Origin of the sequence: Petrotoga sp. 9T1HF07.CasAA.8.2, from assembly GCF_002895585.1 — a bacterium.
GTDB lineage: Bacteria > Thermotogota > Thermotogae > Petrotogales > Petrotogaceae > Petrotoga > Petrotoga mobilis.
The window spans coordinates 1-57,671 of the sequence record NZ_AZRI01000030.1 but is presented as its reverse complement, the minus strand read 5'-3'; the positions used below and the strand labels follow the sequence as shown (position 1 = coordinate 57,671).

Here is a 57,671-nt window from a genome sequence, read left to right as displayed (position 1 = left end):
GAATCAAAAAGGATGATCTGATTATTCGTAGTCAAAACAGTAAAATTTTCATTCGATGGTGAAAAAGCGACCTCTTTAATTGTTAAACCTAATGAAAAAGAATTTATTATCTTCAAGTCTTTATCCAATACATAAATATTTCCATTCATTGAAAAAGCAAGTTTATTATCATTTACCATCGCTAATTTAATTATTGAATAATTATCAATTTTGATGGATCTTACTTCTTTATTGTTTAAATAATCAATCAAATAAATATTACCTAAATGGTCTGCTACCAATATTGTACCCTCATCGTAAAATTCTGCAACCGTTGGTATAGTTGAAAACCTCCGTTGAAATTCTACCCTTCTTTTGGTAATATTGTATACGTAGACCGTTTTATCTAAGGAAGTAAATACTATTTTATCTCTAAAACTAGATAAAGAGGAAATAGATTCGTCGGTTACGTTTATTTTGTAATTAAGAAGAGAGGTATCGTTGTTAAACACTTCTATTGTCCCATTACTTTCTGCGATTATAGTATATTTATTGTCGAGGATCCATTCTACATGAGTCGGTATAGAAGAAGCTGAGTAATAACGATTAATGCACTTTTCCTTCAAATCATAAGTTTTAAGGTAGTTATTCTCTACAATTGTGGAAATATCGCCAGTGTTTTTATTTACAAAAAAATCAATAATGTCTGAATGTTCAAAATTATTTACTATTAAATTGGAGAAGATGTTAATACTCAAAATAATCAAGAAAAAAATTACGAAGAATTTTCTCAAAGCACTCAACTCTCTCTCAAAGATTTTTGATTCTCTACTAACTATTATATTATATAATAAAATGATCTTAAAAAGAATCCAAGAATAAAAATTAAAGACTTTAAAAAATGAACAGTGCTGGGTGCGGACGGACTGAGCGGGGCCAGGGGCGCTAAGCAAGATAAGGAGGCTTTAAATTTGAGTGAAAAAGTGAAAATAATTAATGTAATAAAACAAGGGGATAACTATTTTGCTACCATAGAGAATAATCCTTTTTATCCTGATGGAAAAGGAGGGCAACTTGGAGATAGGGGTAAAATTGATACCGCTGAAGTTTTAAGTCCTACAGAAGCGGGTATTGTATTAAGTAAATATTTAAACCCAGGTGAATATTTTTATGAAATAGATGAAAAAAGAAGATATGACATAGCGCAGCAACATACTGGACAACATATATTGTCAGCCGCTTTTGAAAGAATAGCTTCATTAAAAACCGTTAGTTTCAAGATGGGTGAAGAATATTCTACTGTAGATTTAGATGGACAGAATATTGAAGAAGAATTGTTGAATAAAGCCCAAGAACTTTCAAACGATATAATTTCTAAGTGCATAGAAGTGGAAGAAATATATACGGATAAAGAACGAGCCCAAAAATACAATTTAAGAAAACCTCTAAGTGATAAAATAAGTGGTCAAGTGAGGCTGATAAAAATCGATGATTTTGACATATCTGCTTGTGGTGGTTTCCATGTGAAAAACACAGGAAATATCAATCTTTTAAAGATAACAAATACAGAAAAAGTAAAAGGGAATTTAACGAGGGTATATTTTTTAGCGGGTCTTAGAGCCATTAATGATTATTCACAAAAAGATTCGATTTTAAAAAACATTTCTTCTATCTTAACATCTGGGTTGTATGATTTGGAAAACAAAGTAGAAAGTCTATTAAATGAAAACAAAGATTATAAGAACCGTATTAAAAAGTTAGCAGAAAAAAATGCTTATTATCTTGCAAAAGATTTAATCGAAAAGCCGGTAGTTGTGAACAATAACAAAGTAGTTTACCATAAAAAAGAAGATGAAACAGCAGATTTTTTACACAAATACGTCGATTTAAAAAATTATACACTCATTATTGAGGATGAGAAGAACAAAACCTTTTCTATTTTCTCAAAAAATATTAACTGTAAAGAGTTAATAGAAAAATTAAAAACAAAGAACAACATCAAAGGTGGGGGAAGCGAAGTAAGAGGTAACATTAACGGCGATATAAAATTTGAAGACATTCTCAAAATATTAGAAAAATAGCCCAAGATTGGACTATTTTTCAGAAAAAAACCTTCTAATTCTTAGATTCAAATATTTTCACGTAAAAATTCTCTAAGTTTTGTTCGTTTGTGTTGTTCTGAAGTAAAACTATATTTGTATACGGATCATAATTTTTACCGGGTTCATAGACTTTGGAATTTGGATCCAAGTCCAATAATCTTTCGATTTCATCTTTTGATAAGTGAAGAGTTTTTGGAAGAATATGTACGTTTTTACCTAATCCATCTTCTATAAATTTATCGAGGCTAATCTCTTCATTTTTTTCATAAGATACATATTTCAGGATATCTATAAATATATCGGCTGGATATCCCCCTGTAATTGCTCCAAAAGGATTTTGTTGTTCGTCAAAGAATACAAAGGTTGGTGTATATCTGGCACCAAAAGCATAAAACAACTGACCATAATTATATTCTTCTCCTTGAAATGTGGCTTTTTCCGTCGTAGGGTAGATTTCAACAAAAACAAATTCTGTGCGTAGCCATTTTTGAATCTCTTCATCCAACAAGGTTGTTTCTTTAAATTGAGTACACACTGGACACGTGGGTGATGAAAACATAACTACAACTTTTTTGTTTGTTAACTTGGCAACTTCGAAAGCATCATTGAAATTTTCAAAAACAAAATCATCTAACGGGACAGGAAATATAGTAATTACTGGTAGTATAAATAACAATGCAACAAAAAATTTTTTCATAAAAAACACACCTCCATTTTATATTACACTTAGATTGTTAAAAATCCCAAAGGAAACCATAGTCCCCACTACCATAAGCGCAATACCGCCAATAATTCTCAAGGATTTTTGCCATTTAGGTTCTCCTAAAGTTACTTTAGATAATATTTTACTGACAATGCCGCTAAAGAATAGAAACGGGATGGAAATTCCCAGAGAATAAACAAAAAGCAAAAGAGCTCCTCTCAATGCTTGGCCTGTAGTCGTTGCTAAGGTTAGAATCGAAGCCAATATTGGACTTGCGCACGGGATCCATACTAAAGAAATTAAAATTCCAATTACGAAGGCGGAAAAAAAGGAATTATTTTTATTGTATTTTTTTAGATCTATATTCTTTGGAGAAATCAAACTTTTATTCATCAAAAACAGAAATCCAAATAATATTATTAATACACCAGCAAATATGTTAATAACGCTTTGATATTGTGCAAGCATCATACCAATACTACCAGAAATACTACCTAACAAGGCAAAAAAGAGAGAAAGACCAAGAAAGAAGCCCAAACTCCTTTTGATGACCAAACGAGTGTTTGAGATATCAGGGATCACCAATGCGAAAAAAACTGGTATTAAAGGGAAAACGCAAGGGCTAAAAAAAGATAATAACCCACCAGAAAACGCAGTTAAAAAAGTAACAGAAGTTGTTATTGCAAGAGAATTCATCCGATTTACTCCTTTTTCCAAATTATAAAAAGTTAGCCATACCCCGCCACGGTATTTTAATTGTATCACATAAAATAGAGTTTTAGCAACAAAGATTTGTATTTCTATAGCTAACCTAGTAAGAAATATTTGTTTTTTCTTCAATGAATAGAGCCTCATTTTTTGTCCGATGGGTTTACTACTTTGGTAATCAATATTAATTTGAATGTAATAAAAATCGTTTATAATTCTTATACCCTCCCCCAGTGGGATGGATAAAAAGAGACAATTTTATGAAACACGAAAAGATTCTTAGAAAACTTAAAACAGTGCGTGGTTAAATTGATGCAGCTATAAAAAGTTACAATAATTTGGAAAGGAGTGATAAATTATGATGGGATTCGGTTTGGGAATGATGTGGGGAGGATTTTCTTTGATTTTCTTGATAATAATTATCATAGCAGCGATTTATTTTATTAATAATAAGAATGACGATAATTCGAGTTCATATCACAACAATAATAATGACTTTCCTCATCAAGTTGATAGAGCTGAAGAGATCGCTAAAGAGCGTTATGCTAGAGGTGAAATAAGCAAGGAAGAATTTGATCAGATAATAAAAGACTTGAAATAGGATTAAAAAAATAAAGGTTGTAGGGACAAAAGGGCTTGACTATGAGGAGCATGAGTAAATAGATTTCTGGAGAGGAGTGTATATTATGGGATATTGTTATCTGTGGGGTGCTTATGGTCAGAGTATTCTAGGTGGATATTGGTGGATTATACCTTTGCTTTTCTGGGGATTGCTTGCAACGGTAGTTGTGCTATTGTTTAGGGCAAACAAAAAACGCAGCAGCTATAATGCTCTAGACATTCTCAAACAAGAATATGCTCTGGGGCGGATTTCCAGAGAAGAGTATTTGACCAGGAAAAAAGATTTAAAGTAATATTTAAGTAATATTTAAATAATAAAAGTCGGGAGATCGAATCTACCGACTTTTATTATGAAGTACTGCTATCAAAAACCCTGCCTAAAAAAGTTCACTCCTTTATCCAATCGAAAACTTCTTTTTTTGAAATAGTAGCCAAAGCTATGTGGTTATCAGCTCCACCGTAGTAAACATAGTATTGATCACCATATTCAACCAATGCATCTGAGAATACAACGTTTGGAACTCCTCCGAAAATCTCCCACTTTTCCTGAGGTTCCAAAATAGGTTCTTCTGTTCTTTTTAATACCTTTGTTGGATCTTTTAAATCTAAGAGCATAAAGCCCAACCTGTAGATAGGCCTGATATCTTCTTGAACACCATGATACAAAAACAGCCAACCATAAGGAGTTTTTAAAGGTGGGCCACCTGCTCCGATCTTTAAGTTATCCCAATAATCTTTTCTTGGAGAAGCAATTTTTACATAATTGCCCCAATGTATTAAATCATCAGAATATGCAAACCAAATATCTGGTTCCAACCTATGAATTAAGATATATTTTCCATTAACCTTTTCAGGAAACAAGGCAGCATCTTTATTAGGACTTTCGGGCAAAATACTTCCATATCTTTCCCACGTGAAGAAATTCTCTGTGGCAGCTAAAGATATTTTGATATTTCTCGGAGAATAAGCTGTGTAACACATATAATATTTTCCATCTATATGCGTTATTCTTGGGTCTTCGACACCGTATAGTTCCGATAAATCTGAGGGTTCAAATACAGGTTTTTCCATTCTATTAAAGTGTAGACCATCTACACTTACAGCATAACCAATCCGAGAAACCATATCTTCTCCTTGGGCGCGGTACAACATATGGAAGACTTTGCCGTCATAAACAACCGCAGGATTAAAAACAAACCTAGATTCCCACAAATGCATTGGATTTGGTCCAAACAACGGGTTTGACAAATGCCTTTTCAACTTCAAATTCAATATGTATCCCTTCCTTATAAGTACAGTTTTTTGATTGTGATTATTTCAAAGACATTGAAATTCCTTGTAAAAAAGCCTTTCTGAAGATAATGAAGATAAGCACCATTGGCAAAGTTTGGATCACTGAACCTGCCATTACTGGTCCAATATATGCACCGTATTCGTGATTAAAGCTTGCAAGCAACACAGAAAGAGGCATTTTATAATAATCCTGAATAACGATGAGGGGCCACATGAAATTGTCCCATACTCCGATGAATGTGAAGAGCCCAACAATTGCCATAACGGAATTGTTTAAAGGTAACATAATTCTAAAAATAATGAATAGATCGCCGGCTCCGTCGATTTTTGCTGCTTCGATATAGTCGTTTGGGGTCCCTCTAAAACTTTGAGTCATCATAAAAATGCCCCAACCGCTCATAATAAAAGGAACGATTAAAGCTGCCAGCGAATTTAACAGATGCATGTTTCTCATTAGAATGTATAAAGGTATGGTAAACATGAATCCAGGGAACACCATTTGGAAAATAATAAAATTAAATATCCCCTCTCTTGCCTTAAATCTATACTTTGATAAGGCAAAAGAAATGATGGCTGATGTTATTATAACACATACTGTAACGGTGATAGACACAAATAAACTTATGAAAAATGCCCTTATAAACGGTCTATTCATCCTTTCGGCGCTTTCTAGTATAAATCTAAAATGCTCTAAAGTGAACCTCGTTGGTAGAAATCTGGTATAGATTTCAGCAGAGGGTTTTACCGATGCCAAGAACAGCCAGGCATAAGGGTACAACCAGATTAGTGATAAAAAGAACATCACTATATGAAGAATTACATTTCCAGCCTTTGTTTTTTTAGTTATCATACTAAATCAACTTCTCTCTCCATAGTTTTTCTTACTACCCAAATCATTCCAAAGCTTATCATAGCTACAAACACTGCCATTGTTGCAGCGTAAGTTGGGTCCATTCTTTGGAATGCTGTAGTAATCATATGCATCATCGGGGTTAAAGTACTTCTCATTGGACCACCCCCAGTTATCATATAAGGTTCTGTGAATATTCCAAAAGCCAAAGTAATAGCCAAAACCAAGACCATTATTATAGAAGGATTTAATAGTGGCAATGTAATTCTAAAAAACTTTGTAAGACTTCCTGCACCGTCCAACTCTGCTGCTTCATATAAAGATTTTGGTATAGCGGTTAAGCCGGCATATAGTATTAAGCCATAATAGCCAATGAATTTCCAAATAACAATCAGCGCAATGGAAAACATCGCCCATTGTGGGCTTGTAAACCAAGGAATAGTGATACCAAAAAGACTATTTAGCGCTTTATTTACTGGTCCATTGACAGAAAAAAGGTTTGAAAACATAATTGAATAAGCAACTCCTGATGAAACATTGGCTACCAAAAAAGAAAGGGCTATAAAGGTTTTTCCATATTTTATTTTGTTCAGGGCAATGGCAAAGAGTAAAGCTCCTATTAACACAAGAGGAATATAGTACATCATAAAACGAAAAACATTGATTACTGTTTTCCAAAAAAGAGGGTCGGTTAAGACCCTCGTAATATTGCGAAAGCCAACGAATTGAGGTGACCCCACAAACCTCCATTTAGAAAAAAGAAGTATAAATAACCATACAAAAGGATAACCCCAAAATATTGCCGCATAAATTAAATATATTGAAGAAATACCAAAGCCTTTCCTTGCTTCTTTTTTTGCTAACCCTATTTTTTTACTCATTGTTTTAACCTTCCCTTACCAGAGGATTCTGTTTATAGCCTTAATTGCATCATCCAAAGCTTCTTGAACATCTTTGGTGCCATGCATTAAAGGTTCAATCAATTCAACAGTCATGATATCTTGTACGTCAACAGTTGTTGTAATTGGTGCGGGAGGAACAGCATAAGGGACATATTTGGCATATTCAGCTGCTAAAGGATTTGTCTCCCAAAAATCAGCAAATATTTCATTAGTTAATAAGTCTTCTCTTGCTGGTGGCATTTTGGTATATTCTAACCATTTCGAATCGAAATCTTCTCTCGAGAATACCCATTTAACAAATTCCCAAGCTTCTTCCAAGTTTTTTGTAGTATTAAAAATTACAAGCCCTTTTGCATCAGCAAAAGTATAAATCGGTTGATCACTTGGATAATTGTCAGGAACTGGTGGCGGTGTAATAACAATATCATCAACGACGTCTGGATACTGATTCTCGGCATAAGCGATGCTCCAAGGACCCATCAATGTTCCAGCAATAGCTCCGTTATAAAATGGATCAGAACCTAAATCTACAGCAGTCCATTGGTTATCAAACATTGTTTTGATAAACTGAGCTACTTCTTGACCAACTTCGTCGTTGAATGTTGCTCTCATCCTATCAGTATCTATATATGATTTTCCTTGACCTGCTGCATAGTAATACGTAATAAAGTCAAACCATCTATCCCACCAATTTCTTCCTGCAATTACTTGGATGGAATATCGTTCCATGGGTACCACAAAGTTTTTAGAAAATTCGTAGATCTCTGAGTACGTTCTTGGGGGATTATCAAAGCCGGCATCTTTCAATAAAGAATCTCTCCACCACATCAGAACAGGGTTTGAATAAATAGGTATAACATATGCATTACCGTTTATTTCCCAGCCTTCTATGATACTTCCCATCTTTCTTGTTTCAACAAGTTCATCGAAACCTTCTAATTCACTTAAAGCTACTAATTGGCCTATATCCGCTAATTGTGCAGCAAATCCTGAAAAGATGTTGGTGGAAATATCTGGGGCTCTTCCCGAAGCTATAGCTGTTAGGATAGCTTCTTCTGAGCTTCCTGCTGCAGGAATGGTAGACCACTCGATATCAATTTCAGGATGTAAAGTTTCATATTCAGCAACGACTTCCTTCCAAAACATTTCTTGCTGAGGATTAGGAGCGGTCCAAAAAACGAGTTTTGTCTGGGAAAAGGCAAAAACCGTCAACAATAACACAATAAACACCACTGTGAACTTTTTCATACTGACCATACCTCCTTTGAATTGGGTTACTACCCAATAATTATTTATAATTTTTTAAAATAAGTCATTATATTTCTTATATTGCTTGATCACTATTCCTAATTCTTAGCTCTTATCGTACTATCCCTTTCGATAAAGGTGGTGAATAACGAGATCATTGCTGGATGAGGATTCTTTTCATTGATCAAATCTATTAGTCTATTTAAAGCGATATTCCCCATCTCAAACTTGAAAACTTTTACCGTTGACAGTTTAGGTTCAGAAACCGAAGAAGAAATAATATCGTCAAATCCAATTAGTTGAATATCTTTTGGGACATGAATTTTTTTCTTTTTTAAAAAATTTAAAATTATTAAAGCTATAACATCATTTGAAGCAAAAATTACATTAGGTTTTTTGGATAAAGTTAGATTTAATGCATATAATATACCTTCTGGAGTTTCGTCACACTCGAATGTTTGAGGCAGCAATCCAAATTCAGTCATCGCTGCCGTGTATCCTTCAAATCTATTTCTAAATCCCCAATATGTAAGTGGACCGTGAATATGTACAATTTTTTTATATCCACGTGAGATCATTTGTTTTATTGTATAATAGGCGCCGTCAAAGCCGTTTGAGATTACGGAATCAACTTTTAAAGCAGGAATGTAATTATCTACAAGTACCTTTGGTAAATCTGAATTTTCGACTAACTTAGGTAGACGGTCTCCTCCCATTATCAGCAAGCCATCTAAATCTTCCAGTAATTTTCTGTTTCCATTATCAAAGGTTTGCAATTTTATTTGGATATTGTTTTCTTTTGCTAAACTTTCTATTCCCGCTAAAACAGTTGTATAGAACTCTCTTATACCAAATGAGTCATTTCCTTTGAGAATTTTGTCTATCCTTTTACTAATGACTAAACCAATGTTATAAGAACTTTTTTTGTTGGCTAAATTCCGAGCTATTCCCGAGGGTTTATAATCTAATTCTTCGATAGCTCGTAAAACTTTTTCTTTAGTTTTTTCCGAAACATTGTCTTTTGAATTCAAAACTCTTGATACTGAGGCTATCGATACACCAGCTAATTTTGCTACATCATCTATTGTTGACATTTAGTAATACCTCCATTTTGTAAGCGCTTACAAAAAAATTATAACAGTATACATAAAGAAAGTCAAACTTGATTATAGCTAAATAAAGTCAATTAATGGCAATTATTCTCGATTATTTCAAAAAATCTTCTTTTTTCTAAGAGTTGATATTCGAAAAAATACTTTAAGAAAATCAAAAAATAAGAAAATAGGAGATTTCAACTGATAAAAGACCCTAATTGTTTCTAATTACGTATAAACGGTTATAACCGACTTTGCATAGATTTTTTTGAGGTGTTATAATTATCAATGAGATTGTAAGCGCTTACATAACGAAAAAGCAAAAAGTTTGTTTGGTTTATAGTATCCCAATAAAAATATTTTTATGAAAAATGAAAGGAGGAGGAACAAAAGTGAAAAAAGCGAGAATCTTTGTAACTTTGGTGACGGTTCTTCTTGTAACCTTCACTCTTTTTGCAGAGGAAAAGGTGTTAAAAGTTTCTACCGAGCAAATGACAAGCCTTGATGTTCCTTTTGTGGTAAGTTTTTCTGAGTTGTTGGATTTTGTTGGATATGATTTCGATGCGAACTGGAATTCTATCAGAATAAAAGATTCGAAAGGAAAAGATCTTCCTTATCAGATTGTGGATGTTGATCAAAACGGAAGAATTTCTTCGCCAGATTTTCTCCTATTTGTGTTTAAGAATGAAGCCAATATCGTTGTCTCGGATGATTGGGATTTGGACTTACTTCAATTTGAACCAGCTTTCACAATTGAGGAAAAAGACGGAGAATACAATGTAGTAAACAAAAATTTTACGGTCAAGGTAAATAACCACGGATTAGCAAATTTTACTAAATTTGGCAACGTGGAAGGAATTTTGTACAATGAACTTGGGACAGCAAGAATTGCGGGGTGGTCAGGTAGCACATACTATGTAGACGGGAAGTTAGGCAAACACGTTGAAACAACATCTATGGGATTAACAGTGAAGGATTTAAAAGTTTTTGATCCAGGGCCTGTTGCTGTAACTGTTCAGGCAGTACTTTCCTATGAAGAGCTCCCTGGTCTCACACAAAAGATAACCACATATATTTTTAAAACTGGGGATGTGCTAGTGGAAAATGAATTTTCTTTCTCCAATTACGTTGATATAATGAAATTACAAGTTATGGCTACAGCACCTTTAACTACCGTTGATGATGGTTCTTTACATATCACTCCTATGTTTAGAAGAGTGATTTGGGCAGAACAATTAGGAATAACCCCATATGAATATTGGAAGGAAAGAGGTGCAGTAGAAATAGTTGATGAAAATGCTTATGTAGTTTTTCCAGCAATTGATTCAATGAAACCTTTATGGTGGGGAGCGACATATGCCTTTGTTTCTATGGAAGATTGGAGAGCAAACTTTTCAGAGAAATATGGTTTGATAGCCGCAGAAATATTACCACAAACATCCGTTGTTTATTCAGACCTTAAAAAATTTGTTTATAATGATTTTTGGTTTTATGAAAGTAGAGAATTTAGAGATGGGATATTTAGATGGATCCCAGGAGAGTTGAATAATTATGAAGCTACAAAAGGCACTTTTGAGGGAACTAATGAAGCTGATTGGATGATGAAATTCAAAGCTGGAGACGAAGTAACTTATACGAGATATTTCTCAATTTATTCTGCAAAGAACACTGTAGAAGCTATAAAATTGCTTGAAGGAAGGGCACATGAGATACAAAATTTAAAACTTATTGTTCAGTAAATCTTTTATTTCTGCAGCATTTATAAATGCTGCAGAAATATTTTGTTTTTATAAAGTTTAGAGGGAGGAACGCATATGAATTGGAGGAAATTCTTCATGTTTTCTTTTATTTTTTTATCTGTAATTTCCTTTGGTGTACCGGAGATAAATCTTAGCCATCTTGAATTTTTAAGGGACGAATTCATAATAGAAAGCGAGACAAAAATCGGTTATTGGATATATGCTGAAAAATTCGGAGATACATATGTTCACACAGAGGCAAAAGGCGAAGGAGTAACTTGTGTAGATGATGTAGCGAGGGTTGCAGTATTGTATACAGAACTTTATAAACTTTATCCCAACGAATTTTACCTTCAAAGAGCAAAAGAAGCTTTAGATTTTGTGATGGCACTTCAAGATTCTGATGGAGATTTCTATAACTTTATTTTTGAGGATGGTAGTATTAATAAGCAAGGAGTAACAAGTAGAAAATCGGCAAATTGGTGGGCGGCAAGAGGATTTTGGGCTATCTCAAATGCCTTAGAAGTCTTTAATGAGGATCGAGATTTTCAAAAGAAATTAGAAAATTCTGCCAAATTAGCGTATAGTTTTTTATCAAGGAGCTTGGATGAAAATTACTTTTTGAATAAAAATTCAGATGTTTCTTCCGTTTTCCTTTTAGGTGTGATTGAATATTACAAATATACAGGGGATGAAAGTGTAAAAGAATTGGCTATAAAAATTGGAGATTCAATTCTTAATACACAGATAAAAGAAGGATTGTTGAAGGGGGCATTCAACGAAGGAACAGATTACCAATTATGGCATAGTTGGGGTAGTAGACAAGGAGAGGCTCTGATTGAACTGTACAGAATAACAGGAAATACTAAATATTTAGATTCTGCAATCTCTTTAGCAGATGAATTCTATCCAGTATTGCTTTCTTTAGGTCCGGTTTATGAAATAGGAAAATATATAAAAATGTATCCTCAGATAGCTTATGCAGTCGAACCAATAATTTCGACTTTAGTGAAATTGTATTCAGTTACCCAGGAAGAAAAATATGCCTACATTGCCGCCTTGTTCGGAGGGTTTTTTGAAAGGAACAATCATTTAGCTTCTCCGATGTATGGACCAAACGGTGAAGGTTATGATTCTTTACATTCTATATATATAAACAGCAATGCCGGTGCTGAATCGACAATATGTGCTTTGCTAAGTTTAGTAAGGTTAAAAACCTTACCTTCCCAGGTTCAACCATTAACTTCGTCTAAAATAATTGGCGGTCGAGAGACTCTATTGTTTGAATCTGAGAAAATGGATGCGGGCATTTATTATTTTGAATTGGACAATACCAATAATATTCGCATTAAGACCGAAGAAAGCATAAGGATAAGACAAAAAATTGAGAATTTTTATCCTGGAGAGTATGAAGTTTATATAGCCGGGTCTTTTGATTCTAACACCCACGTTAAAGCTTCTTCTGGAGATAATTCAATAGATAAAAACTTAGATTCAAATGATGGTATTATGTACATTGGGGACTTAAATATGGAAGAAAATCAAATTATTTTGTACTTAAAACCTGAAAATGGTTTTATTTACGTTGATCAAGTTATTTTAAAACCAGTAGATCCCGCTTTTATATTTGAATTCGACCAATCTTATTATGAATTCTCTAAAGGAAAAATTGAAAAAACAACTTATGAAGCAGCAACAGAAGAAAGTTTATATACTCAAACCGCTGAAGTTGAAGGTATTTTTATTAACAATAGCTTTTTATTGGATATAGAAGAGTTATTTAACAACGATGGCATAGTAAGTTTCTCCGAAAGAAAATCTGGTAATTTTGATAACTACGATGGAATAATAGGAGCAAAATACCCAGTAGAGGAACTTATAAAACATTTAACGAATAATATGTTCTTTTATGAAAAAGAAAATGTTTATTTTAAATTTAAGATTGATGGAAACGATAACCTAATACTAACTTCTCAGGTTATAAATCTAAAAGATATAGAAAAAACTTTTGATTACATGTACATTGTTGGTGGGAGCGACCATGGCAATTATACCGGTAAAATAATGATTCTTTACCAAGATGGATCAAGTCAGGAGGTGGAAATCGCCTTTTCCGATTGGTGCCAGTCTCCAATTTATGGTGAAACGGTTCTTTTGGAGTTAGGTTATAGATACGATAGCTTAGGAATAACAGAAAATATAAATCCACAAATGTACATGTTGAAGATTCCTTTAAAATCTGTGCCTGTGCAATCTATCTTTTTGCCTCAAATTCCAACGATGCATATCTTTGCCATATCTTTAAAGTGAATTCGATTTAAGAGTCCAGTTATGTTTTTTGAAAATAGAAAGGCGAAATCCATTAATGAATAATCGATTCTTATTCAAGAAAAGACTTGGGAGCATCCCAAGTCTTTTCTAAAGGATCATATCTTTTTTGATGACACTTCCATCACTGTCGTATATTTCGAAATGGATCTTTTTTATTTTCAAAATATTCGTTGGATCGTATGTTGTCACATCTATTTTGAAATCATTACCTACTTTTGTTATATCTATCTTTAAATTACCAAACTCTCCTTTTGTGAAGTTGTAAGTAGTTCCATCGTCATCATAATAATTGTAAACAGCTTGATCGCTAACCAAACCAATGACTGTTAGTTCTGTAATTTCTTTTTCACCAACATAATTCATAGGCTCGGATAGAAGTATCAAGCTATTCTCTTTTATGAAAAGAGGAATTTCATTTAAATCTGCCTCAATGTAATAATCTCCCGGTTCATAAACTTTCATATTTCTTTCTTCGTATTTAGAAGCCGTCCAATTTAGCCACTTCACTTCTGGCAAGTGTACATATCTTCCCTTTTTGTTTTGTTCGTGAACAGGTGCTACCATCAAAGAATCTCCATACATGTACTGATCTTCTATATCTTTTACCCTATCCTCTTCAAATACAAAAGATAAAGATTTTACAAATGGGACAGATTCTTTCACGGAGTTCATATATTCTGAGTAAGTATAAGGTATGAAAGCGTACCTAAGCCTCACTATGTCTCTCATGATGTTCAAAGATTCTTCATCGAACTGCCAAGGCTCCTGAGGCCTTGTATTTAGTGCGGAATGGTTTCGATAAAATGGCGTGAATGCTCCTAACTCCATCCATCTTATGACCAATTCGGCAGATGAATCTGCTCCAAAGCCGCCAACATCAGCTCCCGTATAGAAAAATCCCATCATATTTAAAGATTGCAGCATTCTTATATTAACAATCATGTGTTCCCACCAAGATTTATTATCCCCCATCCATATTGAAGCCATTCTGTGGAGACCCGGATAACTGCTTCTTGAGAGTAACAGATATCTTTCATTCGGGCATAACTCTTTCAACTCATCTGCAGTAGCTTTTGTCATGTTGAATCCGTATAAGTTATGAACCGTATCGTGATTTATTAAACTACCGTCGTCTAGTTTATGGTAGAAGCTTTTATAATCTTCTCTGTTATTAGCTATTTTCAAAAGTGTTTCTCTTGCCAAGAAAACTTCTATGCCTGCATTTTCTTTATTTTTTTCCAAACTTTTTAACAGTTCGATGAGATTGTCTAAACCTTTAGGAGTATAAAATATTGAAGGTTCGTTCATATCGTTCCAAAAACCTTTTATTCCCATATCTGTAAAGATTTTATACTTCTTGCCCCACCATCTTCTGACTTCTGAGTTCAAAAAGTTTGGAAAATGCGTAGGTCCTGGCCAGACAGCTGCAACAAAGTCGTTTCCGTTTTCATCAACACAGAAAAAACCTTTTTCCTTGCCTTCTTCGTACATTTCATAGTCCTTTTCTATTTTTACCCCGGGGTCTATAATCGGTATAATTTTTATTCCCATTTCTTTTAGGTCCTTCACCATCCCCTCGTAGTTAGGGAATTTTTCTTTGTTTATCGTGAAGACCTTGTAACTATCCATGTAATCTATATCTGTGTAAATGACATCACAGGGAATTCCCGTTTCTCTAAATTTTTTTGCTACATTTCTAACTTCCTCTTCAGAGAAGTAACTCCACTTTGATTGCTGAAACCCAAAAGCCCATTTTGGAGGGATGTAAGGTTTCCCAGTTAAATTAAAGTATTCCTTTATTATGGATAGCTTTTCATCACAATCAAAGATATACAAATCAAAATCTTTTGAAGGGACGGTTATCTTTAAAATATCTTTATCTGTAAACCCTATGTCAAAGATTATTTCGGAAGGATAATCAATGAACAATCCAAAAGTACTTTTTCCATCCAAGATCATAAAAGGATGAGAACCGTATAAAGACATCTTATCAGGGGTATGTTCAGGATCATCAGTGTTGTAGAATCTGTATATTTTACCTCTTTTGTTCAGTGCCCCAAGAGTTTCTCCTAATCCATATACAACATCTTCTTTTGACATCTTGTATATGAAATTTATTTTGTTGTCTTTTTCTTCAACTTGAAAATATGGGATTGTATCGTTTTGTTGGAAATCTTTGCTTTCTAAGTCAACTATCACCGCCCCCGTTTTAAAAGGTTTGCCGCTTCTGTACAAAGTAGTGTATGGCGTTAAATGTGTCTTTGTGAACATAGGTAATTCCTCCTCAAGTTTTTATTCTAATTCCATCAGAATAGTTGACCAATATTCAATTGTTGGAACTTTTACAATTAACCCATTTTCTGTTTCTGAAAAATCTATTTTTGAAAAAAATAACTGATTATCAGCTGAAGCAAAATATAGATTTTTAATATTGTTTAAAGGAATAAAAATTTCTATATCATTGATTGTATTGGGCTTTTTTGTTTTCATTCTCCAAAAGTTAGTGCTTGTCCCTACAAAATTGACAAGATTAATGAAAACATACTTAGAGTTCATCTTAACATTGTACCATATAGAATCTTTTTTTGGGTTCAAAGATAAATTATTTCCTTTTAATTCTACTTCTTTTTCTGGGATATCAAATAATTCTTCATATCTTACTTGGTAATCGTAGTAATTCCTAAGTTTATTTAGTAAATCTTGACTTACAATATCTGCGTCACCAGGGAAATAGGGTCCTCCAAGTATTAACATATATTCTCCCAGTTCTAATCTTCTTCCACCACTTATTGCAATAACAGCATCGGTCAAAGTAATATTTTCTTCAAAAGAGGGATTAATGTAAGCAGCAGTTATGACATCCTTTTTGCTTCTTTCCTTAGCTTCTTTGATCATTTTGTACATATCTTCATATGTATTACATGATTCCCAAGGTTCAATATAAATCATGTCTGCTTTAGTTTGAGATTGAATTTCCTTAGGCCAATTATTAACATAATTAAAGATTACAGGAGCTTCTGTTTGCTGTTTCAATTTATTTATGAATTCCTTAAAACCTTTAGATGTTATGTAAGGTTTATATTCGTTATCTTCTAAGTAAAAAGATGCATAATCTTTAGGGTATCCATATTGATCTAAATGTATCCCATCAAATCCAAAATTTAAAGTTTCTTTACATTGTTGTATAAGAAATTTTGTCCAACCTGAATCTTGATAAGTATTTGTGATTAAAATTTTTTGATAAAAGTCAACAGGTTCATAATGCTCACCTTTTATTTCATATAACAACCACTCGGGATTGTCTAAGCCAAGATTTCTTTCTACACCGTAAATAGAAACATACGCCATGGAAAAAATATTATTTTTATGGCCTTCTCTTATTAGTTCCTTTAAAACGGAATTTGATATGTTTTTTTGTCTATTCCAAGCATCTTTGTAATTTTCTTCTTTAGAAACTAAATATCCATAATCATACATCCAATCATAATATTGCAAAGAGTTGATATGGTATTGAGCTAAATAATCAAAAGTTTTTTCAATGTTAATTCTTTCTTCACCAAAATCTGTTAAAAACCCATAGCGAGGGGACTCAGTCCAAGAATTTAAAACTGAAAAGCCTCTGCTTAAGATCAAATCATCATTTACATAAAAGTCTAATCCATACCCTCCAACTGTAGAAGGAGCTTTTAAAAATATTTGCATGGTTTCATCCACTTTAGATATGTTCATACTTAATTCATTAATTGTTTGAATACCTTTAGTTATAACAATTTTAATTTTTTTCGTTTCATTAGGAAGATTCAACAACCTTAGATTTATAGAATCATTTGGATAATAGAATGATTTATCAAACAAAATGTCCATACTTTCACCTCCAAGTATTGATACGAACAAAAGCAAGTTGTAAAAGCTTAAAAATATGATTTTCTTACGCAATTAAAAGTCCCTCCTTTCAGAGTTTTAAACCTCCTTCAGAAACTGATTGTATAAAATACTTTTGAAATAGGACATAAACTACTAATACAGGAGCCAAAGAAATCATAGTTCCCGCAAATAAAACATTCCATTGAACGCTATATTGACCGTGGAAAGTCATTATACCGATAGGCAATGTCCAATTGTTCTTTGAAGTTAATATCAAAGATGGCCAAAAATAGTCGTCCCATATTCCCAAAAAAGACATTATAGTTAACGCTCCTACAGAAGGGAGAGCTTGTGGGAAAACTATATAAATAAATCTCTGCCAGGCATTGGCTCCATCCAATTCTGCGCTTTCTTCGTATTCAACAGGCATAGCTTCAAAAAATCCCCTCAAGAAAAAGGCGTTGAATGCAATTCCTCCTATTCCTCCTGTTAAAATAAGTGTAATTTTGTTGTCCATCAACCATCTTATTTTACTAACAATGTCGAATTGAGGAATTATGAGAAGTAATCCTGGTACGGCTAAAGTAGCAATTAGAAGGGAGAAAAAAGTTTCTTTCCCTGGAAAATTATACCTTGCAAATCCATATGCCGTTAAAGTGGATAATAGAACATTCAAAATAATTGCAGGAAGCGTTATGGTGACGCTGTTTATAAAGTATCTGGGAAAATCTGTTTCTTTCCAGACAGTTATATAATTTTGGAATGTGGCAGGCTTAGGGATTAATTGAGGTGGAACGGTGAAAATATAACCTGTTTCCTTTAAGGAAGTTATAAACATATAATAGAATGGAAAAGTCATTATTATTGCTCCTAAAATTAAAATACAAAAAATACCTATATTAATTATTTTTTTTGAGATTTTTCTTTCCATTTTTTCACTCCTTAATAGAGACTTCTTTTAGCTAATAGTTTCCTTTGAATTTGGGCTATGGTAAAAACAATAATGAAGAAAATTACCGATATTGCTGACCCATAACCAAAGTGGAAATAATCGAAGGCTTCTTTAAACATATATGAAGACAAGACCTCCGTTGATCCCATCGGTCCCCCGCCAGTCATAACATAAACTGAAAGAAAAACATTAAATCCGCCAATTGTAAGCATGACAAGTTCGAACATAATTGTGGGTACCATTAAAGGTAAAGTAATTTTAGTTGTGGTTTGCCAGCTATTAGCACCGTCTAAAGAAGCCGCTTCGTAAAGTTGTTTAGGTATTCCTTGAAGTCCGGCTAAGAAAATAAGCATCGACCACCCTATGCCTTTCCATATTCCCAATGTGTAAATAGGTATCATTGCTGTTTTTGGGTTGGATAGCCATGGAACATCCTTCTGTATTATATGAAGCAAGTCTTTTAATAGAAAGTTTACTAAACCTCCTCTTGCAGCAAAGAGATATTGAAACAATATTGAGACTATTACCCAAGAAGTGATGACAGGCAAATAGTACAGCAACCGAAATAAAGTTTGACCTTTCATTTTTCTATTTAAAAGGAGAGCTACTAAAAAGCCAAAAACCATTTGTCCAGGAACTGTAATTAGTGTATAAAAAATCGTATTCTTAAGAGCTGCATAAAATTTTGGATCTTGAAATAATTGGGTATAATTTTCTAAGCCAATAAATTTATTAGGAATATTAGGATTAATATTCCATTTATATAAACTCATAATGAAACTTTTTATAATCGGGTACAAAGTCCACGCAAGATAACTGATCAAACCAGGCAAGACAAAAAGAAGGCCAACCAATTTTCTTCTCTTTTCCCTAGTCATTCTTTATTCCTCCTATAATACAAGAAATTATATTAGGTGGAGGGGAATATCCTCCACCTAGAATTTTACTTTCCATCCTTATCTATAGTCATTCAGAATTTCTTCAATTTCATAAGCGGCGTTATCTAAAGCATCCTGTGCCTCTACTCCTCCTATAACCGCATTTTGCCAGGCACTATCCATAATATCGTTGATTTCGTTCCAAGCAGGATGAGGGGAGCGAGGAACTGCTGTTTCTAATTGTTTTAGATAAACTGGGAAGAATGGATGTCCTTTAATTTCAGGTTCGTCAAGTAATCCATTCAATATTGGCATCTGACCAACAGTTGCAAATTTTAGCTGAACATCCTTTGAGGTCAAGAATTTTACAAACTCCCATGCTTCTTCTTTGTATTTAGTAGAGTTGAAAATAACTATGTCTTCACCGCCGACAACAGACTTGGATCCTCCTTTACCAGCAGGAATGAGGGAATAATTAATTTCTGCATTGGGATACTGACCTTTTATAATACTCTCAGCCCATGGACCATCAAAGGTCATAGCATAAACACCTTCAGCATATCCTTCTAATACACCAATTCCCCCTCCTCCGATAGGTGCAATATAGCCTTGATTGTATAAATCTTTAAATGTTTTTAAAGCTTCGACACTTTCTGGTGCATTCACGTATCCTTCTGCCTTCGAATTTGTTGGATCAAGGATTTGACCACCAAAAGAATATATCCAAGCCATACTATTCCATGGTCCGAAACCTGTATCAGCAAAACCCCATTGGTCAATCTGTCCGTCTCCATCAGTATCTTTGGTTAAAATTTTGATATATTTAATAAATTCTTCCATATTTGTTGGAGGCTCACTTAATCCACTTTCTTCAAACATTTTACGGTTCCATAACAAAACTCTTGTATTTGTATCCAAAGGGACTCCGTAATAATGACCTTTCCAGTAATTTGTAGCCAATGGACCGGGTAAAAAATCATCTTTAATTTGTTGAAAATCATTGGCAAATTCTTCATCGAGTGGTAATAAGACACCAATATCAGCAAATTGTGGGACCCAGATAATATCCATCCTCATAACGTCAGGGTATTGTGCAGCTGCTGTGCTTACGATCAATCTTCTTCTCATTTCATCGTAAGGAACTTGAACTTCTGTAATTTTGATATCAGGATGTTCTTTTTCAAATTCCGGTATAATTTCTTCAGTTAATAGTTTATACTCTCCTGAAGCAGTAGAATAACTATGCCAAAAAATAACTTCCTTAACCTGAGCCAACATGAAGGTGCTAATAAGTACCACAACCAACAAAAAGAATGCTTTTTTCATAATATCTCCTCCTCAAACATTGATATAAAACATCTCTTCTTGAATTACTTGATACACACCACCCAACATCCATGCTTTTGGTCCTAAATTATCAACATCGTAAATCACCCTTTCACCTAAATTTCCGAAGGCATTTTCTTTAGCATAGTTTATAGAGTTATCTAAGAAATAATCTGAAAACTCTAAGGCTTCTCCGCCTATCAAAAAGTATTCAGGAGTAAAAATATTGATTAAATTTTTTATGGCTGTTCCTATTAATGTTGAGTATTCGTTGAAAACCTCGTGTGATACTTGAGGGTCTTCTTTTAAAGCTAATCTGATAAAATCAATTTCTGATAATTCGGTATTTTTAAACGTTTTATAATATTCTTTGAGGAGCGTGTTTTCACTTTTTGTGTTGATTTTATTAACCAAAGATTCAAAGCTAGCTTCTGCTTCTAAGCATCCATAGCTTCCGCAACTACATTTATTTCCATTCTCTTTTATAGTCATGTGTCCAATTTCTCCGGCGCCGCCGTTTCCGGTGTAAAGATTTCCATTTACAATAAGAGAACCACCTATGCCAACCCCGAGAGTCATAACTAATGCATGTTTATATTTTTTTAATTTTCCTTTCCATAAGTGAGCAAGTGTGAAAGAATCAACATCGTTTATTAGGTAAACAGGTACCTTTAATATATTTTTTAAGATTTTGCCAAGTTCAACGTTTTTCCAATTTAAAATAAAAGAATCTAGAACAACACCTTTTGTTGAATCGATGGTACCTGAAACAGCTACAGAAGCTCCGACTAAATGATTTTTGTTTTTTTGTTCAACGTATTCTTTAATTAGATAGGAAATTTTATGTGGGTCAAACTCCTCTCCGAACTCCTTTCGTTCCTGAGATAAGATCTTTCCAGTTAGATCTGTGATTATCAGTTGAAGATATCCCAAACCTATCTTCACACCTAAAATATTTCCGAAATTTGGATTAATACATAATAGAATGGGTTTTCTTCCTCCGGTCGAATTGCTTTCCCCAACTACCCTGATCAATCCTTTCTCTAGTAAATCAGAGGTAATCTTTGTGACTGTTCCTCCACTTAAACTTGTTTTTCTTGCTAGTGAAGCTCTGTCGATCTGTTTTTCTAAAAAGATTTCTTTTAATATAGTTTTCTCATTTATATCCCTAATTAATTCTCTGCTACCTACTAAAGCCAATTTTTCTCCTCTTTTCTATAAATTTTAGAATAATTTTATTATCTTACTTTCTTTACTATCGAAAGTAAGTTTATAGAAATTATAAAACTGTTTACAAAGATAGTCAAGTTTGATTACAGCAGATTATGAGCAATTACGAAGGTTTAGATCTATTTAAAAGCGTTTACCTTGCTTTTTCTTAAAAATAAAAAATAAGGCACTCATATAGAGTGCCCTAATATAATAAGAAAAATCTTATATTTCGATTAATTTTTCTTCTTTTAATCTTTGCAGATAATGTTCGACTTCTGCCTTTAAATCTTCCTCAATTCCCAACTCTGCTTTTGCTATTAAAATAGCTTCTTCTTTTGAAAATCCTAGTTCAAATACATTTAAAAATACATCCAAGAAATCTCTAAAGCTAGGTATTTCTTCTCTAATTTGGTTCATCCATTTTATATCTTCGATATTGTACCATGAATCGGAAATTGGTCCAATATTTTTTCTTATCTTTCTTTTTTGTTGGGGGATCAAATCTAACTCAATTTTTTCTTTAAAAAATTCAATTAATTCTTCTTCAACATCCCCATATTTAGAGAGTTGCTGTAGTTTTAGGTACGTCATATAATTTAAATAATTAGTGATGAGTTTGCTTTGAACATTGACTAACTTGAAATGATTGTTTATAATTTTCCCTTTTACTTGTGCCGAAACTTCTTGATTCATATTGTCTAGATCGTAGATAGTTTTTAACACAGCTTTTCCTATCCAGTCAAGGGTATTTTTTGAACAAGTATCAACCGTGTCGTCGCTTGAATGGTAATACCTATCAGGCCAATTTGTTAATGACACAGCCGGTATTCCCAAGCTTGGATCTGAAAACATGTAATGGTCAGAGCCTCCCGAATATCTTTCGAAAGATAATCTGAAAGCAGGATCTTCTAAATTGATATAAAGAAGTTCTCCTAAAAAAGAAGGTATTTCCCAAGGGGATGGAGTTAATTTCAGAGTTGATCCTGTTTTAAATTGATCTTCTCCCACCATATCTAAGTTTATAACGTAAGCGTTTTTTGGGAATTCTGTTGTTAAATAAGCGGCTGTACCGTACATCTCTGCTACCCAAAGACCAATGATTTTTCTGTTTAAATGATCTTGGAACTTCTCTAATACTCTCATTATTTCTGCTAGCAGTGCAGAACCGCTTGCATTGTCATTGGCTCCTGGTTTTGGATGACACAGATGAGCAGTTAAAATAATAGCTGGTTGATCGGTATCTTTACCTATATTTTCTTGTAAGACTTCTAGGGTATTTGTTCCTTGATCTGCATCCAAAAAGGCTTCTATGTAAACTTTTTCTTTTTTAAGTTTTTCCCTTAATTCTTGAAATTGATCGTAAGATAATGCGTAACCAAAGGCATACTTATTTTTAAAACTTGGGAAAGAAGTATAATTAATGGTATCAGGTAAAAGATTCGGAGTTCTTCCTATGGATTTATCCTGAGCTTTCATATAATAACTCAGAACACATCTTGCTTTGAATTTTTCTATTGCATAAAGATACACTAACGTGGGATTACCGTCAGCCAATACCGCATTTCCCGGTTCAAAATTTTTGTAGTCTTCCTCTGTTTCTCCTTTTCCTACATCGAAGACTTTTAGTTTTTCTACACCATCAGTCTTATCCGATAGAAATATTGCCGAGATAGGTGTTAGAGAAAGATCAGAGACGATGTATTTTCCATTTTGATATTTTAAATAACCTCCCTTTAGATTCCAACTTGGGGGACTTTGCCATGTGTTGTAAGTTTTATCCATAGGGAAGGTAAGCAAAGTTGAATTTTTCAAATAATTTTGAATTATCTCCCTCGCTTTGGAATATTCCAAGCTACCTTTTGCTCTGTGAAAACCAGAGATTTTTCTAATTAATTCCAAGGCATTTCTCGAAGAAAATTCGTAAAATATATCTTTTAAGTCTATCATTTCGTTCCCCCCCGTTTTCAAAGAATGTCTTTTTCTTCTATAAGGTCACTGCAGGCTTGTTCGGGAGAAACATGGTTTATGTGAAAGCCCGTACCCCATTCAAAACCAGCAACGTTAGTTAATCTAGGTAATATTTCTATATGCCAGTGGTAATATAGTTCCAGTCCGTCTATAAACGGTGAAGTGTGTATGAATAGATTAAATGGTGGATCGTCGAGTTTTTTATCAAACCTTTTGGTTATAATCGAAAGGGTTTTTGCTAAATCTTCAACTGATGCCGGATTGTTTTCTAAGGACCCAAAGTCATGTGAATGTTTGAGTGGAAGTATCCATGTTTCGTATGGAAATCTAGAGGCGTAAGGTTCTATAACAATGAACTCATCCGTTTTGAAAACGACCCTTTGTTTGTCCTTTAACTCTTGGTTTATTATGTCACAATAAACACATCTTTCTCGAAAGTCATAATAAGATTTGGAGCCTTCTATTTCTGATTTAATAGTGATGGGAACGATTGGAGTGGCGATGAGCTGTGAGTGTGGATGTGAAAGGGAAGCGCCAGCTTCTTCTCCCTTGTTTTTGAATATTTGAACGTATTTTATGTTTTTGTCTTTTCTTATTGTTTGAAACCTTTGTATGTAAGCCCATATTATTTCTTTTATTTGATCCATTGGCATATCAGCTAATTTCGCGTTGTGTTGTGGTGTTTCTATAATGACTTCATGGTATCCATAGCCAGACATTTGGTCATATATCCCGACACCCTGTTTTTTCAATTCGTTTTCAGAGTCGAGCGCTGGAAATTTATTCGGAACAACCCGAACCCACCATCCCGGGGAGTTTGGAGTGGAGTTAGCGTCTCTAAAGGCTATTATTTCTTCCGGTGTACTGTATTCATTTCCATAATCGAAAGGACAGAAGGAGTTTTCTATTTTTTGCTGTTGCTTTTTGAAATCCATGGGCCTTTTCGATCTTTCGGAAGATATTATAACCCATCTTTTTATTATAGGATCTTTTCTCAATTCCATCATTCTAATAACCTCGTTTTTTGTCAAGGGCGATTTTGTATAATTCGATGTATTTCTTGGCTGTTTTTTCGTAAGAGAAATCTTCTTTCATACAGTTTTCAAAAATATTCGTCCAGTCATCATTCCTTTTTTGATGAAAGTACACGGCATTCATTAAAGTGTATAATAAATTCGCTTCTTGGTATTCATAAAATCCGAATCCTGTTCCTTTTTTATCTTTTGGGTTGTATTCCGAAACCGTATCCTTCAATCCCCCTGTGTATCTTACAACGGGAACGGTGCCGTATCTCATCGAGTACATTTGGCCTAATCCGCATGGTTCATACTTAGATGGCATCAAAAAGATATCAGATCCGGCGTATATCTTTTGAGCTAGATCGACATCGAAGGTTATGTTGATGGAGACTTTTTTAGGATAAAGTTTTGTCAAGGTAGCAAAATATTCTTCGTACTTTTTATCTCCTGTTCCTAATAAAACAAATTGAATATCAGTGAGCAACAAAAAGTCTATTATTTTTGAAATTAAATCGATTCCTTTTTGCTCAAAGAGCCTGCCAATAAAAGAGATTAGCGTTACATTTTCATCCTTAACGAGTCCTAAGTATTCCTGTAAACTTGTTTTATTTTTTAATTTGTCTTTGTATGATTCAATAGGATAAAAGATATGTGGATCCTTTAATGGGTCATAAATGCTGTAATCAATGCCGTTTAATACACCAAACAAATCTTCAGATCGAACCTTCAATATACCTTCTAGTCCGTATCCGTATTCTTCGGTCTGTATTTCTTTTGCATAAGTGGGACTCACTGTATTTATTATATTACTGAACAAAATTCCACCTTTCAATATATTTACTTTTCCATAATACTCCAGAGCGTTTATGTTGAATAGGTAATTAGGTAATCCAGCCTGATTTAATACCTCAGGGTTAAAAAGCCCTTGATAACCTATATTGTGAATAGTTAATATTGTGGCTATCTTTTTTAAAATGTTGTCTTGTAAATAAACGGTTTTTAGATATACAGGTATAAGGGAAGTGTGCCAGTCATTTGCGTTGATAACGTTTGTGTCGGGTTCACATTCTTTTATGGTTTTTAAAACAGAGTCACAAAAGTACGAAGTTTTCAAAAAGATATTTTCTTCATCATATATGTTTTTTGAATCATAGAGGGTATCTGTTTTTATGAAATAAATTACTACAGAGGAACCTTCTAAATAACTTTTATAAACACTGAAAGGAGATTTATGTGTATGAGAATCAGGTATTAAGTCTGTTTTTACAACCTCAAATTTAGAAATATCATAATTATTTTCTATGTTTTTATGAAAAGGCATCACAACGTATATATCTTCTCCTGCATTTTTAATATATTTTGGTAAGGCTCCAGCTACGTCTGCCAAGCCTCCAGCTTTAGCAAATGGAGAGACTTCGTAGGATACGTAAGCTATTTTCATAATATGTATCGCCTCCTAGTGAGTAATTCTGTCTTTTCTTTAAAGATTCTAAAAACTTGTTTTAGCGCCCCTTCGCCCCGCTCCCCGCCCATAAGGAAAGGTGGAGTAGGGCTTTGCCCTTTCACCCCGCTTTTTACCTGTCTTTGTCTCCATTTTCTTCGTATATACCTTCATACTCTATATTTTCTTCGTCCAATATATCAGAAATGAGGTCGATATTTTTAATGCCTAATTTGAGACTGATCATTCTCTTTTCATCACTTATTTTGGCGGTCATTAGAGAGAGAAGGTTGATTTTTCGATTCGCAAATATGCTCAAGAGTTTGCTGAGTTCACCAGGAACGTCATTTATCTTTATTAAAGCTCGTGTTCCTGTTTCATCAATAGCTGAGATGGTTTTAAAGGCTTTTAAAACTTCAAAAAGTCCAAAGATTCCTACAGGGCGCATTTCATTGTTAACAACGGGTAAAACTCTAGCTCTGTTTTCTAACATCAAAACTAGAGCATCTTCTAATAAGTCAGTGTCAAATAAAAAAGAGTCGGTAGGATCTAATATTTCTATTAATTTCGTATCTAAGCCATAAGAAGAAAATGTAGTTGTTATATCGTTGAAAGTAATGAGGTTGTACAGAGTCCCATCTCGTCTCACAACAACCAAATTTTCTTCTTCACTGCTTATTTTATCAAAGGCTTTTTGCAAGGTTTCTGTGTACTCAATTGTTTGAAAAGTATAATTTTGCCATATTTTTACATACATCATACAACCCCCAATATAATCTGTAAGACTAAAAACAATAATTATAAATTATTCATAAGGTATGCGAAAACTTGGGTATCTTTAATTAAATTATCTATTTTTACGTATTCGTTAGGTTGATGTGCTGTTCCATCAATTGTTGACCAAACAGCAGCAGGAAACCCTGCCCCACGGACTATCGCTGCACAGGTACCTCCACCTATTCCACCAACTTCAGCTTCTATATTTCTAAGGTTTCTTATACTTTCTTTCAATATTTCTACACAGGGATGGTCTTTTGGTGTGGGTTTTGTTGATTTTTCAAGATGTTCCCCTTCAATTATTATTTTGACATTCCATTTATTCTCGTATTCTTTTGACAGGTTTTTAAGGTTGTTTATTATTTGTTCAACGTCATAATTTGGAAGAATTCTTCCATCAAAATATATGATATCAGTGCCGGGAATGGTATTTATATTTTCAACATTTGATACTTTCTTTGTTGGTTCAAAAGAAGAGTAAGGATAATTAAAGAGGTCGTCTTGTAGGTTATAAGTTTCATGGAAATATTTATCGGCTGCAATTGCGAAATCCATACCAGCTCTATGGGCGTTAATGGAGATATTGGGCATAGATGCATGGCCTTGTTTTCCAATAGTTGTTATTTTTAACCACATAATCGATTTTTCCGCAACTTCGATGAAGCTTCCATCAGATTCCCCGGCATCTGGTACGTAGAACCAATCCCCTTCTTTAAATAATCCTTGTTTTAATAAGTATTTTATTCCAAATTCTGAACCCGTTTCTTCATCTGAAACCAAAGCTAAGGCAATGTTGTTTTTTGGCCTCACTTTTAAATCCATAATACTTTTCACGGCATATAATGTTGATATTAAAGAGGCTCCATTGTCTTCGCTTCCCCTTCCAAAAATCTTTCCGTCTTTTACTACCGGTTGAAAAGGATCTGTTTCCCACAATTTGATATCACCAGCAGGTACCTTGTCCATATGCGTTACAAACCAAATAGTTCTTTGTGGATTTTGACCTTTATAGGTTGCAACTATGTTTGGTCTGTATCCATATTCAACAGCATCGTCTGGAGCGTCGTATCTTTTGATTTCATCGAAATTCCATCCTTTAATCAAAGATTCCAGCCATTCTGCAGCTTCCTTTTCTCCAGGTCCTCCCGCACGTGGGTTGACAGAATCAATTGATATGAACTTTTTTGAACTTTCAATAATTTCTTCTTTTAATTCTTCTACTTTTTTAATTATACTTTCCTTCATGTAATTAGCCCCCTTATATGTATTTGTAATTCAAAACCATTTTTTCTTTTTGAATATAATTATCATAATCACAGCTATAGTCGCCATGATACCTAAGATTAGGAAATAGCCAAATTTCCAATGCAGTTCTGGCATATTCTCAAAATTCATTCCATATATTCCCGCTATAAAAGATAGTGGGATGAAAATAGTTGATATTATGGTGAGTATTCTCATTATTTCATTTAAACGGTTGCTCACTATCGACAAGTAAATCTCTGTTAAGTTATTTAAATTCTCTCTCAATAAATCGATAGATTCGTTTATCCGTATGGTATGGTCGTAAAGGTCGATAAAGTATACCTCATTGTTTTCATTTACGAATCCCTTTTCTTTTTTTTGTATTTGAAAGAGTATGTCTTTTAAAGGGAATACAAATCTTCGGAACCTTAATATTTCCTGCTTGATTTTCTTTATTTTTATAAAATGCTCTTCTTCAATCTCTTCTGTGATTTTTTCATCAATTTCTTCCGTATGTGAAATATAGTTATTTAATTTTGATAAGTAACTATCAACTACTATATCCATTAAAGAGAAGGTTAAGTAACCTACGTCTTTTTTCCTTATATCTCCTGCGTTTGTCTTGAGCTGTGTTTTTAACAAATTTGTGGCAAAATTCTTTTCCTCTGAGAAACTAATCATTATGTTTCCTTGTATAATTATACTGAGTTGTCTAAATTCTAGCTTTTCGCTTGAATCGGAGATTAATTTTATGACTAAAAATGTGTAAGAATCATAGAACTCGATCTTAGTTCTTTGATTGACATTAATTATATCCTCTAAGGTTAACTTGTGAATATCAAAGATTTCGCCAATGGATTTTAATTTATCAGGGTCTGAGACATTTTCAAAATCGATCCAATGAATTTTGTTTTTATCTAAGGCTTTTAAAAAATCAGGGTCAACATTTTCACTAATGTTATAAGTGTATTGATCATAGGAAACAACGTTGATAATTGCGTTTGATGGTTCTAATTTTCCTGTGTAAATAAGCTCTCCAGGAGGGTTCCCAACTTTACTTAAATTTTTTCGTTTAGCTGAATTCATAATAATTTCCCTCTTTCAAAAGTTGTGAGATCAATCTCTCTTCAAACTTGGGATCGTATTCAAAAGTTATGGGATCTTGTAATGTTTTGATACTTATTATGTGTCCCCTTTTTGGATTCCCAAAGTCGGATAATAGGTAAAGGTAGAATAGTATTTGAAATTTATAATCGTTGATTTTTTTTGGATCCCTCAATTCTGAGTATTTGTAATCCAAAATCTCGATATCACCGTTTTCTATGATAACTTTATCAGGAATGCCAAATAACATGTATTCTTTTTTTCCTAAATTCAATTTTTTCATGAGTCTCCATTCATTTTTTATTATTTTATTCTCATTGGGTGTGAAAGCTTTTTTCACTATATCTAATTCATCAAAACGCTGTGGTAACTCCCCATTTTTTATCATGTTTTTTATGTGACTTATGTTTTGAGCACTTCTTAGTTTAGAGTGTAAAAAAGACCCTCTGAAGATAAGCTCTTGGTCTGAAAAAATGTTTTTTGGATCAAAATAAGTTGAAGGAGATGTAATGGTTCCACTGAGGTCTTCGATTAAATCTAATTCTTCAGTTTTTATTTCCTTGATTATGTAAGTTGGGGCTATATACTTTTTATACGAGAGATTGGTTAAGTCTTTAAGATTTTGTTGTGGTATATCTTTAAACAAAGAATTTTCTCCCTCTTGGTTCAGAGGTTCAGGGGTGTTTTCTTGTACTTGCTGAATATGATCAGATTGAATTATATCTATCATATCTGAATTTTTTACAGTTAAGAAGAAATTATTTAAAGTATCAGCTTTCTCGTTGGACACTAAAATGGGTAGCAACAAGTCTTTCGCTCTTGTTATTCCCACATATACTAATCTATTGGCTTCGGTTTTATCCAAAAATTCGTTGTTTTTAAACCATTTGAGAAGCCAGTGATCACTGTTTTCTACGCTCTCTTTATATATATTGTTTAAGATGTAATATCTATTTCCCTCCGCATTAGGGATTGAAAATTCTGCATTAGAACCATTTTTTGTGTTTGAGATAGAGTTGTGTAAACCAATCATTAATACAATAGGAAATTCCAAACCTTTAGATTTATGAATGGTCATTACTTTCACACTGTTAGATGTTTCATCTTCAATAGAAGCCTCTTCTTCGGAGATATTAGAGGCATTTTTCAAAAATCTGACCAATTCAGAAAAGGAATTTGCCATATTGTTGTATTCTTCGGCTTGGTTTATAAGTTTTTTTATATTGGATATTGAAACTTCAGGATCATTTGTTAAAGCGAGTTTAGTGAAGTAATTGTTGTCGTTTATTATGCCTTTAAGTATAGAAGATGGAGTTAAATAATATTTGAGATCCTTGTACTTTTTAAGCACTTTATAACTTTCCACCACATCGTCAGGGAACTCATTTTGTACGTTTTCAAAGGTTTCAAAAAAGCTTCCTTGCCTTTTTTCTACTAATTTGGAAAGATCTTGAAAACTCATACCTACTAGAAGTGACATCATATATCTGACAAACTGGTAGTCGTTGAATGGATTTTGAATTGAGTTGAGGGCAGCGAAAATAGCTTGAATTTCTGGCCTATTGTAAAAAGATTTGCTGCCGAATATATAAAAGGGTATATTATATTTAAAAAAAGTGTTTCTAAGTATTTTCTCTGTATTTTTTAATTCTTTTGAAAGGACAGCGATATCTTTTGGTTCGATTTTTCTTCTTTCGTAATATACTTTATTATTATTTCTTACTTTGAAATCCATTTCTTGCCCTAACAACTTTTTTATCACTTTTGCCAACGTCTCTATTTCGATGGCAAGGCGATTTTCTTGGTTGTTTAAGGCATTTTCATCCGTAGGTTCAATTAATATGTATTTAACTCTTTTAGTATCATCTTCACTCAACCTAGGAATTGTTTCGGTCTCTTGGGGAAGGATTTCGGGTTCTGATATATCTTCTTCTTGGAAGGAAAGATTTTCTAAAAGTTTGGGATCGATGTCTTGCATTTGTATATTTTCTCTTTTAAATAAAGAAGCTTCAGAAAGATAATTTGCAAAATTTATTATTTGTTGATGGGACCTTCTGTTTTTAGTTAATTTCCCTAAAAGAACTTCTTCATCGGAGCTTTCAGCTTCTGTTAAAGAACGAGAAAACACAGACACATCTGCTCCTCTGAAACGATAGATGGATTGTTTCCTATCTCCAACATAAAAAAAGTAATTATCTGTGGTATGGAGTTTGTCAAAGATTTCTTTTTGAAGATAATTAGTATCTTGAAATTCATCGACTATGATATATTTGAATTTATTTTGATACTTTTTAAGAAGATCGGGGTTATTTTCGAATTCTTCTACAACCTTTTCTAAAACTGCTTTGAAGTCGTATAAAAAATTATCGATGGTTAATCCCAAATAGAATTCACTAGCGATAAGAGAAATAATTTTGACAAGCCATAAAAAGTTCTTGTAAAGTTCGGAAAGTTCTTTATCTGCTAATTCTAAATCATTAGTTAATAAAGCTCTTGACATTTCGATGCGCCAGTTGGAAACGACATCTTGAATTATTTTTTCAAACTTGTCCAGTCCTATTTCAGAAAGTATAGTTTTAAAGGTTTCTTTAAATTTTGTTTTTTCTCTATTTAAAGCTTCGACATACTTTTCTATTTTTTCTTTCCTTTTTGTGGATAAGAAGTTGAGCCAATCTATTTCTTTATCTTGATATATTTCTAAGGCGACTCTTAGAGCAGAATAAACCGATCTTTCAACTTCTCGATCTCTTTGAAAATCGCTTATTATACTAAAATTTGGGTCTACTCCCACTGAAATGTTGTTTTCCCTTATTATTCTTGAACAAAAGCTGTCTATAGTTTTGATCCAGGAGCGTGATAAATTAATTTTTACTTCGTTCCAATATTGATACCATTCTAATTTGCTGGCGCCATATGGGGGTTTTTTATCCAATTTATTGGAAACCTCTTCCATAATTCTATTCTTCATTTCGGAGGCAGCTTTATTTGTAAAGGTCACCGTAAGAATGTTATCAACTATGTCAGCATTGGGAAAATTCTTTTCTAATATTTTTATAAAATATTGTGTAAGAATATAAGTTTTGCCCGTTCCAGCTGATGCCGAAATGAAGAAATTCCTGTTTGGATCATCTATCTCTTTGTAAACATCAACTTTTTTTACAGTCATTTAGTATCTTGTCCTTTCAAATTTTGAACCAATCTGTTTTAAATATTATACCATAATTATATTATTGATTAAAAAGTAAAGACGCTCTATGGTATAGAGCGTCTTGATGATAAGTTAGAATTGTTCTATTTGTTAATTAGCCGTAATTTTTTTTAATTCTTCTTTGTTGTGTATTTTTTCGTACACAAAATCTTTAGTAACTTTACCGTCTTTGACTTCCACTATTCTACTTGAATATTTTTCTACAATTTTCATATTGTGCGTGACCATTATGATGGTCAGTCCAAGCTCTTTATTTATCTTCATTGTTAATTCCATCACTTTTTCGACATTTTGGGGATCAAGAGCAGCCGTATGTTCGTCTAATAACAGAAGATCAGGCTTTGTTATAGAAGCAAGGACCATGGCGAGAGCCTGTTTTTGTCCTCCGGAAAATTCTCTGACTTTTGTTTTAAGCCTCTTTTCTAATCCCATGTTTAAAGATTTCAACAATTCTAATCCTTCGTATTTTCCAAATGAAAAGAATCTGTTGCCTTTTTTGGATCCCAAGATCAAATTTTCTTCAAGAGTTAGATCAGGGAATACACCTCTATCAGGTTCTTGATACACTATACCAACATTTCTAAAGAGTTTGTAGGGCTTGGTTCTTTTTATGCTCTTATTATTTAATGTAAAGCTTCCTTGATCTAACACTACTTCACCGGTCAAAACTTTAAGAAGCGTCGTCTTCCCTGCGCCATTGGGACCTATGATAGTGACGAATTCTCCCTTTTTAATACTTAACTCAAATTTGTCCAATGCTTTTTTTTCATTAACTTGATTTTTATTGTATACTACTCTGATGTTTTTAAGCTCAACCATTTTTTAAATTCTACCCTCCTCAATCCAATTACTATTATTATGAACAACGCGGTTATTAGTTTCATATCGCTTGATTGGAAGCCTATCGTGTAACCATATCTCATGGCTAACGCCAGTAAAAATTGATAGACAACAGCTCCAATAATGGGGCATAACATGTTATAGAACAGATTTAGCCTCCCAAATATTATTTCCCCCAAAATAACTGCCGCCAAAGAAGTTACAACTATGCCTTGCCCCATATTTACATCTGAAAATCCACCGTACATAGAGAACAAGGATCCCGAAAGCCCGGCGAAGAAATTTCCTAAAAATAATCCGATTATACTCATAATTTCAGGGTTCATACCAAGGTTTTTGATTCCTGCCTTGTTACCTCCGTATCCCCTGAGAGCTATTCCTAATTCTGTTCTCAAAAAGATTATCGTTAGAAGAGCAGATACAAATACCACCGATGCTATTAAGATGGTAGAATTATAACCGGAGTTTTCTCTGAATGGAGATAAGGTTTTTTTGGTTTCGTTTGTTTGTAAATTAGTTTGACTTTCATTTAAGCTACTCATACCTAAAAGGTCGTCTAACTTGGTTTTTTCTGTGTATTGTGCCTCTTGTTGTGCGGTTATTTCTTTAGGAACAGAAACGTTCGGCCCATTCATGACCCTAATATTTATCGAATAGAGCATGGTCATAACCAAAATGCTGGCTAACAAGGAATTGACTTTTAATTTGTTATGTATCAGAGCGGTTATTATCCCAAAAAAACCAGCCATTAAACCACCAAGAATCATACACAGTATCCAAGGCAGGCCAGCATACATAAACGCGACGGTTACGGCTCCTCCCAACACATACGATCCATCCGGGGTTAAATCCGGAAGGTCGATGACTCTGAAACTTATAAACACGCCCATCGCAACTAGGGAGGCTATCAATCCTTGTTCTAATATACCCACTAAATCCATAATTTTCCTCCTAAAATTCTTTCATGATCATAGTGTATCTACTATTTCATCTGCAATATCTAAAAATTGTTGAGGTATATTTACATCTAAATTCTGGGCTCTATCCAAATTTATATAAAAGGTTAGAGCATCTGCTCCTACTATCTTAGATTCGATTTCATAAGGTTTTTTGCCGTTTATGAGATCAAGGACAATTTTTCCCGTTTCTATTCCTACTTGATAATAATCAAAGCCAAAACCTAAAACTGATGTTTTTTTTGCAATATCAATGTCACCTGCAACTACCGGAATCTCGTTCTTTTCAAATACTTGGCCTAAGATTTCAGCTGATGAAGCAACCAAATTATCTGTGTATAGATAGGCAACATCTATCCTGCTTGCCTGGGCATTTAAGGAAGTTACAAGTTCATTGGCGTTCGTTCCAGTAATTTCTATAACATTGAATCCAAGTTGAGGTGCAAATTTCTTAGTTTGATCCGCTAAAAAAACCGAGTTAGCTTCTCCAGTATTGTAAAGAATTGCCAAATTTTTAGCATCAGGAAATATGGTTCTCATAAGGTTTACATGAGTTTCAACAGGAACCATATCGCTTATTCCAACAACATTTCCTGGATTTTTACCAAATTTAGGGATCAAACCCGCACTGATTGGATCCGTAACTGCGCTGAATACCACTGGCTTGTCTTTTATTTCCGTCGCAGCTGCTTGAGCGGAAGGTGTAGCTATTGCAACTATTATATCTACATCTGTTTTGAACTTGTTAGCTATAGTTATTGCATTTTGAAAGCTACCTTGAGCGCTTTGATGCTCATACTCAAAATTTACACCGGAATCTTCAAGATAATCAATTACTCCCTGATAAATCTTGTTTAAAGCGGGGTGTTCCACGATTTGTGTGATACCTATCTTTACACCAAAAGTAAATGTGAATAGAAAAACAATGACCACCGTTGTTAATACTTTTTTCATACCCTCACACCTCCTGGAGATTTTGTTTTTTCCCGTATTTATTATAAAAAAAAGGTGTCTACTTTTTTCGTAGACACCCACTTGTTTCTTCTTATACCTACTTGCTAGCTAATAGGTAATGGAAGGCACCAAGTTGGGTGTCTTTCCAATACCAAAAGTTGAAATATTGATTATTTTTTGATTCTAAAGTATTGAGGGGATTTGTTAATAATCGTAATGAAATTTTTTTCATAGTAACCCTCGCTTAATTGAAATTTAATTTTTCAAATTATACAACAATCAATAAGGATTGTCAAGTAAAAATTTTAATTTTTACAAAAGATTGGAGAAAATCCGGCTGAATGCTTCTGTAAATTTTATAGGGAAAGGTTGATTATTGAAGTAATTTTGAGAAATGTGGGAACTGATTTTTAAATCTTCAAGAAAAATATCTTCTATTTGTTGAGTTTTTTCCCTATCGTATATTAAGAGATTTGCCTCGTAATTCAGTTCAAAACTTCGAATATCTATATTTGCTGTTCCAACGGTCGATATTAAACCATCTATGGATACGAATTTAGAATGTATGAATCGATCTTTTTTGTAAAAATATACTTCAACACCGTATTTTATAATTTCCTCCAAATACGTTCTTGAAGCAAAATAGACTAAAAAATGATCCATCTTTCCTGGAAATAAGATTTTTACTTTAATACCCGAAAGCGCAGCTATTTTCAAAGCCGAAAGAATGCTATCATCTGGAATGAAGTACGGGGTAGCTATGTATATATGGTCTTTAGCAATAGTAATCATCTTATGGATGGTTTGCATTATCGATGAATTTTCTGATTCTGGGCCACTCACCGCTATTTGTATTAATGAGTCTCCTTTTCTCTCTTGTTTTTTAAAGTATTTACTAGGATCTATTTTTTCTTTTTTTCTCTCTGCCTTTACAATTGTTTGATAGTCTTCAAAGAAAATTTTTTGAAGTCCGTTTACAGCCTCTCCCCTAACTTTTAAATGAAGATCTCTCCAATACCCCAAACTACTTTTACCAATGTATTCATTTCCAATGTTTATTCCTCCGATGAAGCCGATTTCAGAGTCAATTATAGCTATTTTTCTGTGATTTCTGTAATTCACTTGGGTATTAACAAATTTAAGCACTGGGGATAAAAAATAGCTATAAAAAGCAATTTCAACTCCTGCATTTTCTAATTGCTTTATATAGCTTTTCTTTAGACGCCCTGAACCTATTTTATCCATAATAAATTTAATTTCTACGCCCTCTTTAGCCTTTTTTACCAAGAGATCTTTGAGCTTTTTGCCTGTTTCATCATCTTTTACAATATAGTACTCCAAATGGATAGATTCTTTAGCATTTTCAATTTCTTTAAAGAAAGAAGCGAATTTTTCTTTCCCATTTTTAAAAATTTCTATGTCGTTTCCCAAGAATAAAGGCGATTTAGAGTTCTTTTTTAAAAGATTAATTAGTTGCAAATATTGAGTATCATTTTCTCCAAGTACCTTAATTAGCCAATTTTTTTCTTCTTGTGACAAAGTAGGTTCTGAATCCAAATAAATATCGCTGGTAAGCTTTCTTCTTTTCCAGTTTCTTCCAAAAAAAAGATAGATTACAAATCCTATAAGTGGGATTACGGCAAAAATTAGAAGCCAACTTATGGTTTTTTCGGGTCTTTTTCTTTCTAAGATGACAATAGTCGTAGCAACAAATGAATATATTAATACAAAAAAAGTCCAAAATCCAAATTTGAAAATTATTGCGAAAGCCATTTTATACTTCTCCTAAATCTCTTATGTTTTGCCATATAGAGTAGATCTCTTCGTGAATTTCTTCGATTGATTTTAATTCTCCATTTTCTTTTAAACAGTTTATTATCTTCCAGTTGTACTTCTGGGCGATATATTTTGCATTTTCGTATGTTTTGTTTATGTACTCGATGTTTTTTTCGTGGATATCTTTTCCGGTTAGATCTATTATCTTTTCCTTTCTTTTTTTCAACAATTCTATACTAATTTTAGGAGGAATATCTAAAAATATTACGTAGTCGGGTTTTGGCAAATTAAATTTGTTGAATTCCAAATCCCAAAGCCATTCTAAAAATTTATCTTTTTCACTTTGATTTTCGAATTTTGAAGATTGATATATCATGTTGGAGGTTGTGTACCTATCGGATATTAAAATTCCACCAGATTCATATAAGGGTTTCAATTCTTTTTGATAAGTTGCGAATCGGTCCACGGCAAAAAATGTGGAAGCAGCGTATGGATTTATTGCTTCAGGGTTTTCCCCAAATTCACCTTTTAAATACATTTTTATCAAAGCGGAAGAGTCACTTTTGTAATTTGGAAATTCAACTTTGTATGCCTTAATTTTTTCATCTTTTAATCTTTGTGATAATATTTCTGCTTGCGTGGCTTTGCCACTTGCGTCTGTCCCAGATTCTATTACAATAAGCATTCCTTTTTTCATAAAATATCCTCCTACCGTTTAGGTGCTTGTACCAAAGTAATTTAACCAATTTACCAAGTTAAAACTTAAAAATTATTCCCACAGCCGCTCCTAAAGCCAAATAAACTACAGGATGCTTTCTAAACCGTTCCATTAGATAAATGATGATTACAAACAATATTATAGCCTTGAAATTGAAAATAGAAACAAAAGTTTGAGTTTCTGAAAGTCTTTCAAGATGAAACAAGGAAACTTTTGCTACTTCATACGCTGCTGCACCTATTAGACCAACTACCGCCGGTCTTAAAGCATAAAATCCATTTTGTATAAATGGCTTTTCATTGAACCTTTGAAAGTAATGGGCAATTATAGTAATAATTATTATTGAAGGTGTAATTATCCCCAGCACAGCTATTATACCACCAAAAATACCTCCCGAGTTATAACCAACAAATGTTGCTGTGTTTATTCCAATAGGTCCTGGAGTAACTTCGGAGATAGCTATATAATCTGCTAAATCATTAAGGGTTAGCCAATCATACTTGTAGGTTAGATCTTGAAGAAAAGGTATAGTCGCCAAACCTCCACCTATAGAAAAAAGTCCTATTTTAAAGAATTCAAAAAAGAGTATAATGTAATTCACTTTCTATCATCCTTGGACCCCTTTTGGGGCGGTTCTATCCTATTTTGCTTTATAATCAATCCGACTATGAAAGATGTTATCACAACTACAACTGGCGATAATTTTAAGAAAGCAACAACAATAAAGGAAACTGAAAATATAATTATACCTATGTAATCTTTGATGGACTTTTTCCACATATTTATTATAGCGTTCAACATGAGCGCAACTACCACTACCCTAATGCCGCCGAAAGCATGTTGTACTATTGTTAAATCTTGAAACTGTTGGAAAAATATGGCAATAATGGTTATTATTACGATAGAAGGAAAGACCATCCCTAAGGTTGCGAATATTCCCCCGATGATCCCTTTTAGTTTGTAACCTACGAAAGTAGCTGTGTTTATAGCGATTATTCCAGGTGTACTCTGACCAATGGCATAATAGTCGATTACCTCTTCATCAGTTGCCCAATTGTGTTTTTTAACGACTTCTTCTTGAATCATTGGTAACATTGCGTAGCCTCCGCCAAAAGTTAGGCTCCCGATTCGAGCAAAAGTTATAAATAAATTCCATAAATCTTTCATAGATACCGTTAGCTCCTTCTGTATAAGTTTTTTGAATTGTTTGTGTTCACATTAAAAAAGACTTATGTATAGTATCGAACAGACTATACATAGGCCTTATTTAGAAAGTATGTAATCGAATTAAATGGTCTTAAGACTTTCTAATACTAATTTTGTAGCTCGACAATCATCTTCGTTGTATTTAAAAATATTTTTCAAAGCATTTTTATTGCCATTCAAATAGCTTTTGTACTCAAGTATGACGGCAAAACCATTTAACTCTGTTTTCCAATTAAAACCAAAGTATTTACTTATATCTTTTAATGAATAAGAGACAACGGGTAAACTGTAATTTTTTCTTATTATTTCGTATAGATCACACGTTTTTGAGGAAATTTTACTTAATTTATCTCTCAATAGAGGATATTTAGATGAAAGTTTTTTTAAGGCTGTGAGATCATTTTTATCGTAATGCAATAGCACTTTGTCTTTTTCATACAGGAAATCTACCATTTTTGCAGCGATTTTGTATGTGTTTTTTTCTAAAAAGAAAGGAACGTAAGTTTCGTTTTCCAAAAATCCGAATAAAAAGTCTTTGTTTAAGTAAGTTTCTACGTCAAAGACTATATAATCTTGTGGAAAAGAATGCTCATCAATAACGTAAACTTGGTTTTCAATTAGAGATTTTAGATTGTATAAAGGTTTTTTGAATCTTTTGTCCAATTTTTCTATTTGATTGGTTTTTATAACTGTCAATGGTTCCAAATTCATATTTTTTAAATCCTCAACCATAGATTTACTTAAGTTAGGGACTATGGAATAATCTCCTTCCCTTAAAAATTCCAAATGGCATTGGTTTTTAATTTTGCAGAATTTACAATGTGGCCCATGGACTTTTTTAGTTGATTTAAGATCGTTAAGTTCTTTCGTTATCCATTTTTCTCTTAAAAGAATATCTGAAACATTTATTTCATAACTTCCATTGGATGTTTCTAAAACAATTCTTTTTATAGGTTCACCCTTATCTTTGAAATATTTATATACGGTATATATATGTAACCAATAAGATTTTTTAAAATTGTTCCCCATTCTGATGATTTTTACTACACCGTTGTTGATGCTTTCATAATTAGCTTCAACGTTCAAACCATTTATATTAATATCAAAGTATGAACCTTGTCTTTTATAGGTAGGAACGAAATAACTGCAACTTTTAAAATTTTCATAGTAAAGTAAATCCATTGTTTAAACACGCCTTATCTTAAAATTTATCCTTTGTATAATTTTTCCACGTCTCCAATTTCATAAAACAGTGCTGATAATGATTTTAAAAAACCTAGTCTATTGCTTCTTATAGATTCATCTTCAGACATAACAAAAATGTTATCAAAATATCTGTCAATATTTTCTTTTAAAGAGATTAAGCTTTCAATCGCCCCGTCGTAATCTAATTTTTTCAAACAGTTTTCAAATTGAGACTTCACTTCCAAATATTTTTGAAATAACGTTTTTTCCTCTTCTTCTACGAATAGTCTGCCATGATATTCTTGGGAATAATGGTTTTTTGAAATGTTGTTTACCCTTTGAAACGCTGTAATAAAATCTTGAAATTCTTCTTTTTTTATAAACTTATCCAATGATTTGGCAGCCAAGTAAGCTCTTAAAGGTTTATATACATTTATTAAAACCGAATTTATTGCCTCTGCGGATATGTTTTCTCTTTCTAAGATGGTTCCTAAACGGTTGGATAAGAAACTTTTTAACTCAACTTCTACAGGTTTTATAGATATGTTAGATTTCCCACTTTCGGCGAACACTTTTTCTGATAAGTCGATAAGTTCTTTAAGGTTCAGGTCCCATTCCATCGATATCAAAATTCTTAAGATTCCAAAAGCTTTTCTTCTCAATGCAAAAGGATCTTTTGATCCTGAAGGGATCTTTCCTATACCAAAATATCCGATTAGGTCATCTATTTTGTCCGCTATGGAGACGATATTAGCAACTAAATTTTGAGATATTTCATCATTTTCCGAAAGAGGTTTGTAGTGTTCTTCGGCTGTTAAGAAAACATCTTCATTTTCTCCTTTGTGTTTCAAATAGATCCTTGCCATAATTCCTTGCAATTCAGGAAATTCATATACAACTTTTGAAGGGATGTCAATTTTACATAACAAGCCGGCTCTTTTAACTACATCTAAATTTTCAAAACCAAGTTTTTCGGCAATTTTGGAACTGAGTGTTGATATTCGCTCACATTTTTCTCTGTAATTTCCTAATTCTACTTGATAAGTAATACTCTTTAAATCTTCAAGCCTTTTCTGTATATCCGTTTTTAAGTCGTCTGCATAGTAAAAAGCCGCATCGTCTAATCTTGCGTTTATTACTCTAGTATAGCCATTAGTAACGTTTCCTTTCCTGCCAAATCCGTCCTGGAAAGCTATGTATTTGTTGATTACCTTTCCATCTTTCATCGCCACAAAACTTCTTTGATGGTGTCTTACAGTGACAATGATGATTTCTGGTGGTAGAAAAAGATATTTTTCATCAAAACTTCCAACTACCCCTTTGGGGAATTCTGTCATTTTGGCAATTTCTCGAATTAAATCCTCGTGCTCTTCCAAAGAAATCTTGATATTATGTTCATCTTCTAGCTCTTGAATTTCTCTCTCTATTACTTCTATTCTTTCTTCATATAGAGGGATTACATAGTTCTTTTTTAATTCACTAAAGAAAGTTTGAGGATTTGTAATTATTATCTCTTCGCCAAAAAAACGATGGCCATAACTTTTGTTGGAGGATTTTTCATCGAATATTTCAAATTCTAGAATCTCTCTGTTGTACAAACCTAAGATCCAATGTACCGGTCTTACAAAGGTGTAGTTACCTTTTCCCCACCTCATACTTTTGGCAAAATTCATGTTTGTTATCAATTCTGGAATGATATTTTGTAAAATAATTTTGGTAGGCTCTCCCGCTTTAACAAACTCTATATATGCGTATTCTGCACCGTCATTATTTTCAAATTTTACATCTTTTACCTGAACACCTTGGCCTTTTGCAAAACCTTCAAGTGCTTTTGTAGGTTGGTTATTTTCATCGAAGCAAATCTTTTTTGGAGGACCTTTTCTTTTTTCTTTTTTATCGGGCTGTTTATCTGGAAGGCCCACGATGTAAGCTCCAAACCTACGAGGGGAAATGAAGATATTCATAGACAAAAAATTCAAATCATTTTTTTCCAAGGATTTTTTTAATCCTTCTTCCAATTGAGTTAGTATATTATCAAATTCTGATGGGGGTAAATCTTCAACACCTATTTCAAAAATTGCCCTATTCAACATCAATTACCTCCGCATTTGAACTGTCGATATATAGTTTTGCACAGCTTTTCGCCATATTCCTTATATCCAGTATGTATTGATGCCTTTCGTTAACTCCAATGGCATTTCTTGCGTCCATTAAGTTGAATACATGTGCTGATTTTGCTAAATAGTCGTATGCAGGTAAATATAATTGTTTTGCAATTAGCCTTTGAAATTCTTTTTTATACATATTGTAAAGTGTTTTAAGCATATCTATATCAGCTTCTTCAAAATTATAGTAAGAAAACTGCCTTTCGTTTTCTTTGTATATGTCTTTGTATTTTACATTTTTATTCCATTTAGTTTCATAAACGTTGTCGATATTCTGTAAATACATAGCTATTCTCTCAATTCCATACGTAAGTTCAACGGGAATATAAGTTAATGGGATGCCTCCCATCTGTTGAAAGTACGTGAACTGAGTGATCTCCATACCATCTAACCATACTTCCCATCCAACCCCCCACGCTCCTAAAGTAGGAGATTCCCAATTATCTTCTACGAACCTTATGTCATGTTCCTTAGGGGATATCCCTAAAGATTCCAAAGACCTAATATATAGATCTTGGACGTCTTTGGGTGAAGGTTTGAGAACTACCTGGTATTGATAAAATCGTTGCATTCTATTTGGGTTTTCACCGTATCTACCGTCTGTTGGCCTTCTACAAGGTTGAGTATAGGCAACTCTCCATTCATTTGCCCCAAAAGATCTAAAAAAAGTGGCAGGACTGTATGTCCCTGCCCCCATCTCTATATCGTAAGGTTGGTCTATAACACATCCAAAATCGGACCAAAATTTTTCTAAGTTCATAATCACATCTTGAATGTACAAATCAAATCCTCCATTCTTCCAGCAGAATTAATTGATTATTATTTGCAAGATTTCACTCGACGGAAATAAGCAGTGGATAATGTCTCTGCCCACCGTTGTGAATTTCTATCTCTATATTGGCGTATTTTTGGGTCAGATTTTTTACTAGTTGATCGATCTTTTCTTTTTTGGCACCTTCACCGTAAATTATGGTAATGATTTCATAACCTTTTTTTATTAGTTCCTCTAAAACTTTTTCCGTTTCTTTATAAACGTTCTTTCCATGAGCTTTTAACTCTTTTCCAAGAAATATCAAGTACTCGCCTTTTTTTATCTTTTCACCCTTAATGGTGGAATCCCTAACCGCATAAGTAACTTCAATCGGAACGATAGATTTAACGTATCCCATCATGGATTCTTTTAATTCTTCTTTGTCCATATTGTCATCGAAACCAAGTAAGGCACTTATGCCTTCTTGAATGTGTTTTGTAGGTAATATCAATATCTCTTTATCTGTTAACTCTGCGGCTTTTTCAGCAGCCAGAATTATATTTGGGTTATTGGGGAGTATGATCACCTTTTTTTGTGGAACTTTATTAATCGCATCTGAGATGTCTTTTACACTAGGATTAGTGGTTTGACCTCCAAAAATAACTTGATCCACTCCCAAACTTATAAAGATATCTGAAATACCTTTTCCTGGAGAGACTGCAATCACACCCCAATTTTTATTATTCAGATTATTGTTAACAGCTACTTTGGCTTGCTCTATATCGGCTGTTTTGCCCTCTTTTTGTTTTTCTATAATATGTTCATGTTGTGATTTCATATTGTCTATCTTTGTTTTGATCAATTCGCCATGTTCTAAAAACTTTTCAAAGACTAATCCTGGATGATTTGTGTGTATGTGTGTTTTTAATATGTCATCCTGATTAACTAAAACAATGGAATCTCCGAGACCTTCCAAAAAGCTCCTTATTTCTTCTAAGGTCTTTTTTTGTATAGGCTGTTTCTGGAATTTTACTATCGCTTCTGTGCAATACTGGTATGTTAGTTCTTCATAGGCTATTTCTGTTATTTGTTCAGGTGTGGCAGACTCTAATTCCTCAAGTTCTACTTCAATATCGCCGTGAAGTGCATCATTCATACCTTTTAAAATGTAAGCAAGTCCTTTTGCTCCAGCATCCACAACATTCGAATCGCGTAATTTTTTTAAATATTTTGGGGTTTCCTCTACTATTTCAAATGAATACTTTACTATCGCATCGAAAAAAACCAAAAAATCCTTTTCTTCGGACATACTTTCTTCCATCTTTTCTGACAATCTTCGAATTAAAGTCAGCATTGTTCCTTCAACTGGTTTCATAACGGCGTTGTAAGCTCTATCTTTAGCGTTTTGAAGGGCTTTTATAAAATCTTGGGTGTTGATTCTTTTCTTTTTTTCGAGAATTTCAGTTATTCCACGAAATATTTGTGACAAAATAACACCTGAGTTACCCCTTGCTCCTAGTAAAAGACCTCTTCTCAAACTTTCCATCATAGATTTCATATCGTTTTTATCTTCAACTTCATCCATACTTTTACAAGCTTCGAGCATACCTGCTAACATATTATTACCAGTGTCTCCATCTGGGACAGGAAAAACATTAAGGGCATTAATTTCATCTTTGTTTTTAGCTAATTCTGCTGCACCTTTTTTTAGAGCTAAATATAGGTCTTTTGCATACAAAAACTTGGGCATTCAACAGACACCTTCTCTCAATATTTCAAGCCAGATATGCTCACATTTACTTTGATATTATCAAAATTTAGCATAGATGTGACTCTATGGTGAACATTCTCTTGTATATTTTGAGCTACCTTTTTAATGGGAAGGCCATATTCAAAAACGAGGAAGAGATCAATTACTATACTTTCTTCATTTTCTGATACGTTTATTCCTCTATCTTCACTTTTTGACCAAAAACTTGATATCCTATCAAAAAAACCTTGCTTTCCAGAGATTTCAACCGTGCCGTAGGATTCGATAACAGCCTTATAAACCAATTCTTTTATAACATCGTTTTTGATATCTACAGTACCAAATTCTGTTTCTATTAACATGAGGTTCACCTCCGTAGTTTGTTATTTTTGCAAATTACTAACTATTGCGGAAAGGTATCCAACTACCGCTTCATAATCGCCGCTTATTAGGCCACTCGTAGTGTGGTCAATTATTTCAATATCAGTAAATCCTATACTTAAAAGAGCAGCCACGGGACCGTATCCACACATACTTATATTATATCTTCTTATTGTATCATACATTTCTTGCAGATTCATATTTTTTAATGTTTCTATAACTTTTTCATCTTTTAGCAACGTCTTTTCGTGACTTTCGTAATGATTCATGTCAGAAGAAGCTATGATCAAATCTCCTTCTTCTATGATGTCTGCTAAAATTTCTCCAAGGTTTTTGGAGGTTTCTAAACTTTGATCCATCATACAGATAGGTACAATTTCAAAATCATTTCCTATAGCATACTGAAGAAAAGGTAGTTGTACCTCTAATGAATGTTCTCTCGAATGTGCAGATTCATCGTTATAAATGTCTAACTCTTTCAAAATTTTCCCTGCGGTTTTTCCGTCAACATTTATCGTTCCCAAGGGAGTTTTCCAACTACCGCTTGTGAAAACTGATATTTTAGAACCTAATCCTGTATGATTAGGCCCTAATAAAAATACTCTTTTTGCTATACCTTTCTCAAATACCTTTTTGTAAGCTTTTGCTGCTGTTTCTCCAGAATATATGTAACCAGCATGAGGTACTATTGCTCCCATAGGGGGAATTAATTTTTCGGTATTTACTTTAAAACTATCACCAAAAAAACTTTTTAGAAGGTTTTTTAATTTTTCTGGATTCGAAGGGTAAAAAGTACCTGCAACCACAGGATTTCTAACCTTCTCCATATTTCGAATCGCCTCCTGAGAGACAGATGTTTCAAAAATAATTATCAATTTCAGGTTTATTAGATACTTCAGCATGTATGAGTATAACTAAATCGTATACATTTTCTGTTTTTTCATACGAAGTGAACAACTGTCCTATTACTGGTATTTCTTTAAAAATAGGGATGCCGGTTTCATTTTCAACTATGCTGGTAAAATTAAGCCCACCTAATTTTATAAAACCACCGTTGGGGATGATAAATTTACTGTTCATATTTCTTTCATCAACTATGTTTTTATCTTCGTTTTTCAATTCGCTTATGCTTATATCTAATTCAGTGTTGACCATTTTTGTAATATTGTCATATTCACCACTTACTTCCATTATAAAACCTGATTCTATTTTTGATACTATCTTACCTTCCTCATCGAATACGGGAACCGACAAGACGGATTTTATTGATGCTCGCCCACCTTCATTAACGTATATTACTGGTTTTGATATTAACGAAGCCTTATCTTTGCTACCATTTATTATACCATCAAATTGTAAAGTTAATAAGTAGAGCTCTTCCACAGAGAATCTATCCACATTTTGTCCAGAGAAAACGAAAATCTCGTATTTTAATAGTTTTTTCTGTTCATAAAATCTAAGGGTATTATGCCCGATATTCTCATACCAAATGTCTTGGGATACCAAATAAGGCTGTAACGATGACATATCTAAATTAAAGTCATTGATGGTTACCTTTTTATCGTTTTCAAAATCTGATATAACGTTTATAGATTGTGCTTTTGCTACCAAGGAAATTAACTCTTTTAACGAAATTTCAACACTGCCCTCTTCATAAGGAAATGAATCCAGAATATTTTTCAAAAAGCTTGTTTTGGATTCTTCGTATTCCAACATATATAGAACATAATCTTCCTGCTCTGTAATATTTGAAAATTCGATATTCTCCTGGATTAAAAGTTTCTCAAAAATTGTACTCTTTTCAAAAGGAATGGTAACGAGTTCTTTGTTAATTATAGGTTTAAACATTTCAGGTATAATTTGGGGTTGAACAAGTTCATTTATTTTTTGGGCTATTTTTATAGATTCACTACTTCCCATTAAAAAGAAATGTTGTTCGTCTAACTTGTAAGTCTTTACAGGTAGAATCTCTTCTAAAAATGTCATGTCGTAGACGGAGGTTAAAACAACATAACTTTCATCTTCGTAATTTTCTTTCTTTTCAATAGGAGTGGATGGTTCGCTAATTTCTTGTGGTGTTATAGGTAAAACATCTTTTGTTTCTGGAATTTCGTTCAAATAATTTATCAGTTCGTTAATTTGGTCTTTTTCGCCTTCTCTGGCAAGGATTGCGTAGTAATTATCCTCAAAAAAGGCTACTTTACAATCAAAGATTTTTTCTAAACGGGTTAGGTCATACTTTGATTCAAAGAAAAGCAAATATTCTTGGTTTCTATCTAAAGAATCTTCTTTTGAAGAGGCTAGCATAAAATTGGTTGAGGAACTTTCTTCAGAGATATTTTCATTTTCAATGAATAAAGGCAGATCATTTTCAAACGCCGAAGCTTGTTTACCTACCAATACTGTATCTTCATCGTAAAAAATTGCGTTTAATGAATAAACTTCATTCAGCATTCTTAAAAAATGTTCTATGTGTATTTCATTTGAATTTATAGCGAAAAAAGTGTCGGGCAATTCTTCCGTTTTTATCCAATTCCAGCCAATGTAAGTAAACAACAAGTCTATAGCATCATCTAACTTTATTTTTTCAAAGTTTATCTTTTGAAAAGTGTATGGTTCATATCCATAAAAAATTATCCTATCGTCCTTTATTTCTAAATTGTTCATTGGATAAAGAAATTTGATCGTAATTACATTTTTTAACGAAGAGACTTCTTTTACAGGTCCTTTACTAATTTTGTAATTAGCTTGCTCAAAGATTTCCCCTTCGTAAAAAAGTTTGTAAATGGTCTTTGAATCGTTTGAATAAATTTCAAACTTACTTTGCGTTTCAAAAAATACAATATTGGCGTTAATGGATGAATCATAATCTATGAAAAAACCAAAGAAAAATGAAGGTAATAGTAAAAAAATAAAGAAAAGAGCTTCCTTCGGTTTCGGCATGAGACCCCCTCAAAATATTCCCTTATTACTTCAATTATACCATAAAAACTCAGAAACTCTGTTTAATAGTCTTTCACCCTGTAACCCTTTTGAAAATGAAAAACGCCCATTTGGGGCGTCTTTAATTTTTTATTTTATCATTAGCTTTGTTATGAGTTTTGCAAATGTAGCTTTATCTTCGATTTCTAATCCTTCAAGTAACAAAGATTGGTTGTAAAGTAATTCAGCGTAATCTTTAATTTCTTCTGAGTTAGGATCTTTGTGGTATATATCTGTTAATATTTTAAATACTTGATGATCAGGATTTAGCTCTAAGATCTTTTCAGCTTCAAAGGGTAGTTGCTCTAGATTTTTTAAGGTCTTTTCCATGTTCAAGGAGATTGCTTCGTTGGCACTTACTATACATGCCGGGGATTCCTTCAATTTATCTGTTAATCTAACATCCTTTACTTTGTCTTTCAGATATTCTTTTATTTTTTGGAGCAAGTCTTTGTTTTCTTCTTCTTTTTCTTTAAATTTCTCATCTATTTTTACATTTGAACTGCTGATCGATTTGAATTCTTTTCCTTCGTAGTCGTGCATCAATTTGATGAGGAATTCGTCTATTTCATCTGTTAAATACAACACCTCATAACCTTTTTCTTTGAAGGATTCCATTTGGGGCAGATTTTCAATAATATCTTTACTTTCCCCTACAGCGTAATATATGTAATTACCTTGATCTTCTTTCATTTTTGAAATATATTCTTTAAGGGTTACCATATTTTTATCAGACGTGGAACTTTCGAATAAAAGCAGATCTTGAACTTTTTCTTTTTCTTGTATATTCTGATATAATCCTGCCTTTATAACCTTTCCAAATTCTTTCCAAAATTCCACGTACTTTTCTCTTTCGTTTTCAAGTTTTGATTTTAAAGCGTCTAATATCTTTCTTTCAATATTTTTTCTTATTACTTTAAGTTGCTTGTTTTTCTGGAGTATTTCTCTTGAGATATTCAAAGAGAAGTCGGGAGAGTCCACCAATCCTTTAACAAAACCCAAATAATCGGGGAGAACTTCTTCACAGTTTTCCATTATAAAAACGTTCTTTGAATAGAGGTTTAAGCCCCTTTTGTAATCTTTACTGAAAAAGGTAAACGGCAACTTAGAAGATATATAAAGCAATGCGGTGAATTCAACCGTAGTTCCTTCAGCTTTGAAATGAATAACATCGAAAGGATCGTTCCAATCGTAAAAATGTTCTTTGTAGAACTCGTTGTATTCGTTTTGAGATATTTCTTCTTTGTTTTTGTTCCATAAGGGAACCATCGAATTAAGTATTTTATCGGTTATCTTCTTTTTACCTGCTTCTACTTCTTCTTCCCATTTCATTTTTATGGGATATTTTATATAGTTGGAGTGTTTTTTGACTAATTCTTGAATTTTATATTGGTCCAAATAATTTTCATCCTCATCTAAATCGTCTTTCAATATTAAGGTAATCTTAGTTCCTCTATTGGCTTTTTCACATTCTTCAACTGAATAAGTTCCTGTTCCATCGGATTCCCATCTTACACCTTTATCTTGATCCCACTTTTTTGTTTCTACAATAACTTTTTTTGCAACCATGAATGCGGAATAAAATCCAACACCGAATTGACCTATTAGGTTTATTACAGTGTTTTCAGATTGAGCCTGTTTTAGTTGGTTCAGAAAGTTTTTGGTGCCTGATTTTGCAATAGTTCCCAAGTTTTCGATTACCTCTTCATAAGACATTCCGATACCGTTATCTTCAACTATCAAAGTGTTGTTACCTCTGTCTATTTCAATCCTTATCTGCAATTCAGTATCATTTTGTAGAACGCTAGGGTCTTTCAAAGATAAGAATCTGATTTTATCAAGCGCATCTGAGGCGTTAGAAATCAGCTCTCTTAAAAATATATCTTTGTGGGTGTAAATGGAATTTATTATTAGATTGAGTAATTGTTTTGTTTCTGCTTGAAATTCTTTTACTTCCGGCATTTATTTTTCCCTCCTGTTTTTTAGAATTACTTGCCTTAAGAAGCTCTAACTAATATATAATTATATCGAATCTTTTTGAAGGTTAATTTTCTGTTTTTTTATTATTTTTATATAAAGAACTTTATTGAGCTCACAAACTCATTTTATTATGTAATCGATTTTGATATATTTTTTGTAAAACTATAGTATTTTTGAAAGTAATTTGATAAAATAACACTATGCACTGAATAAAGCATTTTGGGAGATGGTTTAGTGTTTTTTTGGAAATTTGCCCTTCGCAATTTTTTTAAGAGATGGCAAGTAAGCATTTTGCTAGTGTTAGGGGCTATCATTCCTTCTTTGTTAACTGTTTCTTCTCTTTCCCTTAATGACTCAATAGTTTCATATAGAAAAACTCAAGTGGAAGTTAATTTTGGTCAAGCGGATGCCTTTGTTGTTAATAACAGGACATCACTATTTCTCTCTTTTCCCTTGTCACAAATGATATTAGATGATCTAAAAAGCAATCCCCAAGTAAAAAACATTTTACCGGCTTCAGAAAGTTTCGGAAGAATAGAAAATAATGGTCGTTTTTTGGAAGTTTTGGTTGTTGCGGTTGAAGGAGAAGATCTTTCAAACTTTATAGGTCAAAATATTGATTTAAGTCCAGGTAAAGTAGTTGTCTCTCAAGAGATAGCTAACGAAATTGGAGTTAATGAAGGAGAAACCATTGTAATTCATATGCCGGGAGGTTCAAAGAATCTAGAGATTTCTCATATTGGTGAGAAAGGTTTTTTGAATTACCGAGGAGAGATGGCACAATATCCGGGATCGGTTTTTGTTAATGTATCGGATTTCAAAGGTAATACAGTTTATCCTTCAAAGGCGTATGTGGATTTTGTTGAATCCGAAAATGTAGATATTTCCAATATTTCCCTTCCTTCAAATTTAGAGATTAATAATATAAAAGAAGATTTTTTGAATTCCCCAGTAAATGAAATTCTGGGATATATTGTTTTTGCCTTTAGTTCTTTTTCAATATTGGCGGGTTTAATATTAGTTATCGTTTTCGGGAACAATTTTGCAAACGAGCAAGAAAAAACTGTAGGTATTTTAAGAATTTTAGGTTTTAATAGATTTAAGATCTTACTTCTTTTCTTTATGGAAGCTTTGTTATATTTTGGGATATCTTCAGCAATAGGAGTTATTTTGGGGGCGAAAATAGGAGCTGTTCTATTAAATCAACTTGGTGAAATTGCATCAGGTCTAACTTTCGAAACTTTGGGAAGTTTTACAGTCGTTCCTTATGAATTAAGTGTTAGAACAATAATATTTGGTTTATTAATAGGTATTGTAATACCATTGATCATTTTTATTATTAAAGGGTTACAAATTTCCAACAACTCTCCTGTAGAATCCTTGAAAAAAGATGTGGAGGCATATGTGCCTCATGGTATTAACGGATGGTTTTCTCTTCTTTTTATTATATCTGGTGTTCTTTTAATGTCCTTTGCAAATGAGTTTGAAATCCTGGGATTAATTTTGATTTCAGTGGGATTAGTATTTGTATTCAAAAACCCCTTGTTTAATGTTGGGTTATCCGTTTTTCTTATGATCCTTAGTAAAACATTTTTTTCTCTCTCTTCGGGAGCATTATCTTTTAATTTTATTTTTCAAAGATCTTTTTTATTCGGTTTCATCGTTGTTCTTTTTTTTACTTCTATAATTCCAATTTTAAAAAGGTTTTCTAAAGTGTTTTCCTCAAAGAAGAGTGTTCCTTTTCTTTTGGGATTTTCGTATGTTGAAAGATTCCCAGTTAGAGTTTTAATGCTTTCTTTAATGTTTGGTATAATTATTTTTGGTTTGATTGTTATTTCTTCCATACCAGCGAATTTGGTTAGGTTTGTTGATACTTCTATGCAAGAAGGATTATTTGGATATAATTTTTTGGTTGTATCAAATCCTATAAAAAACCTATTTTTTTCTGATGATATAGCTGTTTATGAAGGGATAGAAAAGCCAACAAAGGTTCAAATTGCCATTCTCGATTCACAGATTATAGCTTTTGTAGACAATACTTTTCTTGAATCGGCGATAATTCCATCGGAATCAGTAACAGATTGGAGAGAGGAACTGAAAAGTAAAAATACCGTTCTTTATGGAAAATTTAGTGATGAAGAACAAATTCCAGAGTACGTGAAGGGTAATCTTTCCTCCATTACACCCTTAGGTGGAGTATCTAATGTTTCTTACGATGTCGTTGGTTTTTTTAACTTAAAAGATATTACAATTCCTGTAAAATATGTAGCAAGTATAGTATCCAAACCTAATAGCGTAAAAAGTGTCGATATACTTTTAGGGAATGTGCCTAAAGAAAATATTGACGAAGTCAAGCAGAAATATATGTCAACTTTTGATTATCCTATTTTTATAGAAGAGGAATTACAGACTATTTATAATGGGATAGATGGTATAATTTCTCTAGCAACTGGAATGCTTTATCTTGGATTGATTAGTGGATTTTCAGGACTGGCACTGTACTCTGTAAGATCATGCATAATTCGCCAAAGAATAATCGGAACTCTAAGGGCAATCGGTTCAAGTTCAAAAGATATAACCAAGGGGCTTCTCATTGAAAATTTCAGCATTGTTTCCGTAGGAGCTTTCATTGGTCTTGTTGGAGGTTACCTAGTCGCGAAGGATATTATTTTCGCCATCTTTCAATTTTTAGGAAATGTTGATTTTTATTTTCCTTTGTTGAATGTAGTGGGAATAATTGGAATGGTGTATTTAATCACTTTTCTAACCTTGATGATACCTTCGTTTTTAATAACTAAAATCACACCGGCAGACAGTTTGAGGGAGATTGGATAATGGAAGTTGAGAGCAAAAATAGCGCTTTGATAAAAGCAATTGAATTGTACAAAGTGTACAACGACAAAAGAATAAAAGTAGAAGCTTTAAAGAACGTTACCTTAACTATAAAAAAGGGTGAATTTATAGGTATATTAGGGCCTTCAGGTTCAGGTAAAACGACCTTGCTTAATTGCCTTTCCGCAATTGATAATCCTACCAGCGGAGAGATTTACTTTAAAGGGGTTCCATTCCAAAATTTGAAAGAAGAAGAACGGACTTCCTTCAGAGCCAAAAACATGGGTTTTGTGTTTCAATTTTTTAATCTTATTCCGGTTTTGACGGTTTTAGAAAATGTCCAATTGCCTTTGTTGATCTTAGGAGAAAAGAACAAGACCTCAAAAGAAAAGGCTTATGAAGTTTTAAAGAAAGTTAAGCTTGATAATAAAGTAGAACGATTCCCCTATGAGCTATCAGGTGGAGAGCAACAAAGAGTTGCTATTGCAAGGGCTATAATACATTCACCAGAGGTTATATGGGCTGACGAACCAACTGGAAATCTTGATACCGAAAATGGTGAAATAATAATAGAACTGTTAGAGGAGATAAGAAAAGAAAAGGGAACAACACTTGTGGTAGTTACCCATGATTTGAATATTGCAAAAAGAGCCGATAGAATTATTCAAATTAGAGATGGAATTATACAAGAAATTTAATTCTTTGATGAATTTTGATATAATGTAAGAAGAGGGGGTTGTAGCGCAGCGGGAGCACGTTGCCTTCGCAAGGCAAAGGTCGTGGGTTCGAATCCCATCAACTCCACCATATTGAATTAGCCGCCTCACCCTCGGCGCCTAAATTTCCCAAATTTTTCTCCCTTCTGTCGAAAAAACTTCTCATAACTCTAAAATACATAGGAGAATGTAAAATATGTCAATTATAATAGACAAGGAAAGAGGAAAGAAGGTCGCGGAACTCCTCTATGATTCTTTTTCTACCACGGGTATTCATGGAAGAACTGATATGCCGGAAGATATAACGCCCAATAGGGTAGTAAGAGGTTCTCTTGATCATATACTCTTTTTGACACTCACCGTTTCTATCGATTATCAAAGGGATGCTCCATCATTATGGGAGAGTTCGAGAAGAACTTTTGATGACCCAGAAACAAGATATTTATTCGATCCAAAACTATTACATGAAACCCCTCTCAGAAAAATAATTGAAGATATGCAAAAATACAAATTGTCAAAGAAAACTAAAAAAGACGCTTACATTTGGCGAACAATTGGGATTACTTTTTATAAAAAATGGGAAGGCGATCCATGCAAATTTCTTAAAAACTGCAACTGGGATTCATCCCTCATTTTGAACCGCCTAAGAAACGATACTCACTTATATAATGGAAGATTAGTACCAGACTATCCATACTTGCGTGGACCTAAAATAGGACCATTGTGGTTGAGGATGCTTAGGGACAATGTGGGCATAACACATTTAAGAAATTTGGAGGAAGTGCCTATCCCTGTAGATATACATATAGCAAGAGCGACATTAACTACTGGAGTTGTTAGAGGACAATTCAAAGGTAAATTGGGTGAACTATTTAAATATATAAGAGAAGCATGGTTTGAAAGTGTAAAAGGGTTGAGTATTAAGAACAGACCAATGATTGCTTTAGATGTAGATGAACCACTTTGGCACTTGTCTAAATATGGTTGTTCAAACCGAGATAAGACGACAGGCTATTGTCCACTCCTTAATAGATGTGAAGCGAGAGAATTTTGTATTAAAGGGAAAGTTAAAATAGAAAATAGGATAGTAGAGTTGGAAACATGAAAACACTATGTGTAGTTCCATGTGGAAACAAGAAAATATGGGATAAGAATCCGAATGCGGGACCCACCAAAGCAAAATATGTGTATATTGGGCCATTTGCTAAAAAGTGTAGAGAATATGCCATGAGGTTTTACCCTTCTTCATGGTGTATCCTATCTGCAAAATATGGATTTTTATTCCCAAATGATATAGTTCCCGGGCCTTATAATGTAAGTTTTAATGACAGAAAAGCAAATCCAATAACTACAAAGGAGCTTTCTGCTCAAGTGAAGGAAAAGGAATTGGATAGATATGGACAAATTGTAATCTTAGGTGGAAAAAACTATGTTGAAATGGCTAATAGAGTTTTTTCATCAAAGGAAATTCTTACCCCACTAAGTAATTGTAAAGGAATAGGATATATGATGGGTAAACTTAACGATGCAATTAAAAAAGGGGTTCCCTTATAACCTATACACATTGCATAACAAGATGTAAAAGCCAACACTTTGCTCCGTCCAAATTCGGCTTCGCCGAACTTCTGCTACACCGAAAACGTTATAATGAGATTCTATCGGATGCTGAAAAAAACTTCAAAGGTGATATGAATGGTTGATAACAGTAAGATTGAGAAAGATATAAAAAATTACTTTAAAGAAGTTTACAGTATATACTCACACGGAGATTATACGGAATGGACTTACAGAACTCCGTTTGAAAATTTTATTAAAGGATTAAATCCAGATTATAATCTTACTCAGGAACCAAAAAGAGCTGCTGGGCTTGGTGCACCTGACTTTAAGGCGTTTTATAATAACCGAAAAATTGGTTTTATAGAAACAAAAGACCTTGGAGAAAATTTAGATAAAATACTCGAGACAGACCAACTTAAAAAATATATTGAAAGTATTGATAATCTAATACTCACTAATTATCTTCAATTTGTTCTCATTAGAAAAGGGCGCAAGGTTTATGATTGCAATCTTTTCATGCTTTCCGATTTGGATAAAAGAAATTTATCTATCTCTAAAGAAAAAATCGAAACATTTGTCTCTCTCATAAATGAATTTTTTGAGTATAAACTACCAACAATAGTATTAGCTGAAGAACTGGCTGTAGAACTCTCTAAAAGAGCGAAATTATTGAAGGAACTGGCTAAAGACCAACTTTTGAATGATTTGGAGAAGATTAAAAATAATGAATCTCCTTCATCAATCTATGATTTTTATCTGGGTATAAAAGAACTCATCAAAGATGTAGAATTAGAGGATTGTGCAGATGCCTATGCCCAGACCATCACCTATGGCTTGTTTTTGGCTAAGAGAAGTTGCCGAGGTAAATTAGATAGAAGAACCGCATCATACTATATCCCTAAAAATGTTGGTGTGATTAAACGCATCTTCTTAAATATTTCTGGTGAAGAGTTTCCTCCAAATATCTCATGGATTGTAGATGACATTATCGATATACTAAATGCTGCAAAGTTAGAGGAGATTCTAAACAAAATTGATAAGCGTGGCAAAAAGGACAAAGATCCAATAATATTTTTCTATGAAGATTTTTTGAATTATTATGAGCCTGAGAAGAGGAAAGATCTGGGAGTTTATTATACACCTCGCCCTGTTGTAAACTTTATTGTAAATTCTGTACATTCAATTTTGAAGAAACACTTTGATAAATCATTGGGTCTTGCAGATGACAGTGTAAATGTTCTTGACCCTGCGATTGGAACGGGAACTTTTTTCTGGATAACTTTTCTTGTTGCATTGGGAGAGTTAAAGAATCAAGGGTTAAGAGGTATAATTTTTGATAAAATCGAGAATCACCTTCTAAAACATTTTTATGGATTTGAAATCTTAATCACGCCGTATGTAATCTCCCATTTAAAGATTACAGACCTACTCCAGAGATGGCATTACAGGTTTAAAGATGACGACAGAATACAAGTTTACCTTACAAACACATTAGAACAATCAGAGGTTCATGATCCTTTACTATTCATGAGGGAAATAACAGAGGAAAGCAGAATTGCAAATCAAATAAAGACGGAGAAGCCAATTCTTGTTTTAATAGGTAATCCACCTTATTCTGGTATATCTGCCAATAAGGGTAAGTGGATTGATGATTTGTTGAAAAAAGGCTATACACGAGCAGATGGAAGCAAAGATGATGGTTATTATACTGTAGATGGCAAATCCCTTGAAGAGAGAAAACTCTGGTTACAAGACGATTATGTCAAATTCATAAGATATGCACAGTGGAAAATAGATCAAAATGGTGAGGGTGTTGTAGGTTTTATTACTAATCACAGTTATCTTGATAACCCTACATTCAGAGGGATGAGGGAATCCCTACTGCAAAGTTTTGATAGAATCTTCATCTTAAACTTGCATGGAAATTCTTTAAAAAAGGAAAAATGTCCTGATGGCGGCAAAGATGAAAACGTTTTTGATATACAGCAAGGAGTTGCCATTGGAATATTTATAAAAAATAAAAATTTAGGGCAGAAGAAAATTTACTATACTGACCTGTGGGGATTAAGAGACTCTAAATATCATTGGTTAGACAGGCACACAATAGATAATGTTAAATGGCAAGAAGTTAAGCCTATTTCACCATTCTATTTCTTTGTTCCAAAAGATACCACATTTGAAGAAGAATATAATAAATTCTGGAAAGTTACCGATATTTTTCCTGTAAATTGCACTGGAATTGTTACAGCACGGGATAAGTTTGTGATCGATTTTGATAAAGATACTCTGAGAAGACGAATTGAGAGGTTTAGAGACCTATCCATACCAGATGATGCTTTTAAATTAAAAGAAAATTAT

General features: G+C 33.2%; 46 protein-coding genes and 1 tRNA gene (1 of these 47 running past the window's edge). 11 read left to right on the top strand and 36 right to left on the bottom strand.

What is annotated here, in order from left to right:
• A protein-coding gene (locus X925_RS07205; protein WP_121959574.1) for a WD40 repeat domain-containing protein crosses the window boundary here: on the bottom strand, positions 1 to 773 show its start. The gene continues 1,618 nt to the left of window position 1, outside the view; the window shows 773 of its 2,391 coding nt (coding positions 1–773); it begins with the start codon at positions 771 to 773; its stop codon lies beyond the left edge, outside the window.
• Positions 774 to 950: 177 nt separating this feature from the next.
• Here X925_RS07205 and X925_RS07200 point away from each other — a divergent pair, with 177 nt between their 5' ends.
• Positions 951 to 2,060, top strand: coding sequence for an alanyl-tRNA editing protein (locus X925_RS07200; protein WP_121959573.1), 1,110 nt, complete (start codon positions 951 to 953; stop codon positions 2,058 to 2,060).
• 34 nt (positions 2,061 to 2,094) lie between these two features.
• On the opposite strand, the gene X925_RS07195 is transcribed toward X925_RS07200, so the two are convergent.
• Together X925_RS07195 and X925_RS07190 are read right to left on the bottom strand one after the other, a co-directional pair.
• On the bottom strand, positions 2,095 to 2,778 hold the full coding sequence (locus X925_RS07195) for a thioredoxin fold domain-containing protein (RefSeq protein ID WP_121959572.1): 684 nt from the start codon (positions 2,776 to 2,778) through the stop codon (positions 2,095 to 2,097).
• 18 nt (positions 2,779 to 2,796) lie between these two features.
• Positions 2,797 to 3,624, bottom strand: coding sequence for a cytochrome c biogenesis CcdA family protein (locus tag X925_RS07190; protein WP_233187758.1), 828 nt, complete (start codon positions 3,622 to 3,624; stop codon positions 2,797 to 2,799).
• 226 nt (positions 3,625 to 3,850) lie between these two features.
• On the opposite strand from X925_RS07190, the gene X925_RS07185 reads away from it, so the two are divergent.
• Positions 3,851 to 4,093 (top strand): SHOCT domain-containing protein, encoded by a 243-nt coding sequence (locus X925_RS07185; RefSeq protein WP_012208930.1) that lies wholly within the window; start codon positions 3,851 to 3,853, stop codon positions 4,091 to 4,093.
• Between the two features lie 85 nt (positions 4,094 to 4,178).
• A complete protein-coding gene (locus X925_RS07180) occupies positions 4,179 to 4,406 on the top strand; it encodes an SHOCT domain-containing protein (RefSeq protein ID WP_012208929.1) in 228 nt (75 codons plus the stop codon).
• A 94-nt stretch (positions 4,407 to 4,500) separates the two neighbouring features.
• Here the strand turns inward: X925_RS07180 and X925_RS07175 are convergent, their stop codons facing one another.
• The 5 genes from X925_RS07175 to X925_RS07155 form a co-directional block, all read right to left on the bottom strand.
• Complete coding sequence (locus tag X925_RS07175; RefSeq protein ID WP_121959571.1) at positions 4,501 to 5,385, bottom strand: glycosidase; 885 nt, start codon at positions 5,383 to 5,385, stop codon at positions 4,501 to 4,503.
• Positions 5,386 to 5,425: 40 nt separating this feature from the next.
• The gene (locus X925_RS07170) at positions 5,426 to 6,256 is read right to left on the bottom strand and encodes a carbohydrate ABC transporter permease (protein WP_121959570.1); all 831 of its coding nucleotides are present in this window, start codon (positions 6,254 to 6,256) and stop codon (positions 5,426 to 5,428) included.
• Complete coding sequence (locus X925_RS07165; protein ID WP_103064982.1) at positions 6,253 to 7,137, bottom strand: carbohydrate ABC transporter permease; 885 nt, start codon at positions 7,135 to 7,137, stop codon at positions 6,253 to 6,255. Before X925_RS07165 ends, X925_RS07170 begins: the two co-directional genes overlap by 4 nt.
• Positions 7,138 to 7,152: 15 nt before the next feature.
• Positions 7,153 to 8,406 (bottom strand): extracellular solute-binding protein, encoded by a 1,254-nt coding sequence (locus X925_RS07160; RefSeq protein WP_103066023.1) that lies wholly within the window; start codon positions 8,404 to 8,406, stop codon positions 7,153 to 7,155.
• Positions 8,407 to 8,504: 98 nt separating this feature from the next.
• A complete protein-coding gene (locus X925_RS07155; RefSeq protein WP_103066022.1) occupies positions 8,505 to 9,500 on the bottom strand; it encodes a LacI family DNA-binding transcriptional regulator in 996 nt (331 codons plus the stop codon).
• A 392-nt stretch (positions 9,501 to 9,892) separates the two neighbouring features.
• Here X925_RS07155 and X925_RS07150 point away from each other — a divergent pair, with 392 nt between their 5' ends.
• A complete protein-coding gene (locus X925_RS07150) occupies positions 9,893 to 11,239 on the top strand; it encodes a hypothetical protein (RefSeq protein WP_103066021.1) in 1,347 nt (448 codons plus the stop codon).
• A 75-nt stretch (positions 11,240 to 11,314) separates the two neighbouring features.
• A complete protein-coding gene (locus X925_RS07145) occupies positions 11,315 to 13,549 on the top strand; it encodes a hypothetical protein (RefSeq protein WP_121959569.1) in 2,235 nt (744 codons plus the stop codon).
• 108 nt (positions 13,550 to 13,657) lie between these two features.
• Here the strand turns inward: X925_RS07145 and X925_RS07140 are convergent, their stop codons facing one another.
• The 28 genes from X925_RS07140 to htpG form a co-directional block, all read right to left on the bottom strand.
• The gene (locus X925_RS07140; RefSeq protein WP_121959568.1) at positions 13,658 to 15,841 is read right to left on the bottom strand and encodes a TIM-barrel domain-containing protein; all 2,184 of its coding nucleotides are present in this window, start codon (positions 15,839 to 15,841) and stop codon (positions 13,658 to 13,660) included.
• 21 nt (positions 15,842 to 15,862) lie between these two features.
• A complete protein-coding gene (locus X925_RS07135; protein ID WP_121959567.1) occupies positions 15,863 to 17,506 on the bottom strand; it encodes a glycoside hydrolase family 66 protein in 1,644 nt (547 codons plus the stop codon).
• 16 nt (positions 17,507 to 17,522) lie between these two features.
• The gene (locus tag X925_RS07130; RefSeq protein WP_121959566.1) at positions 17,523 to 18,365 is read right to left on the bottom strand and encodes a carbohydrate ABC transporter permease; all 843 of its coding nucleotides are present in this window, start codon (positions 18,363 to 18,365) and stop codon (positions 17,523 to 17,525) included.
• 11 nt (positions 18,366 to 18,376) lie between these two features.
• Positions 18,377 to 19,264 carry a carbohydrate ABC transporter permease gene (locus X925_RS07125; RefSeq protein WP_121959565.1) on the bottom strand — a complete coding sequence of 296 codons (888 nt, stop codon included), beginning with the start codon at positions 19,262 to 19,264 and terminating at the stop codon, positions 18,377 to 18,379.
• 78 nt (positions 19,265 to 19,342) lie between these two features.
• Entirely contained in the window at positions 19,343 to 20,590 is a 1,248-nt protein-coding gene (locus X925_RS07120; RefSeq protein ID WP_121959564.1) for an extracellular solute-binding protein, read from the bottom strand.
• Between the two features lie 12 nt (positions 20,591 to 20,602).
• Positions 20,603 to 21,790 (bottom strand): ROK family protein, encoded by a 1,188-nt coding sequence (locus tag X925_RS07115; protein ID WP_121959563.1) that lies wholly within the window; start codon positions 21,788 to 21,790, stop codon positions 20,603 to 20,605.
• 234 nt (positions 21,791 to 22,024) lie between these two features.
• The gene (locus tag X925_RS07110; RefSeq protein ID WP_121959562.1) at positions 22,025 to 23,749 is read right to left on the bottom strand and encodes a DUF4910 domain-containing protein; all 1,725 of its coding nucleotides are present in this window, start codon (positions 23,747 to 23,749) and stop codon (positions 22,025 to 22,027) included.
• A gap of 17 nt (positions 23,750 to 23,766) precedes the next feature.
• Positions 23,767 to 24,777: a galactose-1-phosphate uridylyltransferase gene (gene galT, locus X925_RS07105; protein ID WP_121959561.1), complete on the bottom strand. Its 1,011-nt coding sequence runs from the start codon at positions 24,775 to 24,777 to the stop codon at positions 23,767 to 23,769.
• A gap of 1 nt (position 24,778) precedes the next feature.
• Positions 24,779 to 26,230 (bottom strand): glycogen synthase, encoded by a 1,452-nt coding sequence (locus X925_RS07100; protein WP_121959560.1) that lies wholly within the window; start codon positions 26,228 to 26,230, stop codon positions 24,779 to 24,781.
• A gap of 133 nt (positions 26,231 to 26,363) precedes the next feature.
• Positions 26,364 to 26,990 carry a CBS domain-containing protein gene (locus X925_RS07095; RefSeq protein ID WP_121959559.1) on the bottom strand — a complete coding sequence of 209 codons (627 nt, stop codon included), beginning with the start codon at positions 26,988 to 26,990 and terminating at the stop codon, positions 26,364 to 26,366.
• A 38-nt stretch (positions 26,991 to 27,028) separates the two neighbouring features.
• A complete protein-coding gene (locus tag X925_RS07090; protein WP_121959558.1) occupies positions 27,029 to 28,252 on the bottom strand; it encodes a M20 family metallo-hydrolase in 1,224 nt (407 codons plus the stop codon).
• 30 nt (positions 28,253 to 28,282) lie between these two features.
• On the bottom strand, positions 28,283 to 29,338 hold the full coding sequence (corA, locus tag X925_RS07085) for a magnesium/cobalt transporter CorA (RefSeq protein WP_121959557.1): 1,056 nt from the start codon (positions 29,336 to 29,338) through the stop codon (positions 28,283 to 28,285).
• Positions 29,325 to 32,522 (bottom strand): exodeoxyribonuclease V subunit beta, encoded by a 3,198-nt coding sequence (locus X925_RS07080; RefSeq protein WP_121959556.1) that lies wholly within the window; start codon positions 32,520 to 32,522, stop codon positions 29,325 to 29,327. The genes corA and X925_RS07080 overlap by 14 nt, the downstream gene beginning before the upstream one ends.
• 132 nt (positions 32,523 to 32,654) lie before the next feature.
• Positions 32,655 to 33,383 (bottom strand): ABC transporter ATP-binding protein, encoded by a 729-nt coding sequence (locus X925_RS07075; RefSeq protein ID WP_121959555.1) that lies wholly within the window; start codon positions 33,381 to 33,383, stop codon positions 32,655 to 32,657.
• Entirely contained in the window at positions 33,356 to 34,345 is a 990-nt protein-coding gene (locus X925_RS07070; RefSeq protein WP_121959554.1) for an ABC transporter permease, read from the bottom strand. The genes X925_RS07075 and X925_RS07070 overlap by 28 nt, the downstream gene beginning before the upstream one ends.
• A gap of 27 nt (positions 34,346 to 34,372) precedes the next feature.
• Positions 34,373 to 35,314 (bottom strand): ABC transporter substrate-binding protein, encoded by a 942-nt coding sequence (locus X925_RS07065; RefSeq protein WP_121959553.1) that lies wholly within the window; start codon positions 35,312 to 35,314, stop codon positions 34,373 to 34,375.
• 312 nt (positions 35,315 to 35,626) lie between these two features.
• Positions 35,627 to 37,087, bottom strand: a complete 1,461-nt coding sequence (gene cls / locus X925_RS07060) for a cardiolipin synthase (protein WP_121959552.1) — start codon at positions 37,085 to 37,087, stop codon at positions 35,627 to 35,629.
• Position 37,088: 1 nt separating this feature from the next.
• On the bottom strand, positions 37,089 to 37,787 hold the full coding sequence (gene tmk / locus X925_RS07055) for a dTMP kinase (protein WP_121959551.1): 699 nt from the start codon (positions 37,785 to 37,787) through the stop codon (positions 37,089 to 37,091).
• Positions 37,788 to 37,845: 58 nt separating this feature from the next.
• Positions 37,846 to 38,409: a chromate transporter gene (locus X925_RS07050; protein WP_121959550.1), complete on the bottom strand. Its 564-nt coding sequence runs from the start codon at positions 38,407 to 38,409 to the stop codon at positions 37,846 to 37,848.
• Positions 38,406 to 38,975: a chromate transporter gene (locus X925_RS07045; RefSeq protein WP_121959549.1), complete on the bottom strand. Its 570-nt coding sequence runs from the start codon at positions 38,973 to 38,975 to the stop codon at positions 38,406 to 38,408. Before X925_RS07045 ends, X925_RS07050 begins: the two co-directional genes overlap by 4 nt.
• Positions 38,976 to 39,095: 120 nt before the next feature.
• Positions 39,096 to 40,196, bottom strand: a complete 1,101-nt coding sequence (locus tag X925_RS07040) for a TM0106 family RecB-like putative nuclease (RefSeq protein WP_121959548.1) — start codon at positions 40,194 to 40,196, stop codon at positions 39,096 to 39,098.
• A 26-nt stretch (positions 40,197 to 40,222) separates the two neighbouring features.
• The gene (gene glyS / locus X925_RS07035; RefSeq protein WP_121959547.1) at positions 40,223 to 42,292 is read right to left on the bottom strand and encodes a glycine--tRNA ligase subunit beta; all 2,070 of its coding nucleotides are present in this window, start codon (positions 42,290 to 42,292) and stop codon (positions 40,223 to 40,225) included.
• Complete coding sequence (locus X925_RS07030; protein ID WP_012208911.1) at positions 42,282 to 43,145, bottom strand: glycine--tRNA ligase subunit alpha; 864 nt, start codon at positions 43,143 to 43,145, stop codon at positions 42,282 to 42,284. The genes glyS and X925_RS07030 overlap by 11 nt, the downstream gene beginning before the upstream one ends.
• A 52-nt stretch (positions 43,146 to 43,197) precedes the next feature.
• The gene (locus X925_RS07025) at positions 43,198 to 44,865 is read right to left on the bottom strand and encodes a DAK2 domain-containing protein (RefSeq protein ID WP_121515056.1); all 1,668 of its coding nucleotides are present in this window, start codon (positions 44,863 to 44,865) and stop codon (positions 43,198 to 43,200) included.
• A 17-nt stretch (positions 44,866 to 44,882) separates the two neighbouring features.
• Positions 44,883 to 45,227: an Asp23/Gls24 family envelope stress response protein gene (locus X925_RS07020; protein WP_012208909.1), complete on the bottom strand. Its 345-nt coding sequence runs from the start codon at positions 45,225 to 45,227 to the stop codon at positions 44,883 to 44,885.
• A 21-nt stretch (positions 45,228 to 45,248) separates the two neighbouring features.
• Positions 45,249 to 46,073, bottom strand: coding sequence for an AmmeMemoRadiSam system protein B (gene amrB / locus X925_RS07015; protein ID WP_012208908.1), 825 nt, complete (start codon positions 46,071 to 46,073; stop codon positions 45,249 to 45,251).
• 31 nt (positions 46,074 to 46,104) lie between these two features.
• Entirely contained in the window at positions 46,105 to 48,189 is a 2,085-nt protein-coding gene (locus tag X925_RS07010; protein ID WP_121959546.1) for a hypothetical protein, read from the bottom strand.
• A 129-nt stretch (positions 48,190 to 48,318) separates the two neighbouring features.
• Positions 48,319 to 50,190 (bottom strand): molecular chaperone HtpG, encoded by a 1,872-nt coding sequence (gene htpG, locus X925_RS07005; RefSeq protein ID WP_121959545.1) that lies wholly within the window; start codon positions 50,188 to 50,190, stop codon positions 48,319 to 48,321.
• A gap of 252 nt (positions 50,191 to 50,442) precedes the next feature.
• Here htpG and X925_RS07000 point away from each other — a divergent pair, with 252 nt between their 5' ends.
• The 6 genes from X925_RS07000 to X925_RS06975 all read left to right on the top strand — a co-directional run.
• Positions 50,443 to 53,043 carry an ABC transporter permease gene (locus tag X925_RS07000; RefSeq protein ID WP_121959544.1) on the top strand — a complete coding sequence of 867 codons (2,601 nt, stop codon included), beginning with the start codon at positions 50,443 to 50,445 and terminating at the stop codon, positions 53,041 to 53,043.
• Positions 53,043 to 53,738, top strand: a complete 696-nt coding sequence (locus X925_RS06995) for an ABC transporter ATP-binding protein (RefSeq protein ID WP_121959543.1) — start codon at positions 53,043 to 53,045, stop codon at positions 53,736 to 53,738. Before X925_RS07000 ends, X925_RS06995 begins: the two co-directional genes overlap by 1 nt.
• Before the next feature lie 34 nt (positions 53,739 to 53,772).
• Positions 53,773 to 53,847 (top strand) — tRNA-Ala (locus X925_RS06990).
• Positions 53,848 to 53,952: 105 nt separating this feature from the next.
• A complete protein-coding gene (locus tag X925_RS06985; RefSeq protein ID WP_121959542.1) occupies positions 53,953 to 54,861 on the top strand; it encodes a hypothetical protein in 909 nt (302 codons plus the stop codon).
• Positions 54,858 to 55,310, top strand: coding sequence for a DUF6884 domain-containing protein (locus X925_RS06980; RefSeq protein ID WP_121959541.1), 453 nt, complete (start codon positions 54,858 to 54,860; stop codon positions 55,308 to 55,310). Before X925_RS06985 ends, X925_RS06980 begins: the two co-directional genes overlap by 4 nt.
• A 138-nt stretch (positions 55,311 to 55,448) precedes the next feature.
• Positions 55,449 to 57,671, top strand: a 2,223-nt coding sequence (locus X925_RS06975; protein ID WP_121959540.1) for an N-6 DNA methylase, incomplete at its 3' end; no start/stop codon positions are given.

Coding starts and splice junctions, on each gene's coding strand:
- X925_RS07195 (WP_121959572.1), bottom strand. CDS start 2,778: ATGAAAAAATTTTTTGTTGCATTGTTATTTATACTACCAGTAATTACT.
- X925_RS07185 (WP_012208930.1), top strand. CDS start 3,851: ATGATGGGATTCGGTTTGGGAATGATGTGGGGAGGATTTTCTTTGATT.
- X925_RS07180 (WP_012208929.1), top strand. CDS start 4,179: ATGGGATATTGTTATCTGTGGGGTGCTTATGGTCAGAGTATTCTAGGT.
- X925_RS07170 (WP_121959570.1), bottom strand. CDS start 6,256: ATGATAACTAAAAAAACAAAGGCTGGAAATGTAATTCTTCATATAGTG.
- X925_RS07165 (WP_103064982.1), bottom strand. CDS start 7,137: ATGAGTAAAAAAATAGGGTTAGCAAAAAAAGAAGCAAGGAAAGGCTTT.
- X925_RS07160 (WP_103066023.1), bottom strand. CDS start 8,406: ATGAAAAAGTTCACAGTGGTGTTTATTGTGTTATTGTTGACGGTTTTT.
- X925_RS07155 (WP_103066022.1), bottom strand. CDS start 9,500: ATGTCAACAATAGATGATGTAGCAAAATTAGCTGGTGTATCGATAGCC.
- X925_RS07145 (WP_121959569.1), top strand. CDS start 11,315: ATGAATTGGAGGAAATTCTTCATGTTTTCTTTTATTTTTTTATCTGTA.
- X925_RS07140 (WP_121959568.1), bottom strand. CDS start 15,841: ATGTTCACAAAGACACATTTAACGCCATACACTACTTTGTACAGAAGC.
- X925_RS07130 (WP_121959566.1), bottom strand. CDS start 18,365: ATGGAAAGAAAAATCTCAAAAAAAATAATTAATATAGGTATTTTTTGT.
- X925_RS07125 (WP_121959565.1), bottom strand. CDS start 19,264: ATGACTAGGGAAAAGAGAAGAAAATTGGTTGGCCTTCTTTTTGTCTTG.
- X925_RS07120 (WP_121959564.1), bottom strand. CDS start 20,590: ATGAAAAAAGCATTCTTTTTGTTGGTTGTGGTACTTATTAGCACCTTC.
- X925_RS07110 (WP_121959562.1), bottom strand. CDS start 23,749: ATGATAGACTTAAAAGATATATTTTACGAATTTTCTTCGAGAAATGCC.
- galT (WP_121959561.1), bottom strand. CDS start 24,777: ATGATGGAATTGAGAAAAGATCCTATAATAAAAAGATGGGTTATAATA.
- X925_RS07100 (WP_121959560.1), bottom strand. CDS start 26,230: ATGAAAATAGCTTACGTATCCTACGAAGTCTCTCCATTTGCTAAAGCT.
- X925_RS07095 (WP_121959559.1), bottom strand. CDS start 26,990: ATGATGTATGTAAAAATATGGCAAAATTATACTTTTCAAACAATTGAG.
- X925_RS07090 (WP_121959558.1), bottom strand. CDS start 28,252: ATGAAGGAAAGTATAATTAAAAAAGTAGAAGAATTAAAAGAAGAAATT.
- corA (WP_121959557.1), bottom strand. CDS start 29,338: ATGAATTCAGCTAAACGAAAAAATTTAAGTAAAGTTGGGAACCCTCCT.
- X925_RS07080 (WP_121959556.1), bottom strand. CDS start 32,522: ATGACTGTAAAAAAAGTTGATGTTTACAAAGAGATAGATGATCCAAAC.
- X925_RS07075 (WP_121959555.1), bottom strand. CDS start 33,383: ATGGTTGAGCTTAAAAACATCAGAGTAGTATACAATAAAAATCAAGTT.
- X925_RS07070 (WP_121959554.1), bottom strand. CDS start 34,345: ATGGATTTAGTGGGTATATTAGAACAAGGATTGATAGCCTCCCTAGTT.
- X925_RS07065 (WP_121959553.1), bottom strand. CDS start 35,314: ATGAAAAAAGTATTAACAACGGTGGTCATTGTTTTTCTATTCACATTT.
- cls (WP_121959552.1), bottom strand. CDS start 37,087: ATGGCTTTCGCAATAATTTTCAAATTTGGATTTTGGACTTTTTTTGTA.
- tmk (WP_121959551.1), bottom strand. CDS start 37,787: ATGAAAAAAGGAATGCTTATTGTAATAGAATCTGGGACAGACGCAAGT.
- X925_RS07045 (WP_121959549.1), bottom strand. CDS start 38,975: ATGAAAGATTTATGGAATTTATTTATAACTTTTGCTCGAATCGGGAGC.
- X925_RS07040 (WP_121959548.1), bottom strand. CDS start 40,196: ATGGATTTACTTTACTATGAAAATTTTAAAAGTTGCAGTTATTTCGTT.
- glyS (WP_121959547.1), bottom strand. CDS start 42,292: ATGTTGAATAGGGCAATTTTTGAAATAGGTGTTGAAGATTTACCCCCA.
- X925_RS07025 (WP_121515056.1), bottom strand. CDS start 44,865: ATGCCCAAGTTTTTGTATGCAAAAGACCTATATTTAGCTCTAAAAAAA.
- X925_RS07020 (WP_012208909.1), bottom strand. CDS start 45,227: ATGTTAATAGAAACAGAATTTGGTACTGTAGATATCAAAAACGATGTT.
- amrB (WP_012208908.1), bottom strand. CDS start 46,073: ATGGAGAAGGTTAGAAATCCTGTGGTTGCAGGTACTTTTTACCCTTCG.
- X925_RS07010 (WP_121959546.1), bottom strand. CDS start 48,189: ATGCCGAAACCGAAGGAAGCTCTTTTCTTTATTTTTTTACTATTACCT.
- htpG (WP_121959545.1), bottom strand. CDS start 50,190: ATGCCGGAAGTAAAAGAATTTCAAGCAGAAACAAAACAATTACTCAAT.
- X925_RS06995 (WP_121959543.1), top strand. CDS start 53,043: ATGGAAGTTGAGAGCAAAAATAGCGCTTTGATAAAAGCAATTGAATTG.
- X925_RS06985 (WP_121959542.1), top strand. CDS start 53,953: ATGTCAATTATAATAGACAAGGAAAGAGGAAAGAAGGTCGCGGAACTC.
- X925_RS06980 (WP_121959541.1), top strand. CDS start 54,858: ATGAAAACACTATGTGTAGTTCCATGTGGAAACAAGAAAATATGGGAT.